47 protein-coding genes and 1 pseudogene (1 of these 48 cut by a window edge) are annotated in these 57,671 nt (G+C 71.1%); 21 read left to right on the forward strand and 27 right to left on the reverse strand.

Features of this window, described 5'->3' with window-relative positions:
- On the reverse strand, nucleotides 1–513 hold the 5' portion of the coding sequence (locus ACWG52_RS15075; protein WP_389807693.1) for an ATP-binding protein. It extends 594 nt beyond the left edge of the window; 513 of the gene's 1,107 nt are visible here — the first part of the coding sequence; it begins with the start codon at nucleotides 511–513; the stop codon falls past the left edge of the window.
- A 134-nt stretch (nucleotides 514–647) separates the two neighbouring features.
- Here ACWG52_RS15075 and ACWG52_RS15080 point away from each other — a divergent pair, with 134 nt between their 5' ends.
- On the forward strand, nucleotides 648–1,988 hold the full coding sequence (locus ACWG52_RS15080; RefSeq protein ID WP_389807695.1) for an SWIM zinc finger family protein: 1,341 nt from the start codon (nucleotides 648–650) through the stop codon (nucleotides 1,986–1,988).
- 266 nt (nucleotides 1,989–2,254) lie between these two features.
- On the forward strand, nucleotides 2,255–3,838 hold the full coding sequence (locus ACWG52_RS15085) for a DUF5691 domain-containing protein (RefSeq protein WP_389807697.1): 1,584 nt from the start codon (nucleotides 2,255–2,257) through the stop codon (nucleotides 3,836–3,838).
- Nucleotides 3,839–3,934: 96 nt separating this feature from the next.
- On the opposite strand, the gene ACWG52_RS15090 is transcribed toward ACWG52_RS15085, so the two are convergent.
- The gene (locus ACWG52_RS15090; RefSeq protein WP_030712743.1) at nucleotides 3,935–4,336 is read right to left on the reverse strand and encodes a cobalamin B12-binding domain-containing protein; all 402 of its coding nucleotides are present in this window, start codon (nucleotides 4,334–4,336) and stop codon (nucleotides 3,935–3,937) included.
- A 192-nt stretch (nucleotides 4,337–4,528) separates the two neighbouring features.
- Between ACWG52_RS15090 and ACWG52_RS15095 the strand changes: the two genes are divergently transcribed.
- Both ACWG52_RS15095 and ACWG52_RS15100 read left to right on the forward strand, forming a co-directional pair.
- The gene (locus ACWG52_RS15095) at nucleotides 4,529–5,290 is read left to right on the forward strand and encodes an esterase/lipase family protein (RefSeq protein WP_453128907.1); all 762 of its coding nucleotides are present in this window, start codon (nucleotides 4,529–4,531) and stop codon (nucleotides 5,288–5,290) included.
- Between the two features lie 221 nt (nucleotides 5,291–5,511).
- Nucleotides 5,512–7,101, forward strand: coding sequence for a M23 family metallopeptidase (locus ACWG52_RS15100; protein WP_453128908.1), 1,590 nt, complete (start codon nucleotides 5,512–5,514; stop codon nucleotides 7,099–7,101).
- Nucleotides 7,102–7,166: 65 nt separating this feature from the next.
- Here ACWG52_RS15100 and pcrA read toward each other — a convergent pair whose 3' ends face one another.
- Together pcrA and ACWG52_RS15110 are read right to left on the reverse strand one after the other, a co-directional pair.
- A complete protein-coding gene (gene pcrA, locus ACWG52_RS15105; RefSeq protein ID WP_033219510.1) occupies nucleotides 7,167–9,689 on the reverse strand; it encodes a DNA helicase PcrA in 2,523 nt (840 codons plus the stop codon).
- Nucleotides 9,673–10,023: an ArsR/SmtB family transcription factor gene (locus ACWG52_RS15110; RefSeq protein WP_389807702.1), complete on the reverse strand. Its 351-nt coding sequence runs from the start codon at nucleotides 10,021–10,023 to the stop codon at nucleotides 9,673–9,675. The genes pcrA and ACWG52_RS15110 overlap by 17 nt, the downstream gene beginning before the upstream one ends.
- Nucleotides 10,024–10,170: 147 nt before the next feature.
- Between ACWG52_RS15110 and ACWG52_RS15115 the strand changes: the two genes are divergently transcribed.
- A complete protein-coding gene (locus ACWG52_RS15115; protein WP_453128909.1) occupies nucleotides 10,171–10,524 on the forward strand; it encodes a hypothetical protein in 354 nt (117 codons plus the stop codon).
- Nucleotides 10,525–10,667: 143 nt separating this feature from the next.
- Nucleotides 10,668–11,738, forward strand: coding sequence for a C40 family peptidase (locus tag ACWG52_RS15120; protein ID WP_389807704.1), 1,071 nt, complete (start codon nucleotides 10,668–10,670; stop codon nucleotides 11,736–11,738).
- Between the two features lie 5 nt (nucleotides 11,739–11,743).
- On the opposite strand, the gene ACWG52_RS15125 is transcribed toward ACWG52_RS15120, so the two are convergent.
- The 4 genes from ACWG52_RS15125 to ACWG52_RS15140 form a co-directional block, all read right to left on the reverse strand.
- Nucleotides 11,744–12,115, reverse strand: a complete 372-nt coding sequence (locus ACWG52_RS15125; RefSeq protein WP_389807706.1) for a hypothetical protein — start codon at nucleotides 12,113–12,115, stop codon at nucleotides 11,744–11,746.
- A 148-nt stretch (nucleotides 12,116–12,263) separates the two neighbouring features.
- Nucleotides 12,264–13,367 carry an alpha/beta hydrolase gene (locus ACWG52_RS15130; RefSeq protein ID WP_389807708.1) on the reverse strand — a complete coding sequence of 368 codons (1,104 nt, stop codon included), beginning with the start codon at nucleotides 13,365–13,367 and terminating at the stop codon, nucleotides 12,264–12,266.
- A 92-nt stretch (nucleotides 13,368–13,459) separates the two neighbouring features.
- Nucleotides 13,460–14,158 carry a LuxR C-terminal-related transcriptional regulator gene (locus tag ACWG52_RS15135; RefSeq protein WP_033219501.1) on the reverse strand — a complete coding sequence of 233 codons (699 nt, stop codon included), beginning with the start codon at nucleotides 14,156–14,158 and terminating at the stop codon, nucleotides 13,460–13,462.
- Nucleotides 14,155–15,450 (reverse strand): ATP-binding protein, encoded by a 1,296-nt coding sequence (locus tag ACWG52_RS15140; protein ID WP_033219500.1) that lies wholly within the window; start codon nucleotides 15,448–15,450, stop codon nucleotides 14,155–14,157. Before ACWG52_RS15140 ends, ACWG52_RS15135 begins: the two co-directional genes overlap by 4 nt.
- A 131-nt stretch (nucleotides 15,451–15,581) precedes the next feature.
- Here ACWG52_RS15140 and ACWG52_RS15145 point away from each other — a divergent pair, with 131 nt between their 5' ends.
- The 6 genes from ACWG52_RS15145 (at nucleotide 15,582) to ACWG52_RS15170 (ending at nucleotide 21,464) form a co-directional block, all read left to right on the forward strand.
- Nucleotides 15,582–16,907 (forward strand): PspC domain-containing protein, encoded by a 1,326-nt coding sequence (locus ACWG52_RS15145; protein ID WP_389807711.1) that lies wholly within the window; start codon nucleotides 15,582–15,584, stop codon nucleotides 16,905–16,907.
- Nucleotides 16,894–17,118 carry a hypothetical protein gene (locus ACWG52_RS15150; RefSeq protein ID WP_033219496.1) on the forward strand — a complete coding sequence of 75 codons (225 nt, stop codon included), beginning with the start codon at nucleotides 16,894–16,896 and terminating at the stop codon, nucleotides 17,116–17,118. Before ACWG52_RS15145 ends, ACWG52_RS15150 begins: the two co-directional genes overlap by 14 nt.
- A gap of 82 nt (nucleotides 17,119–17,200) precedes the next feature.
- The gene (locus ACWG52_RS15155) at nucleotides 17,201–18,748 is read left to right on the forward strand and encodes a recombinase family protein (RefSeq protein ID WP_389807714.1); all 1,548 of its coding nucleotides are present in this window, start codon (nucleotides 17,201–17,203) and stop codon (nucleotides 18,746–18,748) included.
- 401 nt (nucleotides 18,749–19,149) lie between these two features.
- Nucleotides 19,150–19,737 carry a recombinase family protein gene (locus ACWG52_RS15160; protein ID WP_314248246.1) on the forward strand — a complete coding sequence of 196 codons (588 nt, stop codon included), beginning with the start codon at nucleotides 19,150–19,152 and terminating at the stop codon, nucleotides 19,735–19,737.
- A 546-nt stretch (nucleotides 19,738–20,283) separates the two neighbouring features.
- A complete protein-coding gene (locus ACWG52_RS15165) occupies nucleotides 20,284–20,994 on the forward strand; it encodes a helix-turn-helix domain-containing protein (RefSeq protein ID WP_314248418.1) in 711 nt (236 codons plus the stop codon).
- Entirely contained in the window at nucleotides 20,994–21,464 is a 471-nt protein-coding gene (locus tag ACWG52_RS15170) for an NUDIX domain-containing protein (protein ID WP_389807716.1), read from the forward strand. Before ACWG52_RS15165 ends, ACWG52_RS15170 begins: the two co-directional genes overlap by 1 nt.
- A 1-nt stretch (nucleotide 21,465) precedes the next feature.
- Here the strand turns inward: ACWG52_RS15170 and ACWG52_RS15175 are convergent, their stop codons facing one another.
- The 6 genes from ACWG52_RS15175 to ACWG52_RS15200 all read right to left on the reverse strand — a co-directional run bounded on the left by ACWG52_RS15175 (nucleotide 21,466) and on the right by ACWG52_RS15200 (nucleotide 27,570).
- On the reverse strand, nucleotides 21,466–21,987 hold the full coding sequence (locus ACWG52_RS15175) for a TQO small subunit DoxD (protein WP_389807719.1): 522 nt from the start codon (nucleotides 21,985–21,987) through the stop codon (nucleotides 21,466–21,468).
- Between the two features lie 18 nt (nucleotides 21,988–22,005).
- Nucleotides 22,006–23,262, reverse strand: coding sequence for a hypothetical protein (locus ACWG52_RS15180; RefSeq protein WP_389807722.1), 1,257 nt, complete (start codon nucleotides 23,260–23,262; stop codon nucleotides 22,006–22,008).
- A 102-nt stretch (nucleotides 23,263–23,364) separates the two neighbouring features.
- Nucleotides 23,365–24,126, reverse strand: coding sequence for a class II aldolase/adducin family protein (locus ACWG52_RS15185; RefSeq protein ID WP_033219490.1), 762 nt, complete (start codon nucleotides 24,124–24,126; stop codon nucleotides 23,365–23,367).
- A 145-nt stretch (nucleotides 24,127–24,271) separates the two neighbouring features.
- Complete coding sequence (gene guaA / locus ACWG52_RS15190; RefSeq protein WP_389807726.1) at nucleotides 24,272–25,864, reverse strand: glutamine-hydrolyzing GMP synthase; 1,593 nt, start codon at nucleotides 25,862–25,864, stop codon at nucleotides 24,272–24,274.
- A gap of 82 nt (nucleotides 25,865–25,946) precedes the next feature.
- The gene (locus tag ACWG52_RS15195; RefSeq protein ID WP_389807729.1) at nucleotides 25,947–26,798 is read right to left on the reverse strand and encodes a helix-turn-helix domain-containing protein; all 852 of its coding nucleotides are present in this window, start codon (nucleotides 26,796–26,798) and stop codon (nucleotides 25,947–25,949) included.
- A 13-nt stretch (nucleotides 26,799–26,811) separates the two neighbouring features.
- Entirely contained in the window at nucleotides 26,812–27,570 is a 759-nt protein-coding gene (locus tag ACWG52_RS15200) for a DUF6879 family protein (RefSeq protein ID WP_389807731.1), read from the reverse strand.
- 334 nt (nucleotides 27,571–27,904) lie between these two features.
- Between ACWG52_RS15200 and ACWG52_RS15205 the strand changes: the two genes are divergently transcribed.
- Both ACWG52_RS15205 and ACWG52_RS15210 read left to right on the forward strand, forming a co-directional pair.
- A complete protein-coding gene (locus ACWG52_RS15205) occupies nucleotides 27,905–28,189 on the forward strand; it encodes a DUF7848 domain-containing protein (protein ID WP_453128910.1) in 285 nt (94 codons plus the stop codon).
- Between the two features lie 172 nt (nucleotides 28,190–28,361).
- A pseudogene (locus ACWG52_RS15210) lies at nucleotides 28,362–28,646 on the forward strand (chorismate mutase); the annotation flags it as partial.
- A gap of 273 nt (nucleotides 28,647–28,919) precedes the next feature.
- Here ACWG52_RS15210 and ACWG52_RS15215 read toward each other — a convergent pair.
- The 7 genes from ACWG52_RS15215 to ACWG52_RS15245 form a co-directional block, all read right to left on the reverse strand.
- Nucleotides 28,920–30,602, reverse strand: coding sequence for an LPXTG cell wall anchor domain-containing protein (locus ACWG52_RS15215; protein ID WP_453128911.1), 1,683 nt, complete (start codon nucleotides 30,600–30,602; stop codon nucleotides 28,920–28,922).
- Between the two features lie 166 nt (nucleotides 30,603–30,768).
- Nucleotides 30,769–32,541, reverse strand: coding sequence for a GMC oxidoreductase (locus ACWG52_RS15220; protein ID WP_390138886.1), 1,773 nt, complete (start codon nucleotides 32,539–32,541; stop codon nucleotides 30,769–30,771).
- 100 nt (nucleotides 32,542–32,641) lie between these two features.
- Nucleotides 32,642–34,273 carry a succinic semialdehyde dehydrogenase gene (locus ACWG52_RS15225; RefSeq protein ID WP_389807737.1) on the reverse strand — a complete coding sequence of 544 codons (1,632 nt, stop codon included), beginning with the start codon at nucleotides 34,271–34,273 and terminating at the stop codon, nucleotides 32,642–32,644.
- A gap of 103 nt (nucleotides 34,274–34,376) precedes the next feature.
- Nucleotides 34,377–36,035: a serine/threonine-protein kinase gene (locus tag ACWG52_RS15230; protein WP_389807739.1), complete on the reverse strand. Its 1,659-nt coding sequence runs from the start codon at nucleotides 36,033–36,035 to the stop codon at nucleotides 34,377–34,379.
- Nucleotides 36,036–36,160: 125 nt separating this feature from the next.
- Nucleotides 36,161–38,689, reverse strand: a complete 2,529-nt coding sequence (locus ACWG52_RS15235; protein ID WP_453128912.1) for a protein kinase — start codon at nucleotides 38,687–38,689, stop codon at nucleotides 36,161–36,163.
- A 78-nt stretch (nucleotides 38,690–38,767) separates the two neighbouring features.
- A complete protein-coding gene (locus tag ACWG52_RS15240) occupies nucleotides 38,768–41,152 on the reverse strand; it encodes a protein kinase domain-containing protein (RefSeq protein WP_453128913.1) in 2,385 nt (794 codons plus the stop codon).
- Between the two features lie 230 nt (nucleotides 41,153–41,382).
- Nucleotides 41,383–43,089, reverse strand: a complete 1,707-nt coding sequence (locus ACWG52_RS15245) for a glycerol-3-phosphate dehydrogenase/oxidase (protein WP_389807748.1) — start codon at nucleotides 43,087–43,089, stop codon at nucleotides 41,383–41,385.
- A gap of 230 nt (nucleotides 43,090–43,319) precedes the next feature.
- Here ACWG52_RS15245 and ACWG52_RS15250 point away from each other — a divergent pair, with 230 nt between their 5' ends.
- The 3 genes from ACWG52_RS15250 to ACWG52_RS15260 all read left to right on the forward strand — a co-directional run bounded on the left by ACWG52_RS15250 (nucleotide 43,320) and on the right by ACWG52_RS15260 (nucleotide 47,031).
- The gene (locus tag ACWG52_RS15250) at nucleotides 43,320–44,549 is read left to right on the forward strand and encodes a nucleotide sugar dehydrogenase (protein WP_033219475.1); all 1,230 of its coding nucleotides are present in this window, start codon (nucleotides 43,320–43,322) and stop codon (nucleotides 44,547–44,549) included.
- A 114-nt stretch (nucleotides 44,550–44,663) separates the two neighbouring features.
- Nucleotides 44,664–45,134: a hypothetical protein gene (locus ACWG52_RS15255; protein WP_389807751.1), complete on the forward strand. Its 471-nt coding sequence runs from the start codon at nucleotides 44,664–44,666 to the stop codon at nucleotides 45,132–45,134.
- Nucleotides 45,135–45,291: 157 nt separating this feature from the next.
- A complete protein-coding gene (locus ACWG52_RS15260) occupies nucleotides 45,292–47,031 on the forward strand; it encodes a M16 family metallopeptidase (RefSeq protein ID WP_453128914.1) in 1,740 nt (579 codons plus the stop codon).
- Between the two features lie 66 nt (nucleotides 47,032–47,097).
- On the opposite strand, the gene ACWG52_RS15265 is transcribed toward ACWG52_RS15260, so the two are convergent.
- From ACWG52_RS15265 to ACWG52_RS15280, 4 genes are all read right to left on the reverse strand, one after another.
- Nucleotides 47,098–48,222, reverse strand: a complete 1,125-nt coding sequence (locus ACWG52_RS15265; RefSeq protein WP_030767410.1) for a GuaB3 family IMP dehydrogenase-related protein — start codon at nucleotides 48,220–48,222, stop codon at nucleotides 47,098–47,100.
- A gap of 194 nt (nucleotides 48,223–48,416) precedes the next feature.
- A complete protein-coding gene (gene guaB / locus ACWG52_RS15270; protein WP_389807756.1) occupies nucleotides 48,417–49,916 on the reverse strand; it encodes an IMP dehydrogenase in 1,500 nt (499 codons plus the stop codon).
- A gap of 211 nt (nucleotides 49,917–50,127) precedes the next feature.
- Nucleotides 50,128–50,757: a sigma-70 family RNA polymerase sigma factor gene (locus ACWG52_RS15275; protein ID WP_375938076.1), complete on the reverse strand. Its 630-nt coding sequence runs from the start codon at nucleotides 50,755–50,757 to the stop codon at nucleotides 50,128–50,130.
- 360 nt (nucleotides 50,758–51,117) lie between these two features.
- Nucleotides 51,118–51,729: a response regulator transcription factor gene (locus ACWG52_RS15280; protein ID WP_003948568.1), complete on the reverse strand. Its 612-nt coding sequence runs from the start codon at nucleotides 51,727–51,729 to the stop codon at nucleotides 51,118–51,120.
- A gap of 380 nt (nucleotides 51,730–52,109) precedes the next feature.
- Between ACWG52_RS15280 and ACWG52_RS15285 the strand changes: the two genes are divergently transcribed.
- A complete protein-coding gene (locus ACWG52_RS15285) occupies nucleotides 52,110–52,436 on the forward strand; it encodes a WhiB family transcriptional regulator (RefSeq protein ID WP_030011164.1) in 327 nt (108 codons plus the stop codon).
- Between the two features lie 144 nt (nucleotides 52,437–52,580).
- Here ACWG52_RS15285 and ACWG52_RS15290 read toward each other — a convergent pair whose 3' ends face one another.
- Nucleotides 52,581–53,480 carry a LysR substrate-binding domain-containing protein gene (locus ACWG52_RS15290; RefSeq protein WP_161290243.1) on the reverse strand — a complete coding sequence of 300 codons (900 nt, stop codon included), beginning with the start codon at nucleotides 53,478–53,480 and terminating at the stop codon, nucleotides 52,581–52,583.
- 89 nt (nucleotides 53,481–53,569) lie between these two features.
- Between ACWG52_RS15290 and ACWG52_RS15295 the strand changes: the two genes are divergently transcribed.
- The 3 genes from ACWG52_RS15295 (at nucleotide 53,570) to ACWG52_RS15305 (ending at nucleotide 55,868) form a co-directional block, all read left to right on the forward strand.
- The gene (locus tag ACWG52_RS15295) at nucleotides 53,570–54,256 is read left to right on the forward strand and encodes an MOSC domain-containing protein (RefSeq protein ID WP_389808244.1); all 687 of its coding nucleotides are present in this window, start codon (nucleotides 53,570–53,572) and stop codon (nucleotides 54,254–54,256) included.
- A 31-nt stretch (nucleotides 54,257–54,287) separates the two neighbouring features.
- A complete protein-coding gene (locus ACWG52_RS15300) occupies nucleotides 54,288–55,061 on the forward strand; it encodes an SDR family NAD(P)-dependent oxidoreductase (protein WP_033219461.1) in 774 nt (257 codons plus the stop codon).
- Nucleotides 55,062–55,157: 96 nt separating this feature from the next.
- On the forward strand, nucleotides 55,158–55,868 hold the full coding sequence (locus ACWG52_RS15305) for an ester cyclase (protein ID WP_389807761.1): 711 nt from the start codon (nucleotides 55,158–55,160) through the stop codon (nucleotides 55,866–55,868).
- Nucleotides 55,869–56,009: 141 nt separating this feature from the next.
- Here ACWG52_RS15305 and groL read toward each other — a convergent pair whose 3' ends face one another.
- A complete protein-coding gene (gene groL, locus ACWG52_RS15310; RefSeq protein ID WP_033219457.1) occupies nucleotides 56,010–57,638 on the reverse strand; it encodes a chaperonin GroEL in 1,629 nt (542 codons plus the stop codon).
- Between the last annotated feature and the right edge of the window lie 33 nt (nucleotides 57,639–57,671).

Consider the following 57,671-nt stretch of genomic DNA (forward strand, 5'->3'; position numbering starts at 1 on the left):
GTCGGCGGGGATGCGGGTGAGCTCCTCGACGCGGGCGGTCATGCCCTCGGCCATGGCCCGCATGACGGGGCTGGGGACGAGTGCCTCGCGGCTGGGGCCGTGGGCCAGCAGCCGGGCGTAGTTCCAGCCGTAGCGGATGGCTTCCTCGGGGGTGCCGGCGGTGCCCTGGACGAGGAGGGTGGAGTCTGCGCTGACGGCCGCCGCGAGGTGTTCGGACACCCAGGTCTTGGCGGTGCCGGGGACGCCCAGCAGGAGGAGGGCGCGGTCGGTGGCCAGGGTGGTGACGGCGACCTCGACGATGCGGCGCGGCCCCACGTACTTGGGTGTGATCACCGTGCCGTCGTCGAGGGTGCCGCCGAGCAGGTAGGTGGCGACGGCCCACGGGGAGAGCTTCCAGCGGGTCGGGCGGGGCCGGTCGTCGGCGGCCGCCAGGGCTTTCAGTTCGTGTGCGAAGGCGTCTTCGGCGTGCGGTCGCAGAGCCTCTGCTCGCTGCTCGTTCTCGGGCATGGTCATGGTCCCCCTCCAATGCTCGGCAGCCGCTCCCGACTGCTGACCCCACGGTGCACCACGCCACTGACAACGAGCCTCGTGGATGGCGTTGTTGCTGGTCAGGGCGATTGTCAGTGGGGGTCTCTACGGTGGTTCACATGACTGATCAGGGGGACCGCTGGACGGCGGAACAGGTACTGGATCTGGCTCCTGACGATGCCTCACGCAAGGCGGGGGGCAGACTCGGCGGGGCAGGGCCGTGGTTGCAGATCGGAGGTTCCGCTTCCGGTTCTGTGTGGGGAGTGTGCAAGGGCAGCGGCAGCAAGCCGTACCGCACGGTCGTGGACCTGGCGGGCCCCGCGTACAAGTGCTCCTGTCCGAGCCGGAAGTTCCCCTGCAAGCACGCTCTGGGGTTGTTGCTGCTCTGGTCGGCGGAGGGGGTCGGCGAGCCGGGCGAGGCTCCGGAGTGGGCCGCGCAGTGGCTGGCGGACCGGGCGGCCAAGGCCGCGCGGCCCGCCGGCGGGAGGGCCGCACCGGTCGACGAGGAGGCGGCCCGCAAGCGGGCCGAGCGGCGGGCGGCGCGCGTCGGCGCGGGCGTCACCGAGTTGGAGCAGCGGCTGGCCGATCTGCTGCGTGGCGGCCTCGCAGGCCAGGAGCAGGCCGGATACGCGGGGTGGGAGGAGACGGCGGCCCGCATGGTCGACGCCCAGGCGCCCGGACTGGCCGGGCGGGTAAGGGAGTTGGGGACGATACCCAGTTGCGGCCCCGGCTGGCCCGCCCGGATGCTGGAGGAGGCGGCGCTGCTGCACCTGCTCGACCGGGCGTGGCTGGGGGCGGCCGGGCTGCCGGAAGAGCTGGCGGCGACGGTGCGCAGCCGCGTGGGACTGCCGGCCTCCGGGGAGGGGGAGGCCGTACGGGACCGCTGGCTGGTGCTCGCCCAATACGACACGGTGTCGCCGGACGGTCGGCTCACCACCCGCCGGATATGGCTGCGCGGGTCGGCGGGCGGGCGGCCGGCGCTGGTGCTGGACTTCGGACCGCCCGGTCGGCCACCGGGGTTGGCGCTGCCGGTGGGGCTGGTGCTGGAGGCGGAGATGCGCTTCCGGCCCGGGTCGGCGGGGCTGCGGGCAGACCTCGGTGAGAGGTTCGCGGCGGCCGTGCCGTGCACGGAGGTTCCGGCCGGGGTGAGTACGGGGGCGGCCCTGGAGGCGTACGGGGCGGCGTTGCGGGAGGACCCGTGGCTGGAGTCCTGGCCGGTGGTGCTCGGTCCGGTGGTTCCGATACCGGGAGAGCTCGGCTGGCAGCTGGCGGACGCGGAGGGCACCTCCGCCCTGCCGGTGTCCCTCACCGGGGGCGGCCGCTCACGCGGGGGGCTCTGGCAGCTGGCCGCGTTGTCGGGCGGGGGCCCGGTGACGGTGTTCGGCGAGTGCGGCCACCGTGGCTTCACTCCCCTGACGGCCTGGCAGCCGGGCTCGACCGAGCCCGTCGCCCTGTCCTGATCAGGGGCGGAAAAGGAAACACATCGCAGGGGGCCTGGGGGGTCCTGTGCCGTCACACCGGGGGCGGCGGCAAGGAAGACGTACGGCGCCGGGGGGCGCCGGACGCGAAACGACGACGAGCCGGGGGGCTTGCATGAACGACAACCACGCCAGCTGAAGGCGAGCGGGCAGACGGGAACATCGACAGCTCCGGTCCCGTGGAGGGGGCGGGACCGGAGCCCATCACACGACGAGCGACCGACGACGAGCGACGAGGGAGGGGCCCGATGGACAAGGGTGACGAGGGGTACGGGGAGTGGGAGGAGCTGGTCGCCACCGCGCTGCTGGGCACCGAGCGGCGCCGGGGCGGGGGCCCGGCGGGCTCGCCGGAGGCGCTGCTCGACGCGGCGGCCGTGCATGCCGTACGGCGCCGGGCCGGGCTGCGTCCGGCCGAGGCCGGGCCGAGGCCTGATCCCGCGCCCCGCGATCCCCGGCCGGCGCCGCCGGAGGCGGCGGGCCGCCGGCTGGCGCAGTTGCTGGCCGGCCGGAGCGGTCCGGTCAACGGCGGCGGGCGGCGTGGGAGCGCCCCGGACCTGACGGAGCTGCTGCCGCAGTGGCTGGCCGCGGCCGCGCGGCACGGCTACCGCTCGCCGGCCGCGCTCGTGCCGGCGCTGCTGGACGCGGCCCGGGCCCGTACGGACCTACGGCCGCAGGCCCTGGCTCTGGCCGGGACGCGGGGGCTGTGGCTGGCGCGGATGAATCCGGACTGGCGGTTCGCCCTGCGCGGGGGGTCGGGCGGCGCCGGGGAACTGCCGGCGGTGACCGACCGGGCCGCCGTGGAACGGCTGTGGCAGGAGGGGCTGTTCGCGGAACGGGTGGCCCTCCTCGGGGCCGTCCGGGCGCACGAGGCGGCGGCGGCGCCGCGGCTGTTGACGACGACCTGGGCCACCGAACGGGCCGAGGACCGGCTGATGTTCCTCGATTCGCTGAGGGTGGGACTGTCGGGGGATGACGAGCCTTTCCTGGAGGCGGCGTTGGGCGACCGCAGCCGCAATGTCCGGGCCACGGCCGCCGAGTTGCTGTCCGCGTTGCCGACCTCGGCGCTGGCGGGGCGGATGGCTGAGCGCGCGCTGGCCTGCGTGGGTCCCGAGGGGGTGACACCGCCGGCCGAGTGCGACGCGGGGATGCTCCGCGACGGGGTGGTCAAGCGGCCGCCCGCCGGACGTGGGGAGCGGGCCTGGTGGCTCGGCCAGTTGGTGGAGGCGGCGCCGCTGGCGTGCTGGCGGGAGCGGTTCGGCGGGCTCGACCCGGCGGAGATCGTGGCGCTGCCGGTGGCCGTGGGCGACGGATGGACGGAGGAGCTGCACGCGGCGTGGTGCCGGGCGGCCGTGCGTCAGCGCGACGCGTCGTGGTCGCGGGCGCTGCTCGGTCCGGCGTCCGCGCCGCCCGCGGCGGGCCCGGGCACCGCCTCGCTCGCGGAACGGGCCAAGCTGCTGGAGACCCTCCCGCACGCGGAGCGGGCGGAGTGGGTCGCGGAGTTCATACGCGCCCACGGGCTGTCGGAGGCGTTCCAGCTGCTCGGGGTGTGCGTGGTGCCGTGGGCGGGTGCGCTGGGCCGGGCGGTCGTGGACGCGCTGGACACGGCCCGGGACGCGGGGAGCTACCCGTGGAGCTTCAGCGGGGTGATGGGCCTGGCGGAACGCTGCCTCGATCCCGCGGAGGCGAGCCGACTGGAGGCCCTGACCACGGCCGCGGAGGACCTGCCGGACGCGGCCCCCGGCGCGGCCGCGTACTGGGCCGAGGCGTTCCAGCGACTCGTCTCGACCCTGCGCCTGCGCGCGACGATGCTGGCCGAACTGACCCCGGCCTGACCTCCGCGGGGACGCTCGGCCGGGTACGGGCCGCACCGGGCCGGGCCGCGCGCGGGTGCGGCGCGGCCCGCCCGATTCCTGCCGAACCGGCGGAGGCTACTGACGGACGTGGGCGTTGACCCACTCCACGATGGCGGTCGTCGTCGCACCCGGCGTGAAGATCTCGGCCACGCCCTTCTCCTTCAGAGGGGCGATGTCGTCCTCCGGGATGATGCCGCCGCCGAAGACCTTGATGTCCTCCGCGTCGCGCTCCTTGAGGAGTTCCAGCACGCGCGCGAAAAGCGTGTTGTGGGCGCCGGAGAGGATCGAGAGGCCGATCGCGTCGGCGTCCTCCTGGATGGCGGTGTCCACGATCTGCTCGGGGGTCTGGTGGAGGCCGGTGTAGATGACCTCCATGCCCGCGTCCCGCAGCGCCCGCGCGATCACCTTGGCCCCGCGGTCGTGGCCGTCGAGACCCGGCTTGGCCACCACCACACGGATCGGACCGGTCACACCCATCGCACTGCCTCCCGAGTGAACGAACGTTAAGTACAGCATCGCGCACGCCGCCGTTTCGCGGTCAATCACGAGGGGGAAATCACACGTGGGACGGCATTGCGCCACCGTGCCGACAGCCGCACGGCACGGTGGTGCGACCGCCGCGGTCCCGCTGAGGCTCAGGGGAGGCCGTCGATGGGGCTGTCCGTACCCATGTCCATGCCCTTGTCCGGCGCCGCGCTGCGGGCCGGAGCACTCGAGGTGATGGTGTTCGGCGGGCACCTCCTGCTGTATCCCACCGGAGTGTGCCAGGAAAAGGTCACCGACCGCCCGCCCACGACACGGCCGCCGGTCCTCCTGCTCCACGGGTTCACCGACAACCGGTCCGTCTTCGTCCTGCTGCGCCGCGCGCTCGGCGCGGGAGGCCGGCACGTGGAGGCGTACAACTACTCCCCCTTCACCCTCGACCTGCGCGTCACCGCCCGCCATCTCGCCCGGCGTGTCGAGGAGCTGTGCGAGCGCACCGGGCAGGAGCGGGTGGATCTGGTCGGGCACAGCCTGGGCGGACTGGTCGGCCGGTACTACGTGCAGCGACTCGGCGGCGACAGCCGCGTCCGGACCCTCGTCACCCTCGGCACACCGCACTCGGGCACCCGGGTCGCCCCCTTCATGGACGCGCACCCGCTGATTCGCCAGATACGCCCGGACTCCGAGGTGATCACCGAGCTCGCCGCGCCCGCGCCCGACTGCGCCACCCGATGCGTCGCGTTCTGGAGCGAGTTCGACGCGATCATGCTTCCGGTCGCGACCGCGCGGATCGAACACCCGGATCTGTGTGTGGAGAACGTGCAGGTCACCGGTATCGGACATCTTGCGCTGGCCGCCCATCCCGCCGTGATCGCGGCGGTCCGACGCATCCTCGACGGACCCGGTCCGGCCGCCGTCACGGGCTCCGACGCCGCCTCCGTCGCCTGACCGACGAGCGACCGACAGTCGAACGAATTTCGAACTCAAGGCCAAGGGTCCGCATTTCGACGACCGAAAGACGGCCGAATGCCCGGTTCCGGAGATCTGGGGACCCGGCGAAGATTGTCGTGGCGAGTAACCGCCGGGTACAGTCACGCCACTGCTCTCCTCCGGTGAACCTTGCGTTCCCGGCCACCCAGGCCCCCACTGCCGAGGCGAAAGAGAAGTTGGTGAACGACCGCCCCACGTCGGGCCAGTACCCAGATCCCGGGTACGACGGCCTTTCCACCACCGCTTTCGCTGGTGACTCCCCCTACGCTTCCTATGAAACGCAGGGTCAGGGAGTCAACTACGCCGCCTACGGTTCCTACGACACGGGCGCGTACGACGCCACCGCGTGGGCCTCGCAGGACAGTTACCTGTCCACGATCCCTACCCAGGTCGCCCCCGAGGACACCACCGGGAGCTGGGACGCGAGCGCCTGGAACACGCCGAGCACGGACTACTCCGGCTACACGCAGTACCAGCAGCCCCCCTTCGGCTACGACACCTCCGGCGAGCAGACCGGGCACTGGGCGATGCCGGGCTACGGCACCACCGGCACCGAGACCGGCGCCTACGACGCCACCGCCTGGAACACCGTCACCGAGACCCCGGCCCAGCCCGAGGCCGGCTACGCCTACGAGTACCGGCCCGCGCCCGAATCCGGGCAGCAGCAGGAGTACACGTACCAGGCGACCACCGTCGGCTACGCCTACGAGGCCACCCAGGCCGTCGTCGTCGACCCCGGTCACGGGAGCGGCTTCGAGACCGGCTTCGAGACCGGGTCCGCCACCTACAGCGAGACGGCCGTCTTCGAGGTGCTCTCCGAGGAGACGCCTCTGGTCCACGAGGCACATGAGGCGCCCGAGGCGTTCGAGCTGCCCGAGGCGCACGATCTGCCCGAGGTCCACGACCTCCCCACCCAGACCATGCCCGTGACCTCGACCCCGCGCTCCGCGCGCCGGACGGCCACCAAGGGCAACGGCAAGACCGGCTCCGCCGCCAAGGCGGGCACCGGCAGCGGCAGCGGTGGCAACAGCCGTCGCCGCAATCCGGCGAAGCGTTCCGCCCTGCTGACCGTGGCCGTGCCCTCCGCCTGCGTGATGGGGGTCGCGGGCGTCGCGGCCGCCTCCGTCGGCGGCCTCACCGGCACGGACCGGCCCGCCGAGGAACCCACCACGATGGCCGCGCCCGACCCGGCCTCGGTGAAACCGGTCGCGGCGAACACCAAGCTCGACACCCAACTGGTCGCGCTCAGCGCCGACGCGGGCGACTTCGCGGACCGCGCGAGCCGCACGCAGGAGCGCATCGACCTGCGCGAGCGCCAGGAAGAGGAAAAGAAGAAGAAGGCGGAGGAGGCCGCGGCCAAGGAGGCCGCCCGCCCCAAGTTCGCCATCCCCGTGAACCAGCACGGTCTCAGCGCCAACTTCGGCCAGGCCGGCGGCATGTGGATGTCGGTGCACACCGGCATCGACTTCCCGGTCTCCTACGGGACCCCGGTCATGGCGGCCACCGACGGCACCGTGCGCACCCAGTACAACAGCGCCTACGGGAACATGGCGATAGTGACCGCGCCCGACGGCACCGAGACCTGGTACTGCCACCTCAGCTCCACCAAGATCCGCGGTGGCAAGGTCAAGGCGGGCGACGTCATCGCCTACTCGGGCAACTCGGGCAACTCCACCGGCCCGCACCTCCACTTCGAGGTCCGGCCCGGCGGCGGATCCGCGATCGACCCCCTGCCGTGGCTGCGCAGCCACGGTCTGGACCCGACGTAACTCCCGCACCCCACAAGCTGATCCGAGCGCCGCGCGGCCCGAAGGCCGCGCGGTCGCCCGTCGTTCTAGAGCTTCTGCACCGGCGCGTAACGCAGCAGCAGCCGCTTGGGCTTGTCGTCCCCGAAGTCGATGGTGGCCTGCGCGTCCGCGCCCGCTCCCTTGACCTCCATGACGGTGCCGAGCCCGAACTGGTCGTGCGTGACCCGGTCCCCGACCACCAGGGCGATGACCGGCTTGTCGGCGGCCCGACGCGTGGCGAATCCTGACGGCCCCGACTTCGTACGCGACGAGGACAGGAACGCCTCCGGCGAGGTGCCGAACGTCGCCTTGCCCGATCCGGACGACGACGACCCGTACCCCGAGCTGCGCATCGGACCCGCCGGCTTCTGCGTGGCGCCCGTCCGCTTCCACTGGAGGTACTCGGCCGGAATCTCCTCCAGGAACCGCGACGGCGGGTTGTACGAGGGCGTGCCCCACGCGCTGCGCATGCTGGAGCGGGTCAGGTACAGCCGCTCGCGCGCCCGCGTGATGCCCACGTAGGCGAGGCGGCGCTCCTCCTCCAGCTCCTTGGTCTGACCCAGCGCCCGCATGTGCGGGAAGACCCCGTCCTCCATGCCGGTCAGGAAGACCACGGGGAATTCGAGGCCCTTGGCGGTGTGCAGGGTCATCAGCGTGATGACGCCCGTGCCCTCGGTGTCCTCGTCCGGGATCTGGTCGGAGTCCGCGACGAGCGCGACCTGCTCCAGGAACTCGGCCAGGGTGCCGGACCCGGGAGCCGGGGCCCCGGTCTCGGCGGCCTCGGCCGCCGCGGCCTCGCGGGCCTGCTCGAACTCCAGCGCCACGGCCGCGAGCTCCTGCAGGTTCTCGATGCGCGTCTCGTCCTGCGGGTCGGTCGACGCCTGGAGTTCGGCGAGGTATCCCGTGCGCTCCAGCACCGCTTCCAGCACCACCGCCGGGCCGGCGCCCGAGTCGACGATCGTGCGCAGTTCCTCCATCAGCACGTTGAACCGCTTCACCGCGTTGGTGGAGCGTGCCGCCATGCCGAAGGCCTCGTCCACGCGGCGCAGGGCCTGCGGGAAGGTGATCTTCTCGCGCAGCGCGAGGGCGTCGATCATCGCCTCGGCGCGTTCGCCGATGCCGCGCTTGGGCACGTTCAGGATGCGGCGGAGCGGGACGTTGTCCTCGGGGTTCGCCAGGACGCGCAGGTACGCGAGGACGTCGCGGACCTCCTTGCGCTCGTAGAAGCGCACGCCGCCGACGACCTTGTAGGGCAGTCCGACCCGGATGAAGATCTCCTCGAACACGCGGGACTGCGCGTTGGTCCGGTAGAAGATCGCGACGTCGCCCGCCTTGGCGTCGCCCGCGTCGGTGAGCCGGTCGATCTCGTCGGCGACGAACTGGGCCTCGTCGTGCTCGGTGTCAGCGACGTAGCCGGTGATGACGGCGCCGGTGCCGGCCTCGGTCCACAGGTTCTTCGCGCGGCGGTTCTCGTTGCGCTCGATGACCGCGTTGGCCGCGGAGAGGATCGTCTGCGTGGAGCGGTAGTTCTGCTCCAGCAGGATCGTCGTCGCGTCCTTGTAGTCCTCCTCGAACTGGAGGATGTTGCGGATGGTCGCGCCGCGGAAGGCGTAGATCGACTGGTCGGCGTCACCCACCACGCACAGCTCGGCCGGGGGCAGGTCGGGGTAGCCGGTGCCCACCAGCTCACGCACCAGCGTGTACTGCGCGTGGTTGGTGTCCTGGTACTCGTCGACGAGGACGTGCCGGAAGCGGCGCCGGTAGTGCTCGGCGACGTCCGGGAACGCCTGGAGCAGGTGGACCGTGGTCATGATGATGTCGTCGAAGTCGAGGGCGTTGGCCTCGCGCAGCCGCCCCTGGTACATCGCGTACGCCTGGGCCAGGGTCTTCTCGAAGCCGTCCACGGCCTGGTCGGCGAAGGCTTCCTCGTCGATCAGCTCGTTCTTCAGGTTCGAGATCTTGGCGTTGAAGGCCTTCGGCGGGAACTTCTTCGGGTCCAGGTCCAGGTCGCGGCAGACGAGCGCCATCAGGCGCTTCGAGTCGGCCGCGTCGTAGATCGAGAACGAGGACGTGAAGCCGAGCCGCTTGGACTCGCGGCGCAGGATGCGCACGCACGCGCTGTGGAAGGTGGAGACCCACATGGCGTTCGCGCGCGGGCCGACCAGGCCCTCGACGCGCTCCTTCATCTCACCGGCGGCCTTGTTGGTGAAGGTGATCGCCAGGATCTGGCCGGGGTGGACGTTCCGCGCGGACAGCAGGTGTCCGATGCGGTGGGTCAGCACCCGGGTCTTGCCGGAGCCGGCGCCGGCCACGATGAGCAGCGGGGTGCCCGCGTGCACCACGGCCGCGCGCTGCTCCTCGTTGAGCCCGTCCAGGAGCGTCGCCGGGTCGATGACGGGCCTGGGGGCGCCGTCCCGGTAGTACGCGTCCCCGCTCATGGGTACGTCGAACCGCCCCCCGAAGAGATCGTCCGCGCCCGCTTCGGGGGCGGCGTGATCCTCGGGCGGCGGCGGGACCTCGTCGGAGGGGGTGAGGTCCGCCAGGAAACTGTCGTCAAAGAGGCTGCTCATCGCATTCCGAGTCTAGGGGGCGGGACCGACAGGCCAGCACGAGTTCGAGCAGACCGGGAAAACGGAGCTCCAGGTCCTCGCGGCGCAGTGCGAGGAAGAGCTTGCGGCCCTGGGGGCGCCGGCGGACGATCCCGCTCTCGCTCAGCGTCTTGAGGTGGTGCGTGACGCTGGAGCGGGGCAGGTCGGGGACGACCTCGCCGCAGCACGCCTCCTCGCCGGAGGCCAGCTTGCGGACGATCTCCAGCCGGACGGGGTGCCCGAGGGCCGCCAGCACCTCGACCAGCTCGATGCGGTCGGCGGCGGGGTGGGTCGGCTCGGCGGCGGCAGCAGGCATGACCCCACTGTACGCAGATCTCGTACGGACATCGTCGAACCGTTCGAGATTCTCGAACGATCAACGCCCCGGGGAGCGGCCGGAGGTCGTCACGGCAGGGCCGACCCGCTTCCTCCGCCGACCGGGCCGCCTCGTACGCTCGGCGCCATGGACGTACTCATCAGTGTCTTCGTCGGCCTGCACATCATCGGGATCGCCGCGCTTCTCGGTGGCTTCCTGACCCAGATGAAGGCGATGAGCGCGGGCACCGCCCGATTCACGCCCGCCATGCTGCACGGCGCGCTCACCATGCTCGTCACCGGCGTCCCCCTGGTCGGCTTCAACCAGATGGACGGGACCCCCGTCAACAACGTCAAGGTCGGCGTGAAGCTCGCGCTCCTCTTCGTCATCCTGTGCCTCGTCTACGTCAAGCGCGACGAGGAGCACGTGGACAAGGCGCTGTTCGGGGCGGTGGGCGGGCTGACCGTGATCAACATCTTCATCGCCCTTCTCTGGCACTGACCCGCACCGGAACGATCCGCTCCGGTCCTCGGCGGCCGACTCCGATCGTATCGAGACACTTACGATCATCTCGTCATCCGCCCGTTACCTTCGGGTCTAGCGTCCTCCTCCAGGCACCGACAGAGGAAGGACGTGAGGCCCGCGTGGCCAGTCATCGAAAGCCCAGGCAGCGCCCGCTCTCCGGCGGCCCGGTACGGACGACCGCCGCCACCCTCGCCCTCGCGGGCGCTGCCACCGCCACCGCCTTCGAAGGCACCTCCCAGGCCGACCCCCGGCCCACCCCCGCCCAGGTCAAGTCGGAGGTGGACCGGCTCTACCAGGAGGCCGAGGCGGCGACCGAGCAGTACAACGGGGCGAAGGAACAGGCGGACGAGGCCGAACGCGCGCTGACCGGGCTGCGCGAGGAGACCGCCCGCAAGACCGATCAGCTCAACACCGCCCGCAGCGCGCTCGGCACGCTCGCGGCCTCCCAGTACCGCAGCGGGTCCCTGGGCACCGCCGTCCAGCTCGCGATGGCCTCCGACCCGCAGGAGTACCTCTCCCAGGCCGCGTTCATCGCCCGCGCCGGGGACCGCAACGCCGCCGGGATCACCACCGTGCGCCGCCGGCTCGACGAGGTCGGCAAGCTCCGCGAGCAGGCCTCCGGGCGACTCGCCGACCTCCGCTCCCGGCAGCGGGAACTCGCCTCGCACAAGGCCGTGATCGAGGAGAAGCTCACCGCCGCCAAGAACATGCTGGCCCGGCTCACCGCCGAGGAGCGGGCCGCCTACGAGGCCGGGTCGCCCGGCGGATCGGCCACCGCACCCGCGGGATCCACCGGATCCGCCGCCTCCACGGGCAGCACGCCCCCGCCCCCGTCCGACGGTTCGCGCGCGGCCCGCGCCGTGGCCTTCGCGTACAGCGCGATCGGCAAGCCGTACGTCTGGGGCGCGACGGGCCCGGGGTCCTTCGACTGCTCCGGCCTGACACAGGCGGCCTGGCGCTCGGCCGGGGTCTCCCTGCCCCGCACCACCTACACCCAGATCAACGCCGGCCGACGCGTGTCCCGCGACCAGCTGGCCCCCGGCGACCTGGTGTTCTTCTACTCCGGGGTGACCCACGTCGGCCTCTACATCGGCAACGGTCAGATGATCCACGCCCCGCGCCCCGGATCCACGGTCCGGTTGGCGCCGATCGACTCGATGCCCTGGGCCGGCGCCTCCCGCCCCGCGTAGTCCCCTCAGCCGCGGGCGCAGTACCCACAGGTCCCGCGCCGGCGGAGGTAGTAGCCGAGGGTGACGCCGCCACCCACCGGGCGGCTGCGTGCCATGAGCACTCCGCGGACCGCCCCCGCGAGACCGAGCGCGGCAATGATCGGGCCGACGACCGCGGCCGGGCTCGGTTCGAGGACGGATCCCGTCGAGCGGTCCTCGGGGACCGGCCCGAAGGGGTAACCGGCGCCGCCCAAGGCCCAGTACAGCCCGGCCAGTCCGTGGACGAGGGACCAGGCGGCCGCCGCGTACGGGGCCCAGCGGGGCCAACCCGACCACCATCGGCGGCGCACCGCCACCACCTGGTCCTGCTCGTTCGCGCTGCTCACCGCGTGTGCCATGACCCTGATCCCCCTCGGATTCGTCGTGGGACCAGACTCCCGGCCGACCGGGACCGGGCACATCGGCCGACCGGCAGAGATCGGCGGCGGGCTCCGCGGGAGCCGTCTGCCGATCGGCGGAGGCGGGGCCCGGCGGGAAGGACACCCCCTACGGGGCCTTGACCACGCCGCTCAGCCAGCCGAAGGTCTGCGGCAGCTGCTTGGACCAGGATTCGAGGTTGTGTCCGCCGACGACCTTCTCCGCGTGGACCGTGGTCGGGCTCTTGGCGATCGCCTTGAGGTCCAGGCCGGACAGGTAGCCGTCCTGCTCGGCCCCCGACATCCACAGCGCCACCGGCGGCGGGGTGGGCGTGGCCTGGAGCAGGTGCTTCAGGTTGTGCGTGCGACGCAGTTCGGGGTCCTTGGCGACCAGGGACGAGGGCTCCTGCCCCGGGTCGTTGTAGCCGGACAGGGAGACGGCCGCGCTGTAGCGGTCGGGGTGGGCGATGGCGAGCTTGGCGGCGCAGTACGCGCCGGCCGAGTAGCCGGCCACGCCCCAGGTGCGGGCCTCGTCCGAGGCCCGGAAGTTGTCGACGACCATCTTGCGGACGTCGACGCTGAACCAGCTGTCCGCGTTGACCTTGCCGGGGAGGTTGGCGCAGCCGGTGTCGCCGTTGCCGAGCAGCATGGCGCGCGGCGAGACCAGGATGAACGGTTGGACCTTGCCGCTCTTCATCAGCGGCTCCAGCACCTCGTGCACCTTGAGCCCCTGGAACCAGGACTTCCCGGTCCCCGGTATGCCCGGTATCAGCTCGACCACCGGGAACTTCTTGTCCTTGTACGCCGGGTCGTCGTACTGCGGCGGCAGCCACACCATGACGTCGCCCTTGACCCCGGAGATCTTGCCGTCGAGCTCGGTCTTCTGCACGCGCCCGCCGACCCCCTCCACCGGCTGGAACTGCTGCTTGACCTTCGGCGCCTCTTCGACCTTCTTGCCGCCGAGTCCGTCCGGACCGAGGTCGGGGGCGGCCGTGACGTACTTGCCGGTGCCGAGCAGGTCGCTCCACGAGGCATAGAAGTGTTCGGCCCGGTTGACCGCGACGAACACCAGGGCGACGGCTGTGACCTGGGCGAACACCACCATCAGCACGCGTACGGCGGCGCGTACGGCGGCCGGGCCGCGCACCTTGCTCCACACGGCCAGCGGAAGGACGACGGCGATCACCGTCAGGGCGATCACCGTCGCGAAGAAGGGTGTACCGGTCAAGCTCATCACGCCACCCTAGAGGGCCGCGGGCGCGCTCCCGGTTGCCGGGTCGACCTGCGGCGTGGGTCACACCGCAGGTCAGACCCCGGGCGCCGGACTCAGACCAGGCGGCGGGCCGTCGCCCAGCGGGTCAGCTCGTGCCGGTTGGAGAGCTGGAGCTTGCGCAGGACGGCGGAGACGTGCGATTCCACGGTCTTCACCGAGATGAAGAGCTGCTTGGCGATCTCCTTGTACGCGTACCCGCGCGCGATCAGCCGCAGCACCTCGCGCTCGCGCTGCGTGAGCCGGTCCAGGTCCTCGTCGACCGGCGGTGCGTCCGTCGAGGCGAACGCGTCGAGCACGAAGCCCGCCAGCCGCGGCGAGAACACCGCGTCCCCGTCCTGCACCCGGAAGACCGAGTCCACCAGGTCGGTGCCGGTGATGGTCTTGGTGACGTACCCGCGCGCACCGCCCCGGATGACCCCGATGACGTCCTCGGCCGCGTCCGACACCGACAGCGCCAGGAACCGCACCGGGTTCTCGGCCGCCGCCATCAGCGGGGCGCAGCGCCGCAGTACCTCGACGCCGCCCCCGCCGGGCAGGTGCACGTCGAGCAGGACCACCTCGGGCCGGGTGGCGGTGATGACGGTGACGGCCTGGTCGACGTCGGCCGCCTCGCCGACGACCTCGACGCCCGTCCGCTCGGTCTCGCCGATCTCGGCCTGCACTCCCGTACGGAACATCCTGTGGTCGTCGACGAGCACCACCCGGACACGCCTGGTCTCCCCCACGCCTGCGTTCTCTCCCGCCTCGGTCATGCTGTGTTCGCCGCCCTCTCCATCTCCAGCTCGACTTCCGTGCCGCCGTCGGGCGCGGACCGCAGCCGTGCGGTCCCGCCGTTGCGCTGCATCCGGCCGATGATCGATTCTCGTACGCCCATGCGGTCGCCGGGTACCGCGTCGATGTCGAAGCCCGGTCCCCGGTCCCGTACGGACACGAACACCGTCTGCCCCTCGACCTCCGCGTACACCTGTACGGGTCCGCCCTCGCCACCGTACTTGGCGGCGTTGACCATGGCCTCGCGCGCGGCCTGTATCTGTGCCGCCAGCCGCTCGTCGAGCGGGCAGTCCCCGACCACCACGACCTCGATCGGGACGCCGTGGTGGTCCTCCACCTCGGCGGCGGTCTTCTTCACGGCCTCCGCGAGGGTGGCCGGCTCCTCCGCCTCGTCCTTGCCGGTGCCCTCGGGCTTGTAGAGCCAGTTCCGCAGTTCTCGTTCCTGCGCCCGCGCGAGGCGGCGTACCTCGGAGACGTCCTCCGCGTTGCGCTGGATCAGGGTGAGGGTGTGCAGGACCGAGTCGTGCACGTGGGCGGCGACCTCGGCGCGCTCCTGGGCACGGATGCGCATCAGGCGTTCCTCGGACAGGTCCTGGGTCATCCGGATCAGCCAGGGTCCGGCGAGCAGGGCCACGCCGACGAGGACGGCGAGGGTGGCGGTGAGGACGTTGCCGAGCTGGGCGGCGGAGCCCCGGACGACGATGAAGACGGTCAGGCCCACCCCGACCAGGGCGACGCCGGCCAGCGCCCGCGCCACCTGGAAGAGCCGTCCGTGCCGTCCGGCGGCCGTCGACCAGTGGGCGCGGCGGGCGTTGTCGGCCTGCCGCCATACGAGCACCACCCCGGCCCCGACCAGCAGCGTCGGCCATACGTACCGGCCGGACGCGCCACCGAGCTGGACCTTGGAGATGAAGATGCCCGCGCCGATGAACAGGGCGATCAGCGCGGTGATCTGCCCGCGGTCGGGCTTGCGCAGTCGGCGGGTGCCGTCGGGGAGGGACTCGAAGAAGGAACGGTGCCCGGTCCGGCCGCCGACGCCGAGCGGTACGAAGACCCAGAACGCCGCGTACAGCAGCACGCCCAGCCCGTCGCCCCACATGAACAGCAGGAGGAACGCCAGTCGGACCCAGCCCACCGGAAGCCCGAGGTGCCCGGCCAGACCGCGCGCGACACCGCCGAGCATCCGGCCGTCGGCGCTGCGGTAGAGCTTGCGCTGCGGCACCTCGTCGGCGTCCGGTGCGTGCGGGGTACGGGGAGCGGCGGCTACGGGCATGTCACCAAGGGTCACACGCCCGGCGGGGACCGGTCATCAGGGCATCCCCCCACTTCCACCGGGGGGATATCAGGGTTGCACCAGGGTAGGGCCGGATGCCACGCCCTGCGGCGGGCCGTCACCATGGACCCATGACCGAAGTACACGACGCCCCGCCGGCAGGGCCCGGAGCCCCACGGGCCGCCGACCCCAGGCCGCCCCTGCGCCGGAGCAAGCGCGACAAGGTCCTCGCGGGCGTGTGCGGCGGCCTCGGCCGGTACTTCGACCTGGACCCGGTGGTCTTCCGCATCGTCCTCGGAGTCCTCGCCATCACCGGCGGCGTCGGTCTGATCTTCTACGGCTTCGCGTGGCTGCTGCTCCCCCAGGACGGCGAGGAGGACAGCGAGGCGAAGAAGCTGCTGACCGGCCGGGTGGAGGGGGCCACTCTGGCGGCCGTGTTCGCCGCGCTCGTGGGCTGTGCGCTGTTCCTGTCGATGCTGGACAACGGCGGGCTGGCGGCCTTCTCGGTGCTGGTCGTGCTCGCGCTGGGCGGGGCCTCGTACTGGTCGCAGCGCAAGCGCCACACCGGGCCCGAGGCGCAGGCGCCCGACCCGGCCGGCGGAGCCCCCCGCGCCGCGCACTCGCCGGCTCCGCCGGAGACGCAGGCGCCGCCCGCTCCCGGCGGCCCGTCCTGGTGGCGGGACCCGCTGGTCAAGGACGGTACGACCGGCCCGGTCGGCGGGACGGGATATCTGTGGGGGCCCGACGACACCGAGGATCCGGAGGTGTTCGGCCGCCGCACCCCGGAGGCGGCCGCGAAGGCGCCCGTCGCCCCGGCCCGCCCGCGCGGCGGCATCGGCGGCCGGGTCTTCGTGCTGGCGCTGCTGGCCGGGATCGCGGGGACGGCGGCCACCTGGGAGGGCAACCCGCTCGGCGAGGCCCTGCAGACCGGGCTCGCCGCGGCGCTGATCGTCTTCGGTCTGGGCCTCGCGGTCAGCTCCCTGCTGGGACGTACCGGGTTCGGCACGATCGTGCTGGCCGTGTTCACCGCGGGGCTGCTCGCGGGCGCGGCCGTACTGCCCAGGGAGATCGGCACGGACTGGCAGCGGGTGGAGTGGCGGCCGGCCGCGGTGGCCGACGTCCGGCCCGTGTACGAGGCGGGCACGGGGCTCGCCACCTTGGACCTGAGCCGGCTGGACGTGCCGAAGGGCACCACGGTGGCCGTCACGGCCTCGATCGAGGCGGGCCGGCTCAAGGTGGTCCTGCCCCGGGAGGTCACCGCGCAGGCCGATGTCACCATCCGGCGTGCGGGCGACGTGCAGATGCCCGGGGACCGCGCGGACCGGATCGAGCGGATCGGCGAGCAGCACCGTACGCAGACCCTCGCGCCGGCTGCCGGCACGGAGGCCGGCGGGACGATCGAACTGCACCTCGGTGCGGACTTCGGACAGGTGGAGGTGGCCCGTGCGGCGTCATGAGTTCCAGCCGGGACGGCTGATCGCGGGGCTGGCCCTGGTGGTGGCGGGCGTGCTCCACCTGGTCGGTACCACCGGTGAGGCGGACCTGCCCTGGTTCGCGGTCATCCCGATCACCATGGGCGGGCTCACCCTCGCCGCGCTGGTCGGGCTGGTGACCTATGCCGTACGCCGGGACAGGCGCGACCGGATCACCGAGTCCAGCGACAGGTAGGGCGCTCCGGCGAGGATCAGCGGGGTCCACGCCATCATGTAGATCAGGTCACTGGCGTACTGCTGTTGTAGGGTGCCTTGCCATGAAGCCTGTGCGTGTACTGATCGCCCTCAGGATCAGCAACGAGACCGACGCATCCACTTCGCTGGAGCGCCAGCTCCAGGACTGCATGGCCTACGTAGCCGAGCGACAGCACCTCGGATGGCAGGTTGTGGGCGTAGCCAAAGACGCCCACATCTCCGCCACCAAGTCTCATCCATTCGAGAGACCACAGCTCGGGGAATGGCTGAACAATCGGGCACCAGAATTCGATCTGTTGCTTTTCTGGAAGATGGACAGATTCGTCCGCAAAGTCGTCGACATGCAAGACATGATCAAATGGGCGACCACTCACGGCGGAAAGTTCTTGGTTTCAGCCAAGGAACCTGTACTCGATATGGTCGGCCCATTTCGGCACGTCATCATCGACTTGTTCGCGGCCATCGCCGAGACCGAAGCGCAGAACATCTCGATGCGGGTCAAGTCCTTCCAGAGCTATGCCAAATCCAAGGATGTCTGGGCCAAGGGAAAGCCGCCCTACGGTTACGAATCCTTCCGCGACACCGACGGAGCAATGAGACTCCGAGTGCGCGAGAATCAGAAGGAAGTCATTCGGGAGATGTACAAGCGAGTGGTCGGGGGCGGGGAACCCTACTCGGCCATCTGTGACGACTTCAACGCCAGAGGGATTCCGTCTCCCGGAGGCGAGCGGATGTCCAATCGCCGTAAGAACAATGGCGATCCACTGCCGATCTGGCGGAGCCGCACTCTCACAACCATTCTGAGGTCCGAAACCATCCTCGGCTGGAAGTGTGAGGAAGTGAAGGTTCCCGGAAAGCAGTACGGAGCATCCCAACCGATCCTTACCCCTGAGGGCAAGATTCGGATGGCAGACCCGATTCTCACCGACGAGGAATGGACGAAGCTCCAGGATGAGATGAACGGGCGCCCCAGTGCCGGCCGCCGCTCCACAAAGAACACGACGGCATACCGTGGCGTCGTCCTCTGCGGCGGCTGCGGCGGGAACCTGTACCTCTTCAATCCGGAGAGGCAGCAGGGAAAGCCTGTCTACCGCTGCAACAAGTCGGCCAACCGGGAGTCCTGCGGCAAGGGCTACGCCTTCCGGGCCGAGAAGGTAAGGGAAACCGTAGAGACCATGGTGCTGGGAGTCATCGGAGACTTTCCCATGTACGAACGTCACTACGTCAAGGGCTCGAACAATGCCCAGCGACTCCAGGAGATCGAGGAGTATGTAACTGGACTCCAGAGGTCCATCCGCCCTGGAGGCAAGAACTCCTCAGGCTTCGCCAAGAAGTCCACCGAGGAAGAGATTGCAGCCCTCTACGAGGAACACGACTCCCTGACGACCGAGGGGGACAAGCCGGACAGGTACGAATACCGGGACACCGGGGAGACCTTCCGCCACATGTGGGCGCGGAACGAAGGCAACGCCGCCGAGAGGACACGCCACCTACTCAAGGCAGGAATCAGCGTCCGCTTGAACCCGCTCGTCAAGGGAGTCTCCAACACCATCGACTTCGGCGCAGAGGTGGATCTGGGCAACCTGAGCCAGCCATTCACTATCCACTGAGAAATAGCTGGGCCCCGGAGGGGCCCTCTACCAGCAGGTAGCAGATATAGAGAACCCCTCAAGATAGATGTACGTGTCCTGTGAGGGATTCTCGGACGGAACCCAAGGAAACTGAGATCAGGGTCACACCACCAAGACTTCACGCCATTCTCAGGAAACCCGTACAGGATGAACGGAAGGCGCCCCGGCGGTCCACAGGGAGGTGTTCGCCAAGTGTTACCCCGGGCAGATCTCAGCCCGGAGGGCCCGCCTGACGGCCACCGAAGGGCGTCTCAAAAACCATGGTTACCGGGACCTGTCGACGATGGCCGCCAAGGAGTCTCTGAGGATGTTCAAAAACCCGTCTCGAAACATGAACCAACCCCTTGATGTTCTGAGACGAGTTATGCGACTGTCTCCGCATGACGACGCCCGGTACGACAACAGGCCACCTGATCGGATACGCCAGGGTCTCGACCGATGCCCAGGAGGCACAGCTACAACTTGATGCGTTGGAAGCTGCGGGATGCTCTCGGACGTTCATCGACAAGGCGTCAGGGAAGAACGCAGAGCGGCCGGAACTCAAGGCGGCCTTGGACTACCTCAGGGCCGGCGACACGCTCTGCGTGTGGAAGCTGGACCGCTTCGCGCGATCCCTCATCGACCTGGTGGCAATGGTGGACGGGCTCGCAGAACGGGGCATCGGCTTCAAGGTGCTGACTGGCGCACTGGCCAACATCGACCCGAACACGCCGGATGGCCGTCTGATGCTCCAAGTGATCGGAGCCATGGCGGAGTTCGAGCGTTCTCTCATCCGGGAGCGCACCAAGGCCGGGCTGGAAGCGGCCAAGGCCCAGGGACGAACTGGCGGACGCCCCACAGTCATCACTGACGACATGCTCACAGTGGCCAAGGCACGGAAGGGCAAGGGGGAAAGCGTCAGCGCCATCGCCAAGGCCCTTGGAGTCTCACGGGCCACCCTGTACCGCTACCTCGGTGAGAGCGCCTGAGACAGGCTCGCAGGTGTCAACCCGCTCGACCACCCGGGGAGGGACCAGCCACTCACGGCCCCCATGCACAGGTGCCAAAAAGGCCACAGACCGTTTCCGGCGCTCCTGCGGAGGTTCCGATGGGTCCTCATAGTCAGGGATGACGTCACGCAGGATGCCGATCCGTCCGGCCGCATCCTTCACCCTGGAGCCGATGTCCCGCGCCGTGATCACGCCGAGCACTTCTCGTAGTGGCGATAGACCACAACGGGGGCGCCTGGCTGACGCTCGAAGCGGCCACGACGCACCCGCTCAAGGGGTTTGATTTGCTTCAAGCAAGCTGGGCACGTCTCACCCCTGGGCGCGTAAGTCACGTACTCCCACTGGCTTGCGTCTGTATCCGCTGCTGCATGGATCACTACGTCCGGCCCCCTGCTCTCCCTCGCCGAGAGGCTTCATGGTCCGGCCGACAGCCAGGACGGGGGAACCTCGTACATTCCCCACTTTGGGACGTCCTGATGGGGGTAGAACGTCCCTATGGCTGGCAATGAGCGCCTGCGGGCAACGATGACTTCCAGGGGCTGGACACACTCGACTCTTGCTGAAGTCTCTGGAGTCGACCCCAAGAGTGTTGAGCGATGGGTGAACCTCGGGAGAGTGCCCCGGAGGCCAACCGCGATCAAGGCTGCCGAGGCCCTGGGAGAGGACATACACGCACTGTGGCCCGCGTTGAGGCAGGCTCGGTCGGCAAGGGCTGTGAGTCCCGAACTGGTGGCCCTCTACGAGCAGCGGGCAGACCTCCCCGTATCGGTGTTCGTCGACCTTCTCTCGTCAGCTCAAGAGCGCATCGATGTCCTGGTCTATGCGGCCGTCTTCCTGCATGAGGCGTATCCCCGGCTCAATGACCTGCTCAAGGAACGGGCGGCGGCCGGATGCCAAGTACGCATCTGCGTGGGTGACGCCGACTCACAGAACGTTCAGCTCCGAGGCCGGGAGGAGAAGTTCGGACACGGCATTGAGTCACGGTGCCGGCTGGCGCTGCTTCACTACCGATCGCTCGTCGACGTCGTCGGCGTGGAGATCAGGACCCATGGAACGACGCTCTACAACTCGATCTACCGGGCCGACGACCAAGCCCTGGTCAATGCCCATGTGTGGGGCGTGAACGCGTACGGTGCGCCGGTGTGGCACTTACGGCGCGTTGAGGGCGGCTCCATGTTCGACACCTACGTCGAGAGCTTCGAGTCCGTCTGGTCGACGGCCCAGGAGGTCAGCTAGTGGCACGTACTGAGTATTTCGACGATCCGGACGCCCCGGAGCCGAACAGCATGGTTGTGGCGGCCTCTGCCGTGGTGACCGACGACAAGGGCCGCATCTTGCTTCAGAGGCGCTCAGACAGCGGGCTTTGGGCGTTGCCGGGCGGCGGCATGGAAATGACCGACAGCCTGCCCGGAACGGCCGTCCGAGAGGTCAAGGAAGAGACCGGCCTGGACGTGGAGATCACCGGGCTCGTCGGGACGTACACCGACCCCCGCCACGTCATCGCGTACACCGACGGAGAGGTGCGCAGACAGTTCAACGTCTGCTTTCGAGCCCGCCTCGTGGGCGGGACCCTGGCTGTCTCGAACGAGTCTCTGGAGCTCCGCTGGGTGGACCCTGGAGACCTCAGCTCTCTGGACATGCACCACACGCAACAGCTGAGGCTGAGCCACTTCCTAGAGGACCGGGAGACCCCCTACCTCGGGTAGCTCATCCCTCAGACAGTAGAGCCCTCCTCCTGCGCCTGATCAGGGCGTCCAGTGACCAGTAGGGCGCTCCTGCCAGCACGAGCGGGACCCAGCAAAACATGTACGGGAGGTCGTTGCCGTAGTAGTACGGGGTGACCGCCCACGACACCGTGAGCCAGAGGCTGAGCGCGATCAGTGCCCCGCCGACGGCCGCGATCCGGGTCAGCAGGCCGGCCAGGGCTCCGAGGCCGACCAGGATCTCCCCGACGGCCAGGGCCACGGCGAAGCCGACGGGCGAGTTCAGAGCCATGTCCACCAGGGCGGGGATCGCGGAGGTGTCGCGCACCCCGCGCATCAGGTCGCCGATGGAACCGTCCCCGGAGGCGGAGAGGAACGCCGGGTCGGTCAGTTTGTCGATCCCCGCGTACACGAAGGTCACGCCGAGGAAGAGCCGCAGGGGCAGCAGCGCGTGCCGAAAGGCCAGCTCACGCAGGCCTACCGCGGTGGGAGGGGCGTCGGTTTCAAGAACATCGGTTCGGTTCACGGGACATGTGTACCCCGATCACTCGGCAACATCGATGGTGCAGCGGTTGGATTCCACCCCTGCGGCCGTGACCACCTGGATCTCGACGCGCCCCGGCTCCACCTCCGCCGGGACCGGCACGGTCAGCACGGCGTCGGAGGGGTTGGTGAATCCACCCGCCACCGGGACCAACGGCACGTGCACGTGCACCGCCCCGATCCGTACGACCAGACGGGCCAGCATCTCGGGCGTCTGCGCCCCGGGCGGCACGAAGCCCACGCCCCGGATCTCGATGTCGTCCCCGGGACGGACGGCCGCGTCCAGATCCCCGGGCTCCCGTCTGCGCACCACCGACAGCACCAGCGGACGGCTGCCCTCCGCGTACTTCGCCGCCAGGTACACCGCGGCCGACAGCGCCACCAGCAGGGCGAGCGCCCACGGCAGCTGCGGCAGCCGGTCGGGGAAGCGCGCCAGCGAGACCGCCGCATAGCAGAGCACCACGGTCGAGACGAGGACGTACTGGGCGTCGGGGAAGCTCCCGCGGCCGGCGTCGTCCGTCAGCAGGTCCACCCCGCGCGGCCGGTCGGCCGGCAGCTTCTGCAGCCGCTGCCCCATGATCCGTACGCAGACCACCCGGCGCACCAGCACCGCCACGGCCGAGGTCAGCGAGACCACCGCCAGCAGCGGCAGCGCCCGGTCCGGCGCGAGGCCCGCGTACAGCGCCTGCCGCTCGGGGCCGGGCGCGGAGGTGGCCAGCCGCAGCGCGGGCAGCAGCGTGGCGAAGGCCGTCAGCACCACCCAGGCGCTGGGCACCGCCTTGGAGGTGGACAGCCGGTTGTCCTCGCCGACCAGCGGGGCCAGCAGCCCGCCCCGTACGGACTGGGCGCGGGCCGCGACCGTGAGCAGCCCGGCCAGCACCAGGGCGGCGAGCAGCCCGGCGGTGCGCGCCGTGGACCAGCCGGTGCCGAGCGCGGCGGCGACCTGCACCAGCAGCAGGACCCCGGCGGCGATCCAGACGGCGAGGACGGCCCGCCGGGAGAACAGGTACAGCCAGGAGTTGCCGGCCTCCCGGCCCCGGTCGGCGACGGTGCGGGCGGACAGGGTCAGCTCGTCGGAGACCCACTGGCGGGAGGCCCCGAGCGAGTGGGCCACGGCGGCGGGTACGCCTTGCCCGGAGGCGAACTCGTCTCGCTTCTCCAGGAACGCCGTGACCGCGCGTCGGTGGCCCTCGCGGGCGCACTCGTCGCAGGCGCAGGCGGTGGTATGGGTACCTCGGGACATCTCTTGGACAGCCACGTACGTGCCGCCTCTCTGAACTACGGTGCAATGCCAGCGAATTGTGCACCACTGCGGCAGTGCTCCGGATTGCGCACGATGTCAGAGCAGGTGATTAACGGTTCATGATGTTGACGCCAGCAGCTCCCTGAGGGGCTGATAGCTCACCCAGGCGGCCAGATCGGACCCGAACCGCTCGCGTGTCAGGGCCGCGGCCCGGTGGTCGATGGGCACCGGTTTCCCCGCGGCGCGGGCGATCAGCTGCACCTGCGCGGCCCGTTCCGCCTCGATGAACCACCAGACCGCGGCGTCCACGGAGTCCCCCACCGTCAGCAGGCCCCGGTTGCGCAGGACCAGGGCCTTGTACGGGCCGAGCGCCAGCGCGGTGCGTTCCGGCTCGTCGGCCCCGGAGTATTCGTCGAGGAGCGCGTGGTCCTCGTAGAAGGCGCAGGCCTCCTCGGTGATCGGGGCCAGCAGCTCGCCCAGGGCGGCGAGGGCCCGGCCGTACGGGGCCCGCGCGCGGACGACGGCGACGACCTCGGGGCGCCGGCGGTGGACGGCCGCGTGCACCGCGAAGGCCAGCTGGTTGACCCGGCGCCCGCCCGTGACGACCCGCCCGTCCCCATCGACCAGCAGCAGGTCGTCGGCGGTGAGCGCGGTGAAGGCCCGGCCGAAGGGGTTCACCCAGTAGCAGTCCTCGAACTCCGGGTCCCGTGCGGTGATCTGTCCCGCCACCCCGTCCTCGTACCCGAGGCGCCCCAGCAGCCGCAGTGCCTCGGCGAGCCGCTCCTTGCGGTGGGCGCGCGCCGCTTCGGCGGTGTCGTGCACGGGCGGCATCTCGAAGCCCAGCCGCTCCACGGGCACGGGTTCGGGCTGGTCCGGCATGGGCGCTCCTTCGAACGGCTCGGCTCGCCGCGCAAGGTACCCGGGGCCCTGCCAAGTGGCCAGAGGAACGGCGAAGCCGCCGCCCGCGGGTGCGGGACGGCGGCTTCACGGTGATCCGGGTGGGACCGGGTGGGACCGGGTGGGACTACTCCCACTCGATGGTGCCCGGGGGCTTGCTCGTGCAGTCGAGGACCACCCGGTTCACCTCCGGCACCTCGTTGGTGATGCGGGTCGAGATCCGGGCGAGGACCTCGTACGGCATGCGCGTCCAGTCCGCGGTCATCGCGTCCTCGGAGGAGACGGGGCGCAGCACGATCGGGTGGCCGTAGGTCCGGCCGTCGCCCTGGACGCCGACGCTGCGGACGTCCGCGAGCAGGACGACCGGGCACTGCCAGATCTCACGGTCGAGGCCGGCCGCGGTCAGCTCGTGACGGGCGATGGCGTCGGCCTCGCGGAGCAGGTCCAGGCGCTCCTTGGTGACCTCGCCGACGATGCGGATACCGAGGCCGGGGCCCGGGAAGGGCTGGCGCTGGACGATCTCCTCGGGCAGGCCGAGCTCCTGGCCGACCATCCGGACCTCGTCCTTGAACAGCTGGCGCAGCGGTTCGACGAGCTCGAACTCGATGTCGTCGGGGAGGCCGCCCACGTTGTGGTGGGACTTGATGTTGGCGGTGCCGGTGCCGCCGCCGGACTCGACGACGTCCGGGTACAGGGTGCCCTGCACGAGGAAGGCGACCGCGGGGCCGTCCTCCTGGAGGATCTCAAGCTGGGCCTGCTCGAAGACGCGGATGAACTCGCGGCCGATGATCTTCCGCTTGGTCTCCGGGTCGGAGACGCCGGCCAGCGCGGTCAGGAAGCGCTCCTGCGCGTCGACGACCTTCAGCTGCACGCCGGTCGCGGCGACGAAGTCCTTCTCGACCTGCTCGGTCTCGCCCTTGCGCATCAGACCGTGGTCGACGTAGACGCAGGTCAGCTGCGAGCCGATGGCCTTCTGCACGAGGGCCGCGGCGACCGCGGAGTCCACGCCGCCGGAGAGGCCGCAGATGGCGCGCTTGTCGCCGACCTGCTCGCGGATCGCCGCGATCTGCTCCTCGACGATGTTGCCGGTGGTCCAGGTCGGGGCGAGGCCCGCACCGCGGTAGAGGAAGTGCTCCAGGATCTGCTGGCCGTGCGTGGAGTGCATCACCTCGGGGTGGTACTGCACGCCGTACAGCTTCTTCTCGTCGTTCTCGAACGCCGCGACCGGGACGACGTTCGTCGACGCGGTGACGGTGAAGCCCTCGGGGGCGGCGGAGCAGGCGTCGCCGTGGGACATCCACACCGACTGGTTCTCGGGGGTGCCCTCGAAGAGGGTGGAGCCGGCCTTGGAGACGGCCAGCGGGGTGCGGCCGTACTCGCGGGCGCCGGTGTTGTCGACCTGGCCGCCGAGGGTGACCGCCATCAGCTGGAAGCCGTAGCACATGCCGAAGACGGGGACGCCGGCCTCGAACAGGGCGCGGGCGTCGTCCAGGCGCGGGGCGCCCTCCTCGTAGACGGAGGACGGGCCGCCGGAGAGGATGATCGCCTTCGGGTTCTTGGCCAGCATCTCGTCGACGGGCATCGAGCTCGGCACGATCTCGCTGTAGACCCGTGCCTCGCGGACGCGGCGGGCGATGAGCTGGGCGTACTGGGCGCCGAAGTCGACGACGAGAACCGTGTCCGGGGCGCTGTCGTGGGCGGCGGAGGGTGCTTCTGGCACGGGGCGGCCTTCCGGCGGAAGAGGTGGCTGTTCTGTCGATTCTAACGGGGGACGTAGGGCCCTCTTCGTCTCACCATCCGAATCACGGCGCCTCCGCTGCCCGACGTGCCTGGCTGATCACCCGCTGTGCGTCCGCCCCGAAGGCGGCGGATTCGCGAAGGGCCTGCCAGACCCGGAGGTGGGTGGCGACGCTGTCGGTGTCATCCAGCCAGAGCTCCGCGTGCCAGGTTTCCACGACCACCCGCCGGTCGTCGTAGATCCAGAATCCGAGTCCTGGCGGGATCTGCAGGGGTGCTCCAAGGGGAACGATCCCCAGTTCCACGGTGTCCAGGCCGATCACCCCTTGCAGGCGGTCGAGCTGGGCGGCAAGTACCGAGGGCGGGCAGATCCGAGCATGCAGGACCGCTTCCCACAGCAGGATCCGGTAGCGCTTCCCGGAGTCGTACAGTCCCTCTTGCCGTTTCATCCGGGACCGGACGGCTTCTTCGATGTCCTTGGGCGTCTGGTGCAGCTGCGCGAAGCGGCTGAGGACCGCACGCGCGTAATCAGGCGTCTGAAGCACTCCGACGACCCAGGACGACTCCCATGCGCGGAGCACACGCGCGTCCGCCTGCGCCTGGTTGTGCACGTCCTGTACGGGCCGAAGTCCCGCAGCCAGCTGGCGGCGCCACGAGCGGACACGGGACTCCAGTCCGCGCAGCCGGGACAGCAGCTCCTCCGCCGCTTCCGGTTGCTCGACTCCCGCCGCCCACGCCAGCAGATCCTCGGCCGTGGCCGTCTGCCGCCCCGTCTCCAGCTTGCTGACCTTGGACTGTGTCCAGCCGATTCGCGCCGCCAGCGCCGTACCGGTGAGCCGGCTTCCAGGGCAGGCCTCACGCAGCTCCCGCAGCCTTACGCCGAGCGCCGCTCTAGCCTGCTGATAATCCGTGCTCACCGGTCGCACACGCTCACTGCTGCTCGGCTGCCGCCAGTCCTGCGGCGAACGTCTCGTACGGGACTGCGTAGCGCCAGGCCGCATCCCGTACCTGGGCATAACGGTTGACCTCGACCGGTTCGGTGATCAGCTCAACGTCGAGCAGGTTGTCGCCGTCGTCGAAGTTGAGCACGGCGACGAGCCGGGAATCGAAGATCCAGAAATCCTCCGTGGGCAGCCGAAGGCGCTCGGCGTCCTCACGCCACAGATTACGGATTTCCTCGCCGAGCGCGGCGTTCTTCTCGGTGTGGGCCATGAGGTAGCGCTGCCCCGAAGTCGGGTGGCTGTCGACAATGCGTACACGACCAACAGCGGCCCCGTCGGCCGTCTTTTGGCGGATCGTCACGCTCCACGCTGTTTCCATGTCCCATGACGGGCTCTCGCCCCGCAGGAACTGGTCGTACGTGTCCGTGGCTTCGTCAGAGGCGTACCGGCGGCGCGTCTCCAGCCGCCAGGCGGTGTGCTCGAACTTCTCGAACAGCTTCCCGAAGGCCTCCAGGTCGACGATCCGGGGCACGCGGACGACCTCCTTGGGGCCGAAGTCGACGAGCAGCTCACGGGGAACCACGATCGCCACCTCGCCGGGCGAGAGGTGGCGCAGCTGAGCGATGTCACCGGGATCAGTGAGCGGTGGTCCGTGGACGACGACTTCTCCGCTGTCCACATCCTCATGCACGGCGGGACAGCCACCTTCGCCGCTGCCTGTGCCGTTGAAGCGCAACCTGCGTGCCATCAGTCCTGCCCCTTCGTCGCGGGAGCCCTGGCCTCACAGGATGTCGACTGCCACGTAGGAATGTCGATGCATGGCCGACCACAGGCAGAGGAATAATCGAGAATAGTCTCGCCTGGCCCCAACTAACGCTCTTTAGCGTGCCGTTCATGGCACCTCAGACCACCATGAGCCCGCCCGTACATCTGTCACTTCCTTCCGAGGCTCCGAAACCGGCCGCCGGCTGCGACGTGTGCGCGGCACTGGCGAACCAGCGCTCGGAGGCCCACCGCCGGGGCGACCACTCGACCGTGTCGGACTGCAATGTGGAGATCGTCGCTCACCGTGGGCGCAGCCGATGCTGAGGCCACGAGCCGTTCTCGGGTACGTCGCACACACCATCCGGCACGCGCCGGAAGGCGGCGTCACCTACGAGGCCTTCTGCATGGCGTACCGCTGCGGGGCCGAGTCCGGGCCGCAGGACGAGCAAGGAGCAGCGCAGGACTGGGCTCTGCGGCACACGGGGCGGACAGGCCACACCTTGTTCCGGCGCGTGTATACCGACCACGCGCGCGTCACGCAGGCCACTGAGCCGTCTCACCATCCGAACCCGCTTGGCAGGGAGTCGGGCGGAAGGCAATAATCCGGGATATGCGCAAGCAGCTGAGCTTCCTCTTTACCTATGGCACCGGTCGGTCCGGTCGCCATGGGTCCTCGTGATGCTCGCTTGAGCCACTGACTTCCCGAAGCGCCCCGGTCCGACAGGACCGGGGCGCTTCCGCGTTTCCGCTCCTGTCGGGACACCGCACGACACGACACGATCCACAGGAGAGAACACCATGAGCGTCACCACCACCCCCGAGCAGCTGATCGCCGACTCCCGTACGCGCATCGACGCCCTCGACGACCGGATCATCGGCCTGATCCAGGAGCGGATGGCCGTCTCGACGGTCATCCAGGACGCCCGGATCGCGTCCGGCGGGCGTCGCGTGCACCTGTCGCGCGAGATGGAGGTGCTCTCGCACTGGAGCGATGCGCTCGGAAAGCCCGGTACCGCCCTCGCCATGACCCTGCTGGAGCTGTGCCGGGGTCGCGTGTGACGGCTGTTCGTCACCCGTCCGGACCGTGACCGGCCCCGGGGCCCTTCGTTGGTGAGGATGTCCGCGTCAGCCAGCCGCGGGACCGCAACACCACGCGTGGATCCGCTGGAGCGATGAGACGCACGCCCCGTGGAGCGTGCGTCGTGGGACCTCGCTCCTTCGCGTGACCGGACGGCAGGGGACAGCAGCCCGGTCACCCCGTAAAGGACGGCCGGCCCTGGGGACGCCCCGGGCCGGCCGTTCTGCGTGCTCGCGCCTACGTGGCGTACGCGGTCAGGCGTGCCCGCCCGCCTTGCGGCGGAACGCCACGAACAGCCCGCCGCCGACGGCCAGGAGCACCGCGCCGCCGAGTGCGATCGCCTGGGCGGAGCTGCCGGTGGAGGCGAGGCCGCCGCCGTTGGTCGTGACACCCGTACCGGTGGCCGGGGTGGTCGGCGTCGCGGACGCGGTGGCCGTCGCGGAGCCGGTCGGGGTCGGCGAGGCCGTGGTGGTGCCGCTCGTGGTCGGGGTCGGGTTCGGCCCGGCGCCCTTCGCGTTGATCACGAGGGCCGCCGTGTCGTTGCCGTGGTTCGGGTCCCAGGGCTGGCCCGTGGTGCCCCGCGGCTTCTCCCGGCCGACCGTGATCGAGCCCTTGGCGTCCACCACGGCCTTCTCGATCTTCAGCTGGAACGGGTAGGCGAACGTCTCCTTCTCCCCGACGACATGGCCGGTGGTGCAGAAGTAGCGCGGCGCGCCCAGGGCCTGCTCGCGGTCGCTGCCGTCCGCGGCGACGCCCTTGCAGCCGGCCGGGACCTTCGTGACCCTGGCGCCCGCCGGGATCACGATGTCGGTCCGGGCGACGGCGTCACCGTGGCGCAGGTCGGCGACCCACGCGGGGCCGTTGTTGCGGAAGCCGAGGTCGACGTCGACCGTGTCACCGGCCTTGCCGGTGAGGGACACGCCCGTGGCCACCAGGTCGGCGGTGTTGCGCGTCGTGAAGTCGAACTCCTGGATGTTGTTCCACGGGTCGAGGTCGGGCGCCTGCTGGGCGGACCGGGCCGCGGCCTTGGGGGCCTTGGGGGCCTGCTTCGCCGCGGCCAGCTTGTTGCCGGCCGCGGACGCGCGGTTCTTCGCCACTGCCGCCTTGGGCTGCTCACCGGCCGCGTACACCGCGTAGGTCAGGCCGTCCATGAAGGCGTGCGGGGCGGCCTTGAGGGTCAGTGAGCCGTCGACGCCGTAGAGCGCGCCCGGCTCGTACTCGCCTTCCAGCAGGCACTGCACCGTGCTCCAGCCCGTGTTCCAGGGCCGGCCCGCCGTGTTGTCCTCGGAGTAGGAGCAGTTGTCGTACTGCTCGACCAGGTCGATGCCGTGCGTGGTGCGGATTTCGAGCACCACTCCGTCGACGGGGTCCGTGCCCTCGTTGGCGAAGATGATCGACAGGTTCTGCCGGTCGCCCGGCTTCTGCTCCGCCTTCAGCCTGGCCCGGTCCAGCACCAGGTCGGGGCCGCCGACGCGCACCTTGGTGGTGGCGGCCTTGAAGGTGGCGCCTTCCGCCGTGCCGGTGAGCGTCAGGTCCGCGGTCGCGCCGACCTTGCTGCCGTCGGCCGCGCTGAGGTCCAGCTTCACGACCGTACTCTCGCCCGTCCACAGCCCCCAGCGCCTGCAGGTCACGGTCGCGGCCGTGAGCGTGCAGTCCTTCTCCCGGCCCTTGGCGAGCGCCACGTCGGCGACGCCCTTGAGGGCGCCCAGGTCGATGGTGAAGGTGCTCGGGCGGTCGAACGTCTTGGTGGAGTCGTTGACGATCCGGAACTCCACCGAGCTCTTCTGCGGTTCACCGCTCTTCCCGGGGTGCGGGCGCAGGCCGATCCCGGCCGGTCCGGCCAGGGTGAAGACGGGGTCCGCGGCGTGGGCGGGAGTGATGGCCGCTCCCAGCGCCACGAGGGCGCCGGCGGCCAGCAGCGAGATGCGCTTTCTCATGCTGCCGTTGACTGTCGAACATCAGTCGCAGTTGCACACTTCACTGTGTGATCGACACCACAGCCCGGCACGGCGGATTCCGGTACAACCATCAAGGCTGAACATCTGTCACGTATGTACCGCGGTGGGTACCGCGCTCGGAGGGGGAGCGCGGTACCCACCGCTGTCAGACCGTCGGTTCCGGATCGCTCACCGGCCGGCGCGGCGGAACCTCCGGGACCGCCATGAACGGCAGCCGCAGCGCGCCGAAGGCCTCCTTCGGGACCGCCGGACGGATCGGCTCCACCGCCTCCAGACGGACGTACGCGGCTCCCTGCTCGGGGCGCGGGTCCCGCTCCCCCACGTTCGGCCAGTACGACATCGCCCGTTCCGCCTGCGCGGTGATCGTCAGCGACGGGTTCACCCCGAGGTTCGCGGAGACGGCCGCACCGTCCACCACCGAGATGCCCGGGTGCCCGTAGAGCCGGTGGTACGGGTCCACCACCCCCTCCTCGGGCGAGGCGCCGATCGGGCAGCCGCCCAGGAAGTGCGCGGTCAACGGGGTCCCCATCAGCTCGCCGATGTTGCTGCCCGGGAAGCCGTTGATCTCCTCGGCCAGCAGGGTCGCGGCCTGTGTGGCCTCCGCGATCTGGACCGGGTTCGGGGCGCCGTGGCCCTGACGGGCGGTGAGCAGGCCCTTCCCGATCCCGCCGGGCCTGCGGTAGGTGGTCAGCGAGTTGTCCAGCGACTGCATGACCAGGCCGATGATGGTCCGCTCCGACCAGCGCCGGTTGGACAGCGACCGGGCCAGCTGCACCGGGTGCCGCACGGTCCGGCCCAGCCAGGCACGGACCCGGTGTGCGCTGAGGGGGACCTGGAGGACGGTCATGAACCCCATGGCGTTGGAGCCCTTGCCGTAGCGGACGGGCTCGATGTGGGTGTCGGCGTTGGGGTGCACGGAGGAGGTGATCGCCACGCCCCGGGTGAAGTCGGCCCGGCGCTCGCCCCCGTGCAGTGTGCGGTAGCGGCGGTCGTCGGTCTGTGCGCCGACCAGACCCTCGGAGTTGGTGCGGGTCAGCTCCCCGAGCCGGTGCGACAGACGCGGGAGCTCGCCGCGGTCCTTCATCGTGTGCAGCAGGGTCTGGGTTCCGTACGTGCCCGCCGCGACGACCACGTACCGGGCGCGCAGGACCTTCGCCCGGCCGCGCCGTCGGCCGTCGGTGGGGACGGTGCGGACGCGGTAGCCGCCCTCGGGGTGGTCGGAGAGCGCAGTGACGGTGGTCATCGGGTGGATGACGGCGCCGGCGCGCTCGGCGAGGTACAGGTAGTTCTCGTTCAGGGTGTTCTTCGCACCGTGCCGGCAGCCGGTCATGCACTCGCCGCACTCCGTGCAGGCCTTGCGGGCGGGGCCCGCGCCGCCGAAGTACGGGTCGGGGACCTCGTCCCCGGGCCGGACCTTCGGCCGCCCGTCGGCGTCGTCGCCGTCCCCGAAGAAGACGCCGACCGGGGCCATGTGGAAGGAGTCCCCGACGCCCATCTTCTCGGCGGCCGCCTTGAGGTGGACGTCGGAGGGGGTCATGGTCGGGTTGAGGCGCACCCCGAGCATCCGCTTGGCCTGCTCGTAGTAGGGGGCGAGCTCGCCCCGCCAGTCGGTGATGGAGGCCCACTGCCGGTCCTCGAAGAAGGCGGTGGGCGGCACGTACAGCGTGTTGGCGTAGTTGAGGGAGCCGCCGCCGACGCCGGCGCCCGCGAGCACCATCACGTTGCCGAGCAGGTGGATCCGCTGGATCCCGTACAGCCCGAGGGCCGGGGCCCACAGGTAGTTGCGCAGGTCCCAGCTGTTCTTCGGCAGGCTCTCGCGGGTGAAGCGGCGTCCGGCCTCCAGGACGCCGACGCGATAGCCCTTCTCGGTCAGGCGCAGCGCCGAGACCGATCCGCCGAAGCCCGACCCGATGACGATGACGTCGTAGTCGTACGACCCGGACCCGGTTTCGGACGCAGAGGAGTCGGAAGACGCTGAAGACGCTGAAGACGCTGAAGACGCGGACACGGTGCTCCCCTTAGCGGAGTCGGAGGGCCTTCATGACCTGGAGGCTGCGGGTCATGAACGCCGCGTACTTCTCGTCGTCCATGCCCAGCGAGGGGGCCATCGGGAGCAGCCGCTGGTGGGCGACCGTCTGGGCCTCGGTGTACTTGAGGATGCCCTCGGAGCCGTGGCGGCGGCCGAGGCCGGAGTCCTTCATGCCGCCCATGGGCGCCTGGGCGCTTCCGTAGGCGGGGGCGTAGCCCTCGTTGATGTTGACGGTGCCGGTGCGCAGGCGGGCGGCGACGGCGTGACCGCGGCGGGAGTCCTTGGTCCAGACGCTGGAGTTCAGGCCGTAGGCGGTGGCGTTGGCCTCGGCGATCGCCTGGTCCTCGTCGGTGAAGCGGTAGATGGAGACGACCGGTCCGAAGGTCTCCTCGCCGCACACCGCCATGGGGGCCTCGACTCCGTCGAGGATGGTGGGCTCGTAGAAGAGCGGGCCGATGTCGGGGCGGGCGGTGCCGCCGGCGACGAGGGTGGCGCCCTTGGCGACGGCTTCGTCCACGTGCCGCTGTACGGTCTCCAGCTGCCGCTCGCCGACGAGGGAGCCCATGTCGGCGCCGTACGCGAGGGAGGCGCCGAGCCGCATGGCCTTCGTACGGGCGGCGAAGCGCTCGACGAAGGCGTCGGCGATCGAGGCGTGGACGTAGAGCCGCTCGATGGAGATGCAGAGCTGGCCGGCGGAGGAGAAGCAGGCGCGGACGGCGCCGGCTGCGGCCTTCTCGATGTCGGCGTCGTGCAGCACGAGCATGGCGTTCTTGCCGCCGAGTTCGAGGGAGACCCCGACGAGGCGGTCGGCCGCGCCCCGGGCGACCTCGCGGCCGGTGCGGGTGGAGCCGGTGAAGGAGACGTAGTCCGCGTGCCGGACCACCTCGGGGCCGACGACGGGGCCCTCGCCGAGCACGATCTGGAAGACCTCGGCGGGCAGTCCGGCCTCGATCAGCAGGTCGCGGGCCCACAGGGCGGTCAGCGCGGTCTCGGTGTCGGGCTTCATGACCAGCGCGTTGCCGGAGACGAAGGCGGGCAGGGCGTCACCGACCGACAGTTCGAGGGGGTAGTTCCAGGGGGCGATCTGGCCGACGACCCCGCGCGGCTGGCGCAGCTCGGTGACCTTGGTGAGGGTGGGCATGGCGCCCGTGTGGCCCTTGGGGCGCAGGTACGAGGGTGCCTTGCGGCCGTAGTGACGGGCCGAGACGGCGACCGCCTGGACCTCCTCGTGCGCGTGCAGGCGGGCCTTGCCGGTCTCCAGCTGGATCAGGTCGAGGATCTCGGCCTGGCGGGCGAGGACCAGGTCGTGGAAGCGCAGCAGGACGGCCGCGCGCCGGCGGGCGGGGACCGCCGCCCAGGCGGGCTGGGCGGCGCGGGCCCGCTCGAAGGCCTCGGCCACGTCCTCGGGGGTGGCCTCCGGGAGCTCCGCCAGCCGGTCCCCGGTGAAGGGGGTGTGGTTGGCGGTGCGGCCGGATCCGATCACTCCGCGGGTCAGCCGGGCGACCAGGTCGGGGGTCACCACATCGGCGGCGGTGCGGGCACCGGCCGGGGCCGGGGCGACCGGGTTGGTGGGCTCCGGTGCGGTCCGGAGGGGGGCGGCGGGGGCCTGCGAGTCCGTCATGCCGGTGAGCGTATTGCGCCCGACAGCCTTTGGGTACCCGCCGGTAACCGGATTTTGTCATTTCCGCCAGCGATCGCTGGCAAGATGCCCGGATCGGTGGCGATCAGGACTTCTTGGCGGGCGGCTCCCAGCCGCTGAGCACGACGTCGAACTGCTGCTCGGTCGTGGCCCAGCTCGCGATCGGGCTGGAGATGTAGATCGCGTACTCCGTGCCGTCCGGTGCGATGTACATCTGCTCCTTGGCGCGGCGCGGGCCGGGGTGGTTCTGCTTCTCCGTATAGGTGAAGTCCCAGAGCGCGGCCCGGGTGCTGTCCCGGAAGGTGTTCTGGTTCAGCCGCACCTTCTTGTAGTCCGTCCGCAGGGACACCTGCTTCTCCAGGTCGAGCAGGTGCGCGAGCGGGTCCCGGTAGTCCGGGGTGGGGTCGGCGGCGATCCGGACGAAGTGCTTGCCGTCGTCCGGGGTGTAGTCGATCTGGTCGCCGTTCGCCTTGCGCGTCCAGCCCTCCGGGACGAACAGGGTGAAACCGGCGAGGGGGTCGACGACCTTCTTGTAGCCGGCCGGCGGGGGTGCCGTCTGCGGCTTCCCGTCGTCGCCCGACTGTCCGCCGGTCGAGGAGGCGACCTTGTCCGGGTCACCCTCCTTGCCCTGGTCCCCGGTGTACTTGAGCACCCCGAACACCCCGCCCCCGCCGAGCAGCGCCGCCACCAGGGCCACGACCACGGCACGCCCGCCCCAGCCCCGGGCCGGGCCGGCCGAGGAAGCCGGCGTCGCCACCGTCGCCGCCGTGGGCGGGCGGGTGGGGGGCTCCGGCAGCGCGGTCGTCGGCCCGACCTCGCCCTGCGGCGCCGGCGCCTCGGCCGGCTGCTGCGCCGGGGCGAGTTCCTCCGAGGTCACCGCACGGGTGGGCACGTACGCCTGCGCGGCCTTCGGCTCGCGGCCCTCCATCGCCTCCAGCAGCATCCGCTCGGCCTCCGCGGCCGAGGGGCGCTCCGTCGGGTCCTTGCGCAGCAGGGCGGTGATGACCGGTCCGAGCGCCCCGGCCTGGCGCAGCGCCGGCGGCTCGTCGTTGACCACGGCCTGCAGGCTGGAGATCGGTGAGGTGCGACGGAACGGCGAACGGGCCTCCACCGCCGTGAAGAGGGTGGCACCGAGCGACCACAGGTCCGAGGACGGGTCGGGGTGCCCGCCGGTGACGCGCTCGGGAGCCAGGTAGTCGATGGAGCCGACGATCTCGCCGGTGCGCGTGATCGACGAGTCGCCCTCGATCGCGGCGATCCCGAAGTCCGTGAGCAGCACCCGGCCGTCCTTGGCCAGGAGTACGTTGCCCGGCTTCACGTCGCGGTGCAGTACGCCGACCGCGTGCGCGGCGCGCAGCGCGCCCAGCACGTGCAGCCCGATCCGGGCCGCCTCGCGGGGCTCGATCCGCCCGGCGGCCTTGGCCGCGTCCGCGAGGGAGGGCCCGTCGATGTACTCCATGACGATCCACGGCCGGTCGTCGTGTTCGAGGACGTCGTGGACGGTGACGACCGCCGGGTGCTGGATCCGGGCCGCGGCCCGGGCCTCCTTCTGCGTCCGGGCGTGCATGACGTCCCGGTCGGCCTGGGCCACGTACAGACCCGCCGTCAGTTCCTTGACGGCGACGGTCCTGTGGAGCAGCTCGTCATGCGCACGCCACACCTTGCCCATGCCGCCCCGGCCGATCGGCTCGACGAGCCGGTACCGGCCCGCCAGCACGTCGCCCCCACCTGTCTGCTGTTCCACGAAATCCCGCCGCTCTCTGCACTTCAGGTCAGATTACGGAGCCCGGAGGGGCTGCCGGAACCGCCCGGGCGCCGAAAGACGGCACTGTGACGCAATCGCCGTACTGATCAGTCGTCAGTATCCGCTCAACCGCCCGCCTTGTAACTCGCCGTGGCCTTTTCGAAGACTTCGGTGACCTTGGTCTGTTCGTCCTCCGGACCGGTGACGAGGACGACGTGGTAACTGCCACCCAACGCCACCACGTAGTTGCGGGCGAAGACGTTGCGACCGGTGCCGTCGATCCACGTGTACCGGCCCGTCGCGCGCAGTTGCTGACCCACCTTGGTGGTCTTCACATCGCCGACGGTCGACCAGGTGGAGGTCCGGTACGGGGTCAGTTCCGGCTCCTTGTCCTTCTGGTAGGCCGCCGGGTCCGGATTGCCCTGGACCTTGTCGCGGCCGGGGACGACGGTCAGCACGAACTGCCCGTCGGTGTACCGGACCTGACCGGACTCATTGATTCCGCGACGCTCCCAGCCGTTGGGCACGGCGATCTCGAAGTGCTCCGGGTCCTGTTGGGTCGTGTACCCGGCCGGGGCGGGGGCCGGGGCGACCTGCGATTCGACGGGCGCGGTGGTCTGCGGGGCGGGCTTGGACTCGGGCGTGCCCGTGGGGACCTGGGAGGGGCTCGGCTTCGCCGGTGCCTGCGAGGTGCCGCCCTGGGTGGCGCCCGCGGGGTCCTGATCTGCGGCCCGCGGCATGAACAGCATCGCGTACGCCACCGCGCCGGCGAAGAGGGTCAGGATCCCGACGAGCAGGATCCGGCCGAGGGCGCGCGGCTTGCGCGGGGCCGAGGGGTTGCGGTGCCGCCCGTGGACCTCACCGCGGCGGCGTACGACGGGCAGCCGCGCCGGATCCGGCTCCGGCATCGGAAGCATCCCGAACCCGGCGTCGGGCTCGGGCGCGGACCGTACGAGCGAGCGCAGCCAGCCGCGCAGCTCCTCGAAGTCGGGCCGCTCGGTGGGGTCCTGGCGCAGCAGCGACTCCACGACCGGCCGCAGCGCCCCGCACTCCTCGGCGAAGGCGGGCGGCTCCGCGCACACCATCTCGACCAGCTCGGCGACGTTGTCCTCCGGGTACGGGGCGTGCCCCTGGACGGCGCGGTAGAGCAGCGCGCCGAGCGCCCACAGGTCGGTGGCGGGGCCGACGGGGGCGGCGAGCTGCCAGTGCCCGTGCACGGGGCCGGCCTGCTCCGGGGCCCACCGCTCGGTGACGGCGCCGACGACGGCCATCCGGGTCTGCCGCGCGCGCTCGGCGTCCAGACCGGTCCGGGGGCCGGACCGGCCGGTACCGGCGTCGAAACCGCTGGGCTGCGGCTGGTCGGAGGCGGCCCGGTTCGGCTCCTCGGCCTGCCGATAGCCCTGGGGCAGGGCGATCCGGGCGGGCAGGGCGGGGCGCTCGGACCGCGCCTGCGGGGGCTCCGGATCCGGGTGCGGTTGCAGGTGCGGTTCCGGGTGCGGCTGGACCGTGGCGTACGGCGGCAGGGGTGCGGGGGCCGGCTCCGGATCCGGCTCCGGCTCGGGAGCGGCCGCGGGCAGCTCCGCCCGGCGGGGGGTCGCGCCGTGCCAGGGGGCGGTGGCGCCGGTCTCCGGGCCGCCGTACGGGTACGAGTACCCCTGCGGGAGGGTCGATCCCGCGGGCCGGCGCTCCGGCGAGCCGCCGGACTCGACCTCGCCGGCCGTCCCGGCGCGGCGCTGCTCCTCGACCACCCGGGCCGCGGCCGCCCGCGCCCCGGCCCGGTATGCGGCGACGACCCCGGCCCGCGCGGCCGCCTGGAGTTCGGGGTGGTCCTGCGGGCGATCGGGGGTGATGTGATCGGTGTACCGCGGACCGGTGTCGTAACCGGGGGCCACGAGCGGCGCGTACGTGACCTCCACCGGTCCGGCGGCGGGCGGCGTCGGGTCCGGGAAGGGGACCGGGGCGGGACGCGGCGGCGGGACCGGCGGGGACACGGCGATCGGGGGCGCCGTCGGGACCGGGGCGGAGGTGGGGGCGGGGGCCGGGGCGGTACCCCACCCCGCGCCGCCGCCGGTGTCCTCGGCGCTCGGGACGGGGTCGTACCCGCACAGGGCCTCCTCCGCCGCGCCCGCCGCGAGGCCCGTCAGCACGACGCGACCGTCCTCGCACACCAACACCGTCCGGACGGTGATGTTCCGGTGCGTCCAGCCGTGCGCGTGCAGCACCCGCAGCGCGGTGAGCACGTCCGAGGCCACCTCGGCGGCCCGGTAGGGGCTCAGGGGTTCATCGGCTATCAGCGCGGCCAGCGGCCTGGCCGGGACGAGTTCGCTCACTATCCACAGCGAGTCGCCCTCGGCGAACACGTCGAAGACCTGGTCCAACCGCGGATGGTCCGGGATCGAAGCGGCCGCCTGCGCCGCCTCGATGGCGCGGCGCACGGCCGGCAGATCGGCGGGCGAGCGGCGCGCCGCAGGCACGGCCCGCGGCCCGTCCAACAGCTCTGCGTCCACGACCTCCGGCAACGGCACCTGCCGCACGAGGACTTCCTGCCCGCTGCGGGTGTCGAAGGCGCGGGTCTCTATCAGTTCGTACTCGTCGGACGGCGGCAGCGGCAGGCGGTAGCGGCCGGCCAGGATCCGGCCCGCGTACTCCTCCACATCGCCTCCCCCGAGTGCGGCGGGCTCCCCATGGCCCCTCCGACACGATACGTCGCCAGGGCCGCCCGCGTCCCGAGGTCAGCCGAGCGGCTGGAAGGTCTCGAAGGCGACGTTGCGCATCTGGGTGCACTCCGGGCCGTCCCACTGGTCGGCGGCGCAGCTGATCATGATGGCGTAGCCGTGCGTCGCGTCCAGCTTGAACCCGCGGTTGAGCACCCGGACCTTGATGCCCTTCTGCTCGCGCTCGAACTCCCAGTCGGCGACGGTCGGGTAGCCCCGGTAGTCCACCGTGTCGATGCGGATCTGCCGGTAGTTCGTGCTGCTGCCCGCCACCGCGGAGACCGACTTGGCCCAGGCGAGGCGCGCGTCGTCGCCCGGCTTGTCGGTGTAGTCGACCTGGATCCGCGGGAATCCGCCGTCACGGCTGTATATGGCGCCGGAGTTCTCACCGGCCGTGCCCGTCTGCCTGAAGCCCTCGGGCATCGCCATGGTGAAGTGGAAGCCAAAATTCCGCTCGGTGAAGAAGCCTGCCGGGAGAGCGCCGCCGGCGCCGCCGGACGTGGCGCCCTGACCCTGACTCGCGGCCGGGGTCTGCTGCTGCCCGCCGGTGCCGGTACCGGCGCCCGTGCCCCCGTTCGCACCGGTACCCGCGGTGCCGTTGGCGTTGCCGCCGTTCTCACCGGTGTTCCCGGAGGGCTTCGGGGAGGCGCCCCCGCTCCCGCCGCCGGCGCCCGGGTCCTTCGGGGCCGAAGCCGCCGGGGAGGGCTTGCCGTTGCCGCCCTTGCTCTCGTCCTTGGTCTTCGTGTCGTCGTCGCTGAAGGCGTAGGCGATGAGGGAGCCGACGACCGCCAGAACCACGACCAGGGCCGCCGCCGCGAGCACGATGGTGCGTCGCTGCATGACGTCCGTGAGCGGGGCCTTGACGGGGGACGGCTTGGACGTCGGCGGCTCCGCGGCGGAGACGGCCGTGGTGGCGGCCGCGGCCGTCGCCGCCTTGCGGGCGGCCTTCAGCGCGGCGCGGGCACGTTCGCGCTGCTCGCGCTCGCGCCGCTCGCGTTCCTTCTTCGCCGCGCGCTCGGCCGCCTTCTCCGCCTTGTCGGCGGCGGCCTTCTCGACGGCCTCCTTGGCGTCGGCCAGCGAGATCTGCCGGGTCTCCTCGGCCGTCGGAGTCACCACGGGGGCCGGCGCGGGCTCGGGTGCCGCGAGGACGGCGCCCAGCATCGCCCGGGTGCGGGCGTCGTCGAGCCGGTGGGTGGGGTCCTTGGCCAGCAGGCCGTAGATGACCTCGGTCAGCGGACCCGCGTTCTTCGGCGGCTCCACCGGCTCGGTCATCACCGCGGTGAGGGTGGCGAGCGCGGACCCCTTGTCGTACGGGGGCACTCCCTCGACGCAGGCGTACAGCAGGCCGCCGAGCGACCACATGTCGGCGGGCGGGCCGGGCTTGTGACCGCGGGCGCGCTCGGGGGAGATGTAGGAGGGCGCGCCGACGAGCATGCCGGTGGAGGTGACGGAGGGGTCGCCCTCGACCTGGGCGATGCCGAAGTCGGTGAGGACGACGCGGCCGTTGCCGGCGATGAGGACGTTGGACGGCTTCACGTCGCGGTGCAGGATGCCCTGGCCGTGGGCGGCGCGCAGCACGTCGAGCACCGCGAGGCCGACCTCGGCCGCGCGGTGCGGGGTCAGGTGGCCGTTCTCGCGTATGAACTCGGCGAGCGAGGGGCCCTCGATGAGCTCCATGACGATCCACGGCCGACCGTCCTCGTCGACGACGTCGTAGACGGTGACGGCTCCGCCGCTGCGGATCCGGGCGATGGCCTTGGCCTCGCGCAGGGTACGGGTGATGAGGCGTCGCTTCTCGTCCTCGTCGACCCCGGTGCTGAAGCGGAGTTCCTTGACGGCGACGGTCCGGCCCAGGGTCTCGTCCTGGGCCCGCCAGACGGTGCCCATCCCGCCCTTGCCGAGCACCGCGCTCAACCGGTACCGCCCGGCCAGCAGGCGTCCCTCGTCCTGTCCGCCCTCGGCGGCCTTGGCCGCGGCGGCCTTGACGGCGGCGGCCATGGCGTCGGCCTTCTCGACGACGGGGTTGGACTTCGTCGCCGGCTTGACCTCGGGCTTGGACGCGGGCTTCGCCGGTGCGGGCTCCGCCGCTGCCGACCCGTCGGACTTGCCCAACGCGACCTTCGCCGCGGGCGCGTCGGCGGACACGGCATCGGCGGACTTCGCCCCCACCTCCGCCTTGCCCGACCTCGACTTCGCCGACGCGGCATCAGGCTTCGCCTCTGCGGACTTCGCCTCGGCGGGCTTCACGTCCGCGGGCTCGGCATCCGCCGCGGCGTCGGTGGCGCGCTCCTCGGCGCCCGACTCGGCCGCCCGGCTCGGCTCCGACTTCACCGCCGCGGGCGCGTCGGTGTCCGTGGGCTTCGCCGCAGGCGGCCCGGCAGGCGAGCCCGTCCCGGAAGGCACGCGGCCAGCCGAAGACTTTGCACTGTCAGGCTGCGCCGCAGGCGACTCGGTGTGCTCCGGCTTCGACATGCGTCCCCTCTGCGATCGTGCCGCTGCTCCGCCTGCCCCAGCGGCTGAGCGACCCGGCGGCCGGGGCTCGCGATAACCCGCCCCGGCAGAACCCTCATTCTTCCTCACTCCGCAACGGACGGGCGCCCCGGGTCTACGGTTCCCCCCTCCGCGTCCCGGAGTTACAACGGAACGATGTCCGGCGCCCCCAGCCGCGCCGCGTCCGCCGTCTGGTCGTCCGGCTGGCGCTGCGATTCCCGCTCCGCCTGGACCCGCTTCTCGTAGTGCTCCACTTCCTTCTCGATCTGCTGCTTGTCCCACCCCAGCACCGGAGCCATCAACTCCGCGCATTCCCGCGCCGACCGCGTCCCCCGGTCGAAGGTCTCGATGGAGATCCGGGTCCGCCGCGTCAGGACGTCGTCCAGGTGCCGGGCTCCCTCGTGCGAGGCCGCGTACACGATTTCCGCCCGCAGGTAGTCGTCCGCCCCGGACACCGGTTCCCGCAGTCCCGGGTCGGCGGCCATCAGGTCCAGCAGTTCCTCCGTCAGCGACCCGAAGCGGTTCAACAGGTGTTCCACCCGCACCACATGAAGCCCCGTCCGGGCCGCGATCCGCGCCCGCCCGTTCCACAGCGCCCGGTATCCCTCCGCCCCCACCAGCGGCACGTCCTCCGTCACGCAGTCGGCCACCCGCTGGTCCAGGCCGTGCACGGCCTCGTCGACCGCGTCCTTCGCCATGACCCGGTACGTCGTGTACTTGCCGCCGGCGACCACCACCAGCCCCGGCACCGGGTGCGCCACCGTGTGCTCGCGCGACAGCTTGCTCGTCGCGTCCGACTCCCCGGCCAGCAGCGGCCGCAGGCCCGCGTACACGCCTTGGACGTCGTCACGTGTGAGCGGCACGGCCAGCACCGAGTTCACGTGCTCCAGGAGGTAGTCGATGTCCGCGCTCGACGCCGCCGGGTGCGCCTTGTCCAGGTCCCAGTCGGTGTCCGTGGTCCCCACGATCCAGTGCCGACCCCACGGGATGACGAACAGCACCGACTTCTCGGTCCGCAGGATCAGCCCGGTGCTCGAATGGATCCGATCCTTCGGTACGACCAGATGGATGCCCTTCGAGGCCCGCACGTGGAACTGGCCGCGCTCCCCGATCAGCGCCTGGGTGTCGTCCGTCCACACCCCCGTCGCGTTCACGACCTGCTTCGCGCGGATCTCGTACTCGCCTCCGCCCTCCACATCGCGCACCCGTGCGCCGACGACCCGTTCGCCCTCACGCAGGAAGCCGATGACCCTCGCCCGATTGGCGCAGTGCGCCCCGTACGCGGCGGCCGTCCGCACGAGCGTGGCGACGTAGCGCGCGTCGTCCATCTGGGCGTCGTAGTACTGCAGGGCTCCCACCAGCGCGTCCTTACGGAGCGCCGGCGCCACCCGCAGCGCACGCCCCCGCGACAGGTGCCGGTGCACGGGCAGGCCGCGGCCGTGGCCGCTGGAGACCGACATCGCGTCGTACAGCGCGACGCCCGAACCGGCGTAGAGCCGCTCCCAGCCCTTGTGCTGCAGCGGGTACAGGAAGGGCACGGGCTTGACCAGGTGCGGGGCGAGACGTTCCAGGAGCAGGCCGCGCTCCTTCAGCGCCTCGCGCACGAGGGCGAAGTCGAGCATCTCCAGATACCGCAGGCCGCCGTGGATCAGCTTGCTGGAGCGGCTGGAGGTGCCGGAGGCCCAGTCCCGCGCCTCCACCAGGCCGGTCGACAGGCCGCGTGTCACGGCGTCGAGCGCGGTGCCGGCGCCCACCACGCCCGCGCCCACCACCAGCACGTCCAGTTCCCGCTCGGCCATCCGGCCGAGGGCCTCGGCCCGCTGCACCGGCCCCAGTGTCGCTGTCCTCACGGCTGCCTCCCGTTTGGTGCGGATGAGATCCCGCTCACATGCCCCGTTCCACGATTCTGACCGCACGCACCCACATCAGCCACCGCCTGTGGACAACACAACGGTGGCGTTCACTCCGGAATGCCACATATCTGTCATATATACGCCTAGTCTGACATTGCGCCAGCTCCCGTGTCCCCCGGAGAACTTGCGCGGCAGCCCCCTCATGTCAGGGAAGGGACGGCACCCCCATGCCCGCAGACCTCGCCGTCATCGGACTCGGCCATCTCGGCCTCCCACTCGCCCAGGCGGCCGTCGCCGCCGGAATCGAGACGGTCGGCTACGACAGCGGTCCGGTCACGGACTCCACCCTCACCGCCGCCGAGATCCGCCGCATGTCGGCGGCCGGCTTCCGGATCACCACCAACCCCGCCGAGCTCGGCCGGGTCCGCACGGCCGTCATCTGCGCCCCCACCCAGCTCGGAGCGGACCGCGCACTGGACCTCTCCGCCGTCGGCGAGGCCGGCCGCGCGCTCGCCGCCCGGCTGCGCCCCCACACCACCGTGATCCTCGAATCCGCCGCCCACCCCGGCGTCACCGAGGACTACCTCCGCCCGATCCTCGAAGCCGGCTCCGGGCTGCGGGCGGGCCGGGACTTCCACCTGGCCTACTCCCCCAGCCGCCTCGACCCGGGCAACCGCACCCACGGCATCTCCAACACCCCCAAGGTGATCGGCGGCCTCACCCCGGCGTGCACCGAGTCCGCGCACGCCTTCTACGCCCGCCTCACCGAGAAGGTGGTCCGCGCCCGCGGCCTGCGCGAGGCCGAGACCGTACAGCTCCTCGAAACGAACTACCGCCACGTCAACATCGCCCTCATGAACGAGATGGCGGTGCTCTGCCACGACCTCGGCGTCGACCTGTGGGACGTCATCCGCTGCGCCGAGACCAAGCCGTACGGATTCCAGGCGTTCCGCCCCGGTCCCGGCGTCGGCGGCCACGGCGTCCCGCTCGACCCGAACTACCTCCCCCACACCACCCGCACCCCCGGCCACCCCCTGCGCATGGTCGGACTGGCCCAGGAGATCAACAACCGGATGCCGCAGTACGTCATCCAGCGCTCGGCCACCCTGCTGAACGAGCACGGCAAATCCGCCCGCGGGGCCCGCGTCCTGCTCCTCGGCGTCACCTACAAGCCCGACCTGGCCGACCAGGAGGGCTCCCCGGCCCGCGAGATCGCCAGCCGCCTGATCGACCTGGGCGCGCTGATCAGCTACCACGACCCGTACATCACGGGCTGGCGGGTCCGGGACCGTCCGGTCCCCCGGGCCGAGTCGCTGTACGAGGCCGCCGCGAACGCGGACCTGACGATCCTGCTCCAGCACCACCGCACCTACGACCTGCAAGGACTCGCCGTGAAGGCCCAGCTGCTCCTGGACACCCGCGGCGCCAGCCCGGTGGGGGCGGCCCACCGGCTCTGAGCTCCGGGAAATCCCCCGACAGATGTCCGGGGCTGCTGCTAGCCTGCGGCGTCACTTATCCCGCACTTACGTCCGATGGACAGTTGTGCGTGCGTTTCCCTGGGGGGATCTTCCATGAGCCAGAACTTCACGCCGCCCGCGCCAAATTCCTACTCCCCGGTCGCCGCCCCGGCCCCGGCCCGCCGCGGTAACTTCGGCCTGGCGGTCCTCGCGGCCGCGGGCACGGCCCTCGTCGCGGGCGCCGCCTACGGCGGCATCATGAGTGCGATCTCGTTCCAGATCGGCTACCTGGCCGCAGGCGTCGGCCTCGCGGTCGCCCTCGTCGCCGTCCGCCTCGGTGGCCGCAACCCCGTCCTCCCGGTCCTGAGCGCCGTGCTGGCGCTCGCCGGCGTGTACGTCGGCTACGTCCTGGACGTGGCCCTCTACGTGTCCGAGCACGAAGGGATTCCGGTCTCCGAGCTGCTCACCACCGAACTCGTGAAGCTGAACCGGTTCTACATCGACAACATCGACCCGATCTCGATCCTGTTCTACGCGATCGGCGCATACGCCGCCTTCCAGACGGCCCGGAAGGCCGGCCACTGAGGCACCGGCCGCCGACGAGGCGCTGAGCAGGCACGACGGGCCCGGAAGTGCGCAGCCGCGTCGGCGGGACGGCTCCATCGGGACCGGCGATCACGAGACCCGGTTCGTCCGCCTTCGCAAGACCGCCCTCGCCTAGGGCTGAGGGGATCGCACCGAGATGGACATCGACGCCACCGCCCCCGAGACGACGACCGACGACGACGGGGTCACCACGACCGTCGTGAACGGCATCCGCACCGTCCTCGCCCCCCGCTCCGGCCCGCTCACCGCCGGCCTGCTCTTCCGCGTGGGCCGCGCCGACGAGACGCTGGCCACCAGCGGGATCACCCACCTGGTCGAGCACCTCGCCCTCCACCGGCACGGCCTGGGCGACCTGCACTACAACGGTGCCACCGCCGTCACCTCCACCCACTTCCACGTCCAGGGCTCGCCCGCCGACGTGGTCGAGTACCTGAACGGCGTCTGCGCCGCCCTGCGCGACCTCCCGATGGACCGGCTCGACACCGAGAAGGGGATCCTGCGCACCGAGGCCGCCGGTAGGGGCTCCGGACCGGGACACGCCTCGGCCCTGTGGCGCTACGGATCCCGTTCCTTCGGGCTCACCGGCTACGCCGAACTCGGCCTGCAGGGAATCACGGCGGACGATGTCCGCGCCTGGGCGCAGACCCGGTTCACCGCCGAGAACGCCGTCCTGTGGATCACCGGCGACACCGTCCCCGAGGGCCTCGACCTCACGCTCCCCACCGGCGCCTGGCATCCGACCCCCGAGGCCACCTCGGCCCTGCCGGCCACCCCCGCGTGGTTCTCCGGCGAGGACGGCGCCCTCGTCCTCACCTCGGTCGTGCCCCGGTCCACCGCGGCGAGCCTCTTCGCCGACGTGCTGGGCAAGGAGCTGTTCCGTGCCCTGCGCCAGAAGGGCGGCTACTCCTACACCGCCGCCGCCGAGTACGCGCCGCGCGACACCGACTCCGCCACCGTCGTCGTCTACGCCGACGCCCTCCCTCAGAAGCAGGACGCGATGGTCGGCGCCTTCGTCGACGTCCTCGCGAAGCTGCGGGCGGGCCGGATCGAACAGGCGGACCTGGACTCCGTACGGACCTCCGCTCTGGCGCAGTTCGACCTGCCCGAGCTCGCTGCGGCCATGCTCCCGGCGCGCGCCATGAACCTGCTGCTGCGCCACCACCACCTCACCGTCGCCGAGGCGAAGGCCGAGCTGGAGGCGGTGACCGTGAGCGACCTCCACCAGGTGGCCCTGGCCGTGTGGGCCGACGCGCTGGTGCAGGTGCCCGGCCGCGGCCTGGACTGGGCGGGGCTCGCGCCCGCGCCCGCCGAATCCGCGGAGGTCGTCGGCGGCCTGCGCCACCCGGCGGTGGCTGACTCCGGCGGTCTGCTGCGCCTGGCGGAGGACGGCATCAGCCAGGTCGCGCCGGGTCGGCGAGCCACGGTCCGATACACCGAATGCTCCCTGATGCAGGTCTTCCCGGACGGCGCCCGCCACCTGATCGGCCACGACGGTTTCGCCGTGGCCGTCGAGCCGACCCTCTACCACCGGATCACCCCCGCCGAACTGGCGGCGATCGACGCGGCCGTCCCGCCCTCGGTGGTGGTCAGCATGCCGCCCCGCGACCCGTCGCGGATCCCGCAGCCCGCCGAACCCCGGCCGGCGGCCGCTCCCGCCGTGCGCTCGGTCTGGTTCACCGTGCTGCTGTGGGTGCTCGGCGTGCCCGGGCTGCTCATCGGCGGGTCGGTGCTCCTGACGGGCTACGTGGTGAGCGACGACCACTACCGCGTACCCGAGGACAGCGCGCGGCAGTTGTTCCCCTGGCTGCTCCTCGCGGGTGTCTTCCTCATCCCGTGGGGCATCTGTCTGGATCGCCGGCGCAAGGGCAAGAACTGACGCGCGGAACGCCGAAGGGCCGGCTCCCCCGCGGGGGAGCCGGCCCTCGGCACGTACGGATCGGCGTCAGCGGCTGTGCTGCGAGTCCGCGATCGTGACCTCGACCCGCTGGAACTCCTTGAGCTCGCTGTAGCCGGTGGTGGCCATCGAGCGCCGCAGCGCGCCGAAGATGTTCATCGAGCCGTCCGGGGTGTGCGAGGGACCGGTGAGGATCTCCTCGGTGGTGCCCACGGTGCCGAGGTCGACCTTCTTGCCGCGCGGCACGTCCTCGTGGACGGCCTCCATGCCCCAGTGGTTGCCCTTGCCGGGCGCGTCGGTGGCACGGGCCAGCGGGGAGCCCATCATCACGGCGTCCGCGCCACAGGCGACGGCCTTCGGGATGTCGCCGGACCAGCCCACGCCGCCGTCGGCGATGACGTGCACGTAGCGGCCGCCGGACTCGTCCATGTAGTCGCGGCGGGCCGCGGCCACGTCCGCGACGGCGGTGGCCATCGGGACCTGGATGCCGAGGACGTTGCGCGTGGTGTGCGCGGCGCCGCCGCCGAAGCCGACGAGGACACCGGCCGCGCCGGTGCGCATCAGGTGCAGGGCCGCCGTGTAGGTGGCGCAGCCGCCCACGATGACCGGGACGTCGAGTTCGTAGATGAACTGCTTGAGGTTCAGCGGCTCGGCGGCGCCCGACACGTGCTCGGCCGACACGGTGGTGCCGCGGATGACGAAGATGTCCACGCCCGCGTCGACGACGGCCTTGGAGAACTCGGCCGTGCGCTGCGGGGAGAGCGCGGCGGCGGTGACGACGCCGGAGTCGCGCACCTCCTTGATGCGCTGCCGGATCAGGTCCGCCTGGATCGGCGCGGAGTAGATCTCCTGGAGACGGCGGGTGGCCGCCTCCTCGTCCAGCTCCGTGATCTCGTCGAGCAGCGGCTGGGGGTCCTCGTACCGGGTCCACAGGCCTTCGAGGTTCAGCACGCCGAGGCCGCCGAGCTCGCCGATGCGGATGGCGGTCTGCGGGGAGACGACCGAGTCCATGGGGGCGGCCAGGAAGGGGAGCTCGAAGCGGTACGCGTCGATCTGCCAGGCGATCGAGACCTCCTTCGGGTCCCGGGTACGCCGGCTCGGGACGATGGCGATGTCGTCGAACGCGTACGCCCTGCGGCCGCGCTTGCCGCGCCCGATCTCGATCTCAGTCACGTGTGGTGGCCTTTCCTCTGGGTCTGCCCGTCCAGTATCCCCGAACGCCGGGGGCATGCGTTCCGGTGACCGCTGTACGGACGCCGTTCCGGCCCCGCCGGCGTTCGAGGCGCGGGGGCTCGGGGCGGAGCCCCCGCAACGGCGAGGAGCGGGCCCGCTTGCTCCGGACCCGCCCCTTGCGCCGGCTCTGGCTGCTACCCCTTACGGGAGTAGTTCGGCGCCTCGACCGTCATCTGGATGTCGTGCGGGTGGCTCTCCTTGAGGCCCGCCGAGGTGATGCGGACGAACCGGCCGCGGTCCTGCAGCTCGGCGACGGTGCGGCCGCCGACGTAGAACATCGACTGGCGCAGGCCGCCGACGAGCTGGTGCACGACCGCGGAGAGCGGGCCGCGGTAGGGGACCTGACCCTCGATGCCCTCGGGGATGAGCTTGTCGTCGCCGCCCACGCCCTCCTGGAAGTAGCGGTCCTTGGAGAAGGACTTCTGCTCGCCACGGGACTGCATCGCGCCGAGCGAACCCATGCCGCGGTACGACTTGAACTGCTTGCCGTTGATGAAGAGCAGCTCGCCCGGGGACTCCTCGCAGCCCGCGAGCAGCGAGCCGAGCATCACCGTGTCGGCGCCCGCGACCAGGGCCTTGGCGATGTCGCCGGAGTACTGGAGGCCGCCGTCGCCGATGACCGGGACGCCGGCCGCCTTGGCGGCGAGCGAGGCCTCGTAGATCGCGGTGACCTGCGGGACGCCGATGCCGGCGACGACGCGGGTGGTGCAGATGGAGCCGGGGCCGACGCCGACCTTGATGCCGTCGCAGCCGGCGTCGATCAGCGCCTGGGCGCCGTCACGCGTGGCGACGTTGCCGCCGATGACGTCGACGGTGGAGTTCGACTTGATCTTGGCGACCATGTCGCCGACCAGGCGGGAGTGACCGTGGGCGGTGTCGACGACGATGAAGTCGGCGCCCGCCTCGATCAGGGCCTGGGCACGCTCGTACGCGTCGCCGGCGACGCCGACGGCCGCGCCGACGAGGAGCCGACCGTCCTTGTCCTTGGCGGCGTTCGGGTACTTCTCGGCCTTGACGAAGTCCTTGACCGTGATGAGGCCCTTGAGGATGCCCGCGTCGTCGACCAGCGGCAGCTTCTCGATCTTGTGGCGGCGCAGCAGCTCCATGGCGTCCACGCCCGAGATGCCGACCTTGCCCGTGACCAGCGGCATCGGGGTCATGACCTCGCGCACCTGGCGGCTGCGGTCCGACTCGAAGGCCATGTCGCGGTTGGTGACGATGCCGAGGAGCTTGCCGGCCGGGTCGGTGACGGGGACGCCGGAGATGCGGAACTTCGCGCAGAGCTCGTCGGCCTCGCGCAGCGTCGCGTCCGGGTGCACCGTGATCGGGTCGGTGACCATGCCGGACTCGGAGCGCTTGACCAGGTCGACCTGGTTGGCCTGGTCGACGATGGAGAGGTTGCGGTGCAGCACGCCGACGCCGCCCTGACGGGCCATGGCGATGGCCATGCGGGCCTCGGTGACCTTGTCCATGGCCGCGGACAGCAGCGGGACGTTCACGCGGACGTTACGCGAGATGAGGGAAGAGGTGTCGATCGCGTCAGGCGACATGTCCGACGCGCCCGGCAGCAGCAGCACGTCGTCGTAGGTCAGTCCGAGCGTGGCGAATTTGTCGGGCACTCCGTCGGCGGTCATGACACCTTCCCAAATGGTCTTGCTCAGCGCGGATGTCCATGCTAACGGGATCCCGACGCGTCTCATTCCACGACCAAGGTCAAGCAGAAGTTTCGTCGTTTCCTACGACTGTGACCGACGGCCGAGAGCACCGGCCCGGCGCGGGAACCGTACGGAACGGACCCATCGGACCGCGGGTGGACCGCGCGATCCGCGAGGCCCGCACGGCCGTCTACTGCTCGGCGAGTGCGCGCAGCCGGCTGAGCGCGCGGTGCTGGGCCACGCGCACGGCACCGGGGGACATCCCGAGCATCTGCCCGGTCTCCTCCGCGGTCAGCCCGACGGCCACCCGCAGCACGAGGAGCTCGCGCTGGTTCTCCGGAAGGTTGGCCAGCAGCTTCTTGGCCCAGGCGGCGTCGCTGCTGAGCAGCGCGCGTTCCTCGGGGCCCAGCGAGTCGTCGGGCCGCTCCGGCATCTCGTCGGAGGGCACGGCCGTGCTGCCCGGGTGCCGCATGGCGGCCCGTTGCAGGTCGGCGACCTTGTGCGCGGCGATCGCGAAGACGAAGGCCTCGAAGGGCCGCCCGGTGTCCCGGTAGCGCGGCAGCGCCATCAGGACGGCGACGCAGACCTCCTGCGCCAGGTCCTCCACGAAGTGACGAGCGTCACCCGGCAGTCGCGAGAGCCGGGTGCGGCAGTAACGGATCGCGAGGGGGTGCACGAAGGCGAGCAGGTCGTGCGTGGCCTGCTCGTCGCCCTCCACCGCCCTGCGTACGAGCGCGCTGACGCCCCCGGCACTGCCGCCCTTGGCGGTGCTGGTCGGGCCTGTGGCCGCGGGTGACCCCAGGGCCTCGTCGTCGCGCATCAATCCATGGTGCCTTGGCGCCGGAGCATCCGCGTCGCCATGGCCCTTGTTGTGCATCGAAGCGTTATGAGCAGGTGCGCCGGAACTCATCGTCTGCGCCCTCCCCTCCCGCTCGGCCGAATAGTCCCCGAGAGACTCCACACCCTCAAGGATGCGGCATCGCGCACGAAGCGAGACGTCCCCCGGATTGTGCCCCGCCAATCCCCGGGTGCGCACCGGGTACGGCGGGGACAGGGATGCCCTCGACAACAGGAGCCGTCGAGGGCGACGTGCCGCCCCGTCCGCGGGTGGCGGACGGTACCGCTCTCGACGATCCGCGGCCTGTGGCGGACCGGGCCGGGCCCGGCCACGACCGGGAGGTCAGCGGACCAGACCCCAGCGGAAACCGAGTGCCACGGCGTGTGCCCGGTCCGAGGCGCCGAGCTTCTTGAACAGTCGGCGGGCGTGCGTCTTGACCGTGTCCTCGGAGAGGAAGAGCTCGCGCCCGATCTCCGCGTTGGACCGGCCGTGGCTCATGCCCTCCAGCACCTGGATCTCGCGCGCGGTGAGCGTGGGCGCGGCGCCCATCTCGGCCGAGCGGAGCCGGCGCGGGGCCAGTCGCCAGGTCGGGTCGGCGAGGGCCTGGGTGACCGTGGCCCGCAGTTCGGCGCGCGAGGCGTCCTTGTGCAGGTATCCACGGGCGCCGGCGGCGACCGCGAGGGCCACGCCGTCCAGGTCCTCGGCCACCGTCAGCATGATGATGCGGGCGCCGGGGTCGGCCGAGAGCAGTCGACGGACCGTCTCCACACCGCCCAGCCCGGGCATCCGTACATCCATCAGAATCAGGTCGGAGCGGTCGGCGCCCCAGCGGCGGAGGACTTCCTCGCCGTTGGCAGCCGTCGTCACACGCTCGACGCCGGGCACGGTGGCCACCGCGCGGCGGAGCGCCTCTCGGGCAAGCGGGGAGTCGTCGCAGACGAGGACGGATGTCATGACCGCCCTCCGCAGCTGCTGATGCGCGTCACCTTGAGCCTCCAGGCTGGTACGTATCGTCACCTGTGCGGTCGATGCTCCCGGACACCTGTCCGAGAACTTATTGGTTCAACCGCCTTCGCACTCTCAACGATGGTCACTCGAAAGAGTTACGGGTCGGACGGACACCTTCAGCACTCTACGTGAGGAAGCGATCACGGCGGTGGAGCCACGAGTCGCTTGTCCTCCATCTGGAGCTATGCCCTATTTGGCGGCTTTCCTTCCGTTTGGCACGTGTCTGAGGCTAGATTCCCAATGAGTCATATTTACATCTACTCCGACAGTAGGTGTGGAGACATGGACCGTATCCGCCTCAGTACCGGCACCAAGAGGGACTACCAATGGCAGATTTCTCCCGCCTCCCCGGACCGAACGCCGACCTCTGGGACTGGCAGCTGCTAGCCGCCTGCCGCGGGGTCGACAGCTCCCTCTTCTTCCACCCGGAAGGCGAGCGGGGCGCGGCCAGGAGCGCGCGCGAGGCCTCGGCTAAAGAGGTCTGCATGAGATGCCCGGTGCGTTCGGAATGCGCCGCGCACGCACTCGCCGTCCGAGAGCCCTACGGGGTGTGGGGCGGCCTCACCGAGGACGAGCGAGAGGAACTGATGGGCCGCGCCCGGCACCGCCTGATCCCCGCGTCGAGTGCGATCGGACCGATCGCGCCGAACTGAGAGTCGCCGAAACGTCCGAAGGAACGTTTCCTCGAATCACCAGCACACCCGGGCGTGTCGCCGCCCGGCCCGCGTTTCACCCGTTCGGCCGTACCCGGCCGTCCGACGTGTGCGCCCCCGGCCGCCGCCGGGGGCGGACGCGGGTCAGCGTGCGGCCGCCCGCTCCAGTTCGGCCAGGGTCGCGGCCACGGCCGGCACCCTGGCCAGGTCGGGCAGGGTCAGCGCCACGACCTCCCGCTCGACGGCCGGCTCCACCGCCACCGCGCTCACGCCCTTGGCCCGTACCGACTCCACCGCGAGCTCCGGCAGCACCGCCACGCCCAGCCCCGCGCCGACCAGGCCGACCACGGCCGGGTAGTCGTCGGTGGCGAAGTCGATGCGCGGGGTGAAGCCCACGCCCTCGCACACCTCCACCAGATGACGGCGGCAGCGCGGACAGCCCGCGATCCAGGGTTCGTCCGCCAGCTCCGCCATGCCCACGCGCTCCGCCCCGGCCAGCCGGTGCCCCTCCGGGACCAGCCCGACGAGCCGGTCGGTCAGCAGCGGCCGCACCACGAGGTCGTCCCACTCCGCGGCGGAATGGGACGCGCCGCCGTAGCGGAAGGCCAGCGCCACGTCGCAGTCGCCCTCGCGCAGCATCTCCACCGACCGCGGCGGCTCCGCCTCGACCAGCGAGATACGGGTCCCCGGGTGCTCGGCGCGCATCGCCGCGAGCGCGGTCGGCACCAGCGTCGAGCTGCCGCTCGGGAAGGACACGAGTCGGACCCGGCCCGCACGCAGCCCGGCGATGGCCGCGACCTCCTCCTCGGCGGCGGTCAGTCCGGCCAGGATCCCCGCGGCATGACGGACCAGCGCCTCGCCCGCCTGGGTCAGCCGCATCTCGCGGCCGGTGCGGATGAGCAGCGGGGTGCCGGCCGACTGCTCCAGCGCCTTCATCTGTTGGGAGACGGCGGGCTGGGTGCAGCCGAGCTCGCGGGCGGCGGCGGAGAAGGACCCGGTCCCGGCGACGGCGCGCAGGACCCGGAGATGGCGTGCTTCGATCACCCTTCGAGCATAAGCCCTACTTTGATTCCCGAGTAAATCTCCCGATGTCACTTTGGGTTGGCCCCGGATAGCGTGGCCCCATGAGCTCCATGCACCTGATCTCTGTGAACCTCGGCCGCGCCACGGCCGTCGACTACACGGACGCGGAGGGCGGGGTGACGGGCATCGGCAAGCGCCCCGTCCCCGGACCGGTCCACGTCCTCGCCCCGGGCCCCAAGGCCACCGGCCTCGGCAGCGGCCTGGAGGGCGACGCCGTCTGCGACCGGCGCCACCACGGCGGCGACCACCAGGCCGTCTACGCGTACGCCCGCGAGGACCTGGATCTGTGGGAGCACATGCTGGATCGCGAGATTCCCGGCGGACTCTTCGGCGAGAACCTCACCACCTCCGGCATCGACCTGAACACCGCGCGGATCGGCGACCGCTGGCGGGTCGGCGCGGACCTCGTCCTCGAAGTGGCCTCGGCCCGCATCCCGTGCCGGACCTTCCAGGGGGCCATGGGCGAGACCGGCTGGGTCAAGCGGTTCACGCAGGAGGCCCGGCCGGGCGCGTACCTGCGGGTGATCGAGGAGGGTTCGGTCTCCCCCGGCGACCCGATCGAGATCATCCACCGGCCGGACCACGAGGTGACGGTGCGGCTGTGGTTCCGCGCCTTCACCACCGAGCGGCACCTGCTGCCGCTCACCCTCGCCGCCGGCGAGGCGATGGAGCCGGGCGCCCACGAGCGTGTTCGCCTGTACGTGGAGAAGTACGGGGCAGGGGCCGGGGCGAGGTAGCACCGCCATCGGGGGAAGCTAGGTTGCGCCTATGACGACTGCGTTGATCACAGGATCCACGGCGGGCATCGGCGCCGCCTTCGCCCGGCGGCTGGCCGCCCAGGGACACAATCTGGTGCTGGTGGCACGCGATACGAAACGGCTCGGCGAGCAGGCCACCGAACTGCACGACCGGCACGGCATCGAGGCCGACGTGCTGGTCGCCGACCTCTCCACGGAGGCGGGCATCGCGGCGGTCGAGGAGCGCCTCGGCGACCGCACCCACCCGGTGGACCTGTTGGTCAACAACGCGGGCTTCGGCAACAAGGGCCGCTACCTCGAGGTCTCCATGGCCGACGAGCTGACCATGCTGAAGGTGCACATCGAGGCGGTCCTGCGGCTGACCTCGGCGGCCACGGAATCGATGCGCTCGCGCGGCCGCGGCGGCGTCATCAACGTGGCCTCGGTGGCCGCCTTCGTACCGCGGGGTACCTACGGGGCGAGCAAGGCCTGGGTCGTGCAGTTCACCCAGGGCGCCGCGCGGGACCTGGCGGGATCCGGGGTGCGGCTGATGGCGCTGTGCCCCGGCTTCGTCCGGACGGAGTTCCACCAGCGGGCCGGGATGGGCACGGACAACATCCCCGGCTGGATGTGGCTGGACGCCGACAAGCTGGTGGCCACGGCCCTGACCGACCTGGCCCGCGGGAAAACGGTGTCGATCCCGGACCCGCGGTACAAGGCGCTGATGGGCGTGGTGAAACTGACCCCGCGCGGACTGCTGGGCGGGATGTCCTCGCGCACGGGCCGCAAGTACGGCCCCCAGTAGCCCTGGAGGCTACCCCGCCAGGCCCTACCACAAGCGGCCGATCGGGTGAAATCTCCCTAAACTGGACCTGTCCCATCCAGCGCGGGAGGCGACGCCATGACATTCGTACAAGTGATCGATTACGAGACCAGGCGGTTCGACGAGATGAACGCGCTCATCGACCGCTGGGCGGAGCAGAGCAGCGGCCGGCGCACGGCCACGCACACGATGATCGGCCAGGACCGCGAGGCCCGGAACCACTACGTGGACATGGTGGAGTTCGCCTCGTACGAGGAGGCCATGAAGAACTCCCAACTCCCCGAGACGGACCGGATGTTCCAGGAGATGGTGGCTCTCTGCGAAGGCATGCCGAAGTTCATGAACCTCGATGTGGTCCGCGACGAGCACCTCAACAAGCAGCTCGCGCAGCGGGTGTTCGAGGAAGCGGCCATGGGCGGGAACATGGGCGTCCTCGACGAGTGCTTCGCGACGAACTACATCGACCACGACGTCAGCAAGACGGAGTCCACCGTCATCGGACGCGAGGCCATGCGCTCGGACATGGAGACGTGGCGCGCCGCCTTCGACATGACCTTCGAGCCGTTGGCCCAGCTGGCCGAGGGCGACATGGTCACGACGGTGTGGAACTGGCGCGGCACCCACAAGGGCCCGTTCATGGGGGTCGCACCGACCGGGAAGACGTACGAGATGTCCGGGAGCACCACCTTCCGCTGCCTGGACGGAGAGATCGTCGAGGGCTGGTGGCACTACAACCCCGGTGCCCTGCAGCAGCAGATGGGCGGATCGGGTAGGCCGTACGAAGCCTGAGGCCCCACCACGGGAAGACAGCCACAGGACAGAACGGCACCACGGAACGGCGAAGGCGAACGGCACGGCATCCGGGAAGGCAAACGGGAAGGCCCCGCTCCGCGGCTGCGGAGCGGGGCCTTCCCGGCGTGGTGCGTGCGATCAGTGGCTGTGGCCGTGACCGTGGCCGTGACCGGCGTCGCCCTCGTCCTCGGCCGGCTTCTCGACGACCAGGGTCTCGGTCGTGAGCAGCAGCGAGGCGATGGAGGCGGCGTTCTCCAGCGCGGAACGGGTGACCTTCACCGGGTCGATGACGCCGGCCTTGACCAGGTCGCCGTACTCGCCGGTGGCGGCGTTGAAGCCCTGGCCCTTGTCGAGCTCGGCGACCTTCGAGGTGATGACGTAACCCTCGAGACCGGCGTTCTCGGCGATCCAGCGCAGCGGCTCGACGGCGGCGCGGCGCACGACCGCGACACCGGTGGCCTCGTCGCCCGACAGGCCGAGGTTGCCCTCGAGGACCTTGACGGCGTGGACGAGCGCGGAGCCACCGCCGGAGACGATGCCCTCCTCGACCGCGGCGCGGGTCGCCGAGATGGCGTCCTCAAGGCGGTGCTTCTTCTCCTTGAGCTCCACCTCGGTGGCGGCGCCGACCTTGATGACGCAGACGCCACCGGCGAGCTTCGCCAGGCGCTCCTGCAGCTTCTCGCGGTCCCAGTCCGAGTCGGTGGACTCGATCTCGGCCTTGATCTGGTTGACGCGGCCGAGGACCTCTTCGTGGCTGCCGCCACCATCGACGATGGTGGTGTCGTCCTTGGAGATGGTCACGCGGCGGGCGGAGCCCAGTACGTCCAGACCGGCCTGGTCGAGCTTGAGGCCGACCTCTTCGGCGATGACGGTGGCACCGGTGAGGGTGGCCATGTCCTGGAGCATCGCCTTGCGACGGTCACCGAAGCCGGGGGCCTTGACGGCCACCGCGTTGAAGGTGCCGCGGATCTTGTTGACGACGAGGGTGGAGAGCGCCTCGCCCTCGACGTCCTCGGCGATGATCAGCAGCGGCTTGGAGGCGCCGGCCTGGATGACCTTCTCCAGCAGCGGCAGCAGGTCCTGGATCGAGGAGATCTTGCCCTGGTTGATCAGGATGTACGGGTCGTCGAGGACGGCCTCCATGCGCTCCTGGTCGGAGACCATGTACGGCGAGAGGTAGCCCTTGTCGAAGGCCATGCCCTCGGTGAACTCCAGCTCCAGGCCGAAGGTGTTGGACTCCTCGACGGTGATGACACCGTCCTTGCCGACCTTGTCCATCGCCTCGGCGATGAGCTCGCCGACCTGCTGGTCCTGCGCGGAGAGCGCGGCCACGGCGGCGATGTCGGACTTGTCCTCGATCGGGCGGGCGGTCGCGAGGAGCTCCTCGGACACGGCCTTGACCGCGGCGTCGATGCCCTTCTTCAGGGCGGCCGGGGAAGCACCCGCGGCGACGTTGCGCAGACCCTCGCGGACCAGCGCCTGGGCCAGCACGGTGGCGGTGGTGGTGCCGTCACCCGCGATGTCGTTGGTCTTGGTCGCCACCTCCTTCACGAGCTGCGCGCCCAGGTTCTCGTACGGGTCGTCCAGCTCGACCTCGCGAGCGATGGTGACACCGTCGTTGGTGATGGTGGGGGCGCCGAACTTCTTGTCGATGACGACGTTGCGGCCCTTGGGGCCGATCGTCACCTTGACCGTGTCGGCAAGCTTGTTGACGCCGCGCTCGAGGGCGCGACGGGCGTCCTCGTCGAACTTCAGGATCTTCGCCATGGGAGCGGTTCAGCCCTCTCGAAAACTCGGGTT

The organism is Streptomyces sp. CLCI03 (genome assembly GCF_053615355.1).

Bases quoted from the DNA above. Each gene is read 5' to 3' on its own strand.
- ACWG52_RS15080 (WP_389807695.1), top strand. From the start codon at position 648: ATGACTGATCAGGGGGACCGCTGGACGGCGGAACAGGTACTGGATCTG.
- ACWG52_RS15085 (WP_389807697.1), top strand. From the start codon at position 2,255: ATGGACAAGGGTGACGAGGGGTACGGGGAGTGGGAGGAGCTGGTCGCC.
- ACWG52_RS15090 (WP_030712743.1), bottom strand. From the start codon at position 4,336: ATGGGTGTGACCGGTCCGATCCGTGTGGTGGTGGCCAAGCCGGGTCTC.
- ACWG52_RS15095 (WP_453128907.1), top strand. From the start codon at position 4,529: ATGTCCATGCCCTTGTCCGGCGCCGCGCTGCGGGCCGGAGCACTCGAG.
- pcrA (WP_033219510.1), bottom strand. From the start codon at position 9,689: ATGAGCAGCCTCTTTGACGACAGTTTCCTGGCGGACCTCACCCCCTCC.
- ACWG52_RS15110 (WP_389807702.1), bottom strand. From the start codon at position 10,023: ATGCCTGCTGCCGCCGCCGAGCCGACCCACCCCGCCGCCGACCGCATC.
- ACWG52_RS15115 (WP_453128909.1), top strand. From the start codon at position 10,171: ATGGACGTACTCATCAGTGTCTTCGTCGGCCTGCACATCATCGGGATC.
- ACWG52_RS15125 (WP_389807706.1), bottom strand. From the start codon at position 12,115: ATGGCACACGCGGTGAGCAGCGCGAACGAGCAGGACCAGGTGGTGGCG.
- ACWG52_RS15130 (WP_389807708.1), bottom strand. From the start codon at position 13,367: ATGAGCTTGACCGGTACACCCTTCTTCGCGACGGTGATCGCCCTGACG.
- ACWG52_RS15135 (WP_033219501.1), bottom strand. From the start codon at position 14,158: ATGACCGAGGCGGGAGAGAACGCAGGCGTGGGGGAGACCAGGCGTGTC.
- ACWG52_RS15140 (WP_033219500.1), bottom strand. From the start codon at position 15,450: ATGCCCGTAGCCGCCGCTCCCCGTACCCCGCACGCACCGGACGCCGAC.
- ACWG52_RS15145 (WP_389807711.1), top strand. From the start codon at position 15,582: ATGACCGAAGTACACGACGCCCCGCCGGCAGGGCCCGGAGCCCCACGG.
- ACWG52_RS15155 (WP_389807714.1), top strand. From the start codon at position 17,201: ATGAAGCCTGTGCGTGTACTGATCGCCCTCAGGATCAGCAACGAGACC.
- ACWG52_RS15160 (WP_314248246.1), top strand. From the start codon at position 19,150: ATGACGACGCCCGGTACGACAACAGGCCACCTGATCGGATACGCCAGG.
- ACWG52_RS15165 (WP_314248418.1), top strand. From the start codon at position 20,284: ATGACTTCCAGGGGCTGGACACACTCGACTCTTGCTGAAGTCTCTGGA.
- ACWG52_RS15185 (WP_033219490.1), bottom strand. From the start codon at position 24,126: ATGCCGGACCAGCCCGAACCCGTGCCCGTGGAGCGGCTGGGCTTCGAG.
- ACWG52_RS15200 (WP_389807731.1), bottom strand. From the start codon at position 27,570: ATGGCACGCAGGTTGCGCTTCAACGGCACAGGCAGCGGCGAAGGTGGC.
- ACWG52_RS15205 (WP_453128910.1), top strand. From the start codon at position 27,905: ATGCTGAGGCCACGAGCCGTTCTCGGGTACGTCGCACACACCATCCGG.
- ACWG52_RS15215 (WP_453128911.1), bottom strand. From the start codon at position 30,602: ATGAGAAAGCGCATCTCGCTGCTGGCCGCCGGCGCCCTCGTGGCGCTG.
- ACWG52_RS15225 (WP_389807737.1), bottom strand. From the start codon at position 34,273: ATGACGGACTCGCAGGCCCCCGCCGCCCCCCTCCGGACCGCACCGGAG.
- ACWG52_RS15250 (WP_033219475.1), top strand. From the start codon at position 43,320: ATGCCCGCAGACCTCGCCGTCATCGGACTCGGCCATCTCGGCCTCCCA.
- ACWG52_RS15255 (WP_389807751.1), top strand. From the start codon at position 44,664: ATGAGCCAGAACTTCACGCCGCCCGCGCCAAATTCCTACTCCCCGGTC.
- ACWG52_RS15260 (WP_453128914.1), top strand. From the start codon at position 45,292: ATGGACATCGACGCCACCGCCCCCGAGACGACGACCGACGACGACGGG.
- guaB (WP_389807756.1), bottom strand. From the start codon at position 49,916: ATGACCGCCGACGGAGTGCCCGACAAATTCGCCACGCTCGGACTGACC.
- ACWG52_RS15275 (WP_375938076.1), bottom strand. From the start codon at position 50,757: ATGCGCGACGACGAGGCCCTGGGGTCACCCGCGGCCACAGGCCCGACC.
- ACWG52_RS15280 (WP_003948568.1), bottom strand. From the start codon at position 51,729: ATGACATCCGTCCTCGTCTGCGACGACTCCCCGCTTGCCCGAGAGGCG.
- ACWG52_RS15285 (WP_030011164.1), top strand. From the start codon at position 52,110: ATGGCAGATTTCTCCCGCCTCCCCGGACCGAACGCCGACCTCTGGGAC.
- ACWG52_RS15295 (WP_389808244.1), top strand. From the start codon at position 53,570: ATGCACCTGATCTCTGTGAACCTCGGCCGCGCCACGGCCGTCGACTAC.
- ACWG52_RS15300 (WP_033219461.1), top strand. From the start codon at position 54,288: ATGACGACTGCGTTGATCACAGGATCCACGGCGGGCATCGGCGCCGCC.
- ACWG52_RS15305 (WP_389807761.1), top strand. From the start codon at position 55,158: ATGACATTCGTACAAGTGATCGATTACGAGACCAGGCGGTTCGACGAG.
- groL (WP_033219457.1), bottom strand. From the start codon at position 57,638: ATGGCGAAGATCCTGAAGTTCGACGAGGACGCCCGTCGCGCCCTCGAG.